We start from the raw sequence: 57,671 nt of genomic DNA on the forward strand, positions 1-57,671 counted from the left end.
ATAGCAAAAGAAGTAGTCGCGAGCAACGAGCCAGTTCTGAAATCAAAAGTGGCGTTACTAAAGAATCATTTATATAGAATAGGTAAGGATCGTTCTGGATTATTTCCCACCCAAAAAGCGATAGCACACCCAGAGCCAAGACAACAACTACAAACTGCATTAAGCCAATGCACCTTATTAGGCGAAACGCCAGATAATAAACAGATATATTTATATCAACATCAGGGTAGTAACCCGATAATGCGAGAAATTGGTCGTCTACGGGAAGTGGCTTTTCGTGCAGTAGGTGAAGGGACTGGTAAGCGTCGTGATATCGATAAATATGACAACAGCTATTGCCACCTTGTATTGTGGGATCCGCAAGCCCTGGAGATTGCAGGTGCTTATCGTTTTGCCTGCGTACAACAAATCTTCAACCAAGACCCTCAAGGTCTATATAGCCAAACCTTATTTCACTACAGTCCGCAATTTCAGCCTTATTTCGAGCAAGGGTTAGAATTAGGCAGAAGCTTTGTACAGCCTAAATATTGGGGGCGAAGAAGCCTTGAGTATCTTTGGCTTGGTATTGGTGCTTATTTAAGGCTGCACCCGCAATACCGATATTTGTTTGGCGCGGTTTCATTAACACCAACAATTCCTAAAACTGCAAAAGACTTAATTGTTTATTTTTATCTTCACCACTTTGCAGACAGGCAGCAACTTGCGACCTCTACAAACCCATATGTACTTTGTTCAAACATAAAACAAACATATGACCAGCTATTTAGTAGCGCTAATTATGCAGATAACTTCAAAACGTTAAAACGAACTTTATCTAATATGGAGGTTTCCGTGCCGACACTTTTTAAGCAATATTCTGAGCTTTGTGACCAAGATTCTGGCGGCGTAAAATTTATTGATTTCGGAACAGATCCAGAATTTGGTGATTGTATTGACGGCCTTGTATTAGTAGATATCCATCAACTTAAAGCGACCAAGCAACAAAAGTATATAACCTCTCAAGTTAATTGATTAAGCTTATTGATTAATTTACATTTTTTGCAGTTGTGCTAACGTTAAATAACAAATATATCCCTAGGGATATAGTCGTTATTAGATGGAGCCGCTATGCAACAAGCTAACTTAACACCAGTATCAACAATCATGACAACTCGAATTGTCACCATTGATTTGGATGACAGAATGTCTGTTGCGAAAGAGATCTATGATAATGTGAGCTTCCATCATTTATTGGTATTGGATCAGGGTAAATTGACTGGCATTTTATCCCACCGAGACTACCTTGCGGCAGTTAGTCCACGTATAGGTACGTTAGCGGAGTTTACACGTGATACGGAAACCCTAAACACACGGATCCATCAAGTCATGACCCACCGCCCTATCACAGTCAGTGGATCAACTAGCATTTATGATGCCGCTCGCGTGATCCTTGAAAACGATATTGGTTGCCTACCAATACTGAAAGAAGGTGAATTAGTTGGCATTATAACCTGGAAAGATCTGCTCAGTTTTTATCAGCAGCAATTAATCACAGAAAATGTTTAACAGTCGTTAATTTCGATTGCTATCAACGGGCCTGTTTGTTCTAAAAGCTTTTGCATGTTTGGCTATTGTGTGAATTAGAATTAGGTGAATAGCTATTGTTTGAAAACGACTGTTTTTCACTTTCTGTAACCATCCTTTTACCCAACTTTTATCTATAAAACAGCTAAACTGTACCTACTTTTTTACAAGCATCAATCGTCAGTTTTGCAAGGGTTTTAGTGATAAAAATATTTTCCTATATTGAGCAATAACATACCGGCTAATTCATTTTTCTGTCTTGAAACTCGGTTAATCTGTACCAAACTTAAGATTATCGATTAGATTGAACGCGACCTAGGATGGGATGATGATTACATTTAAGTATCAATTAAATCAAACAGATATCAAGTTAATGATCAGTGATTGGTTCGGATTGGAACGCGTTTTTATAAACAATAAACTGGTTTCAAAGAAATTCAGCTGGAGCCAAACAAGTATTCATAAAATCAAATTGCAAAACGGCAAAACATGCCGCTTGCAATTGTTACTCGATAACCAAACCAATTTAATGAGTTGTCGTATTTATCAACAAAACACCTTAATCACGACATTGAAGCAAGGTAAACAACATCTAAAAGATAATATGCGTTTTTTAGAATTTGGTACTTTAGCTCTCACCTTTAGCTTAGTTGCGTTAATCTTTACGCTTTAACATTCATTACGATCTACTTAATGTGAAATCTAGTTGAACCGTTGTTTGTGCAGGCACAGGTTTACCATTTTCAAACTTAGGCGCATAGCGCCATTGTTTGATGGCTTTAATTGATTCTTTCACAAACTTTTGACCACCTTCTGAGTCACGCACTTCAAGGTTTTTAACGAAGCCATTTTCATCGACGACTAAATCGAAACTGACCCAGCCCTCTTTACCTCTTTTCGCGTAATTTAGCGGGTATTCAGGGTGAACGCGATACAAGGGGGTTTGTTCTTGATTTTCATTCCAAGGTGTCATTTTACCAATGGCTAAACAGTGCTCTGTTGCTTGCTCACTATCACCTTTGCTTTCAAAAATTTGCACCATTATCGAATGCGAATGAAGCTCATAGGGATGAGTAAAATCTAGTACTTGCATTTGCTTAATCACATTTGAGTAATGCTTAATAGCTTGATTATATTGCTTTCTTGAATAGTGAATAGAAGCAACCAAATATTCAGCTTCAACCCGCTCAAGTGAATCTTCTGGGTAAAGTTTTTGGTAAGTATCAAAGGCGCTAAACACCCATTGTTGAACTTTCTTGCTATAAAACCGTGTTTTTGCCACAGCACTAAATGCATCAATTTTGGTTGAGGCGTGTAAAAGCTCGTTACCACTTTGTTCTGCAATATCAATTGCTTCATACATGGCTTCTTTAATTATTTTCCCTTCAGTCGCCACATTTCCAATCGGGATCAAAACATCAATTAACTCGATAGCATCTTCTGCATAGTGTTGACGATAAATACTGAGGGCCGCTTGATATAAGGCGAGTGCCTTTGTCTTCTGTGCTTTTGATTGCTCAGCAAGTAAGTTAGCCCAGTTAATTTTAAGGTTTGCTAAAGAAATATCATCTGCAGGGAGTTGGGCGACACCTATCTCATGGGATTGCTCGGCAAATTTTAATGCATTAGCGGTGTCATTTTGTGCAATGGCTTTCTGATAGCTAGCGTGAGCTTCAGTCAAACTTTCAGCCTGTACAGGTGTAACTGCAAGCGCAAGCATCAATGAGGCAGACAATGCTGCCAATGAGAGTTGTTTCATTTGAAGTCCTTTTCTCTTATAACTTACTATATCATATAGTGTTCTTTCTTTATTAGTGTATTAAGTTGTATCGCTTATGACATTTATCGCATACAAATTTTAATGACAGCACCATCAACGCAGACACTTTGTGTTTCTGTATAACTGCCGCTTCCTGCTGTGACTGTGGTGATGTCTATTTGATAATCATAAAACTCACTTTCAACCAACTCAACCTGAGTGATGGTACCATCACGTGCTAAATGAAACGCGGATAGAAAGTCACCCACTTCCAAGTCACGATATAATTTAACTGCCATAGAGCCAATTGAACGAGGCTCTAAGCGCCCTTCCTCAATCGTAATACTGTAACCATTGCTCAACTCAAAAGCCTCTGCGAACACACCTGATTCTTTCTCACAAGTAATTTCTGGGCAAGATGGGCAAGGTTTGTCGCTTTGATTCGATTGTGAGTTAGCCGAACGTGAGTCAAGCTGTTCATTGGTTGTTTGTTCTGTTTGGCCAAAGGTATCGTTTAACCATTGATTAGAGGCACAGCCTGTCATTACAAAAGCAGCACAGAGAACCAAAACAAATCGTATCATTACATGTTCCTACAAAATCAAAATAACTGGATAGCATTATATGGGGCTAGTATAAGCTAGCCTCGTTGTTGGCTCTATAGTTGTTGTCAAAATTGTGCAATTTACATCGGTTTAGCAGCTATCCCTAGCAAGTTACTCTCATCTAAGCAATAAAAGGACTATGGTTATTGCTCACGCTTCGGTAGTAGGATTTGATTTACATCAAACTTTGTTAAGTTAACGTTATCAATATGTTGATGTTTACAGTCGTGCTGTCAAACTGAATCAATCTCATAACAATTAATTCAATTATGGAGATTGCATGTCAGCAGTATTAAAACTATTCAGTGCGCTGCTCAATAGCTTTAAAGATCTTGTTCCTATCATTGTTGTTGTCGCTTTTTTCGAAATATTCGTTCTGCAACAAGCACCCGATCATCTAGGCAGTATTCTGATTGGCCTTGTTTTCATTGTATTAGGTCTCACCTTTTTTGTTTTCGGCCTTGAAATGGGGCTATTTCCTATTGGCGAGAGTTTAGCTCAGGCATTAGCACAAAAAGGCAGTATCTTCTGGCTAGTGATATTTTCATTTTCATTAGGTTTTGGTACCACCCTCGCAGAACCGGCACTGACAGCTGTTGCTAATGAGGCTGCGCAAGTCGCCGCCGAGTCTGGTGCCATTGCTAATACTGAAGATGCGATGGACGGTTATGCGAACGGATTAAGACTCACAGTGGCCATTTCTGTTGGTTTGGCGATTTTATTAGGTGTGATGAGAATCATTAAAGGTTGGCCAATTCATTATTTAATTATCGGCGGCTATATCACAGTCATGGTGTTAACCAGTTTTGCCCCTCAAGACATCATTGGTATTGCTTATGACTCAGGTGGTGTCACCACCTCAACGATTACAGTGCCCTTAGTAACCGCTCTTGGTGTCGGCTTAGCCACCGTCATTAAAGGCCGTAATCCCATGCTAGATGGTTTTGGATTAATTGCCTTTGCCAGTCTTACCCCAATGATATTCGTGCTGTTATACGGCATGATAATCTTGCACTAAGGAGTAGCTATGTTTGCAGACTTATTAGAAACCTTGCTACTTACTGCTCGCGATGTTGTACCTATCGCAGTGATACTATTTGGTTTTCAATTAGGGGTGCTAAAACGCAAAATTCCACATATCAAAACAGTTGTTTTAGGGTTCGTTTATGTCATATTTGGGTTAACTTTCTTCTTAGTTGGCCTTGAACTCGCCTTATTTCCTATCGGTGAAAGCATGGCTAACCAGCTCACTACACCTGAGTTTTTACACCCTGATGGCTCCCCGACACCATTTATTTGGCAAGATTATTTCTGGGTTTATATTTTTGCTGCGGCCATTGGCTTTAGTACCACAATTGCAGAACCATCTTTAATTGCAGTAGCGATTAAAGCCAACGAAGTCTCTGGTGGCACGATTGGCATACAAGGTTTACGAATTTCGGTGGCTATTGGTGTGGCTATGGGAATTTCACTTGGGTGTTTTCGTATTGTGGTAGGCGACCCAATTCATTATTACATTATGGCTGGATATGTGATTGTTGTTATCCAAACATTCTACGCCCCTAAAATGATTATCCCATTAGCTTATGACTCGGGAGGGGTTACTACTTCGACGGTAACCGTGCCACTCGTTGCAGCCCTTGGTCTTGGACTAGCTACAAATGTTGAGGGACGCAACCCTTTGATTGACGGCTTTGGTTTGATTGCCTTTGCCAGTTTATTCCCAATGATTACAGTCATGGGCTATGCCCAAATTGTTGAAGTATTAAATAAGCGAAAAAATGCTAAGGAGCAACAAGATGCGCTTTAAATTAATTATTGCTTTTGTTGATGACGACTGCACAGATAAGGTATTAGATGCTGCTAGAGATGCAGGTGCAACGGGTGCAACCGTCATTAACCATGCCCGTGGTGAAGGAATTAAAAAACGTAAAACCTTCATGGGGCTTGGTTTAGATATACAACGTGATGTGATTTTGTTTTTAGTAGAAGAGCACATGAGCCGTCATATTCTAGAAACCATTTCAGCGGTGGGTGAATTTGATAAAAACTCTGGCAAAGGTATCGCAATTCAAATTGATGTTGAAGATGCTGTGGGTGTTGCTCACCAAATAGAAGAGTTAAGTAAAGAGATTGAGGACCAAATATGAACAATCCAACCCCTATTTTTAATAAAGATGTGCTCAGTGATCAATATGCAATTATCGATGGTATGCACACTGTTGCCGATGCGATCAAAGTTGCTGTGGACAAGAATGTCAACATTTTGATTGTGGATAAGCGTCATGACCATGACGAATATGGCATGGTGTTACTAAGTGATATTGCTCGTCAGGTATTAGCAAAAGACAAATCTGCAGAGCGTATTAATGTCTATGAAATCATGAATAAGCCAGTATTCTCAGTACCGGCTGAAATGGATGTACGTTATACCGCCAGGTTGTTCGAACGCTTCCATATAAATAAAGCCCCAGTCATTGAATCTGGTAACATTCTCGGTTTCGTTACTTACGATGATATTGTGCTTAAAGGCATGATAAGTCAGCTTAAATAATTCAATTAAAGTGCGCTATCTTAGCGCACTCCCTCTTCCTCGCCAGAAACTCCTTGTTTACATAAGTTACTATCTATCTCAAAGCGAGTTGACTATCATATGTAGAAAATAATGATTAACCTTTCCCTGATGCAGTTGAACCGACTAATAAACTATGGAACAGAGCAGCATTCATTTGCTGCGGCTAACCGAATAAAGACGACAAATATCATTGGTTTAATAACCACCTGTATTTCTTTGAGTTACAGTTTATTTTTCCTTCTTGTGTTAGAACATTTCCAAGTAGGATTAATTAACCTCGCTTTTACCATCTCTTACCTCGGCACTAATATCCTCACTCGGCTAAACCGGCCTAAACTTGCAAAAATATGGTTCTTTTGTATTTTAATGCTGCACCTAGTTGCATGTACCCAGTATTACCTGACTAAATTCAGCGGCTTCCATCTGTATTTTTTTCTAGTGCCAACTGGCGTATTTTTATTATTTGAATTACGAGAAAGAATTGAGCAAATATGTTTAAGCTTATTAGCTGTCGTGCTGTTTCTCTATTGTGAAAACACACTCAACGCTAACCCGATGATCATTGTAAGCGCTGCAACTAACCATTTACTTTATCAATCAGTCATATTAATAAATATGATAGAAGTGATTGTTGTTCTGACCTATTTTGCAAAACAAGTTGATCATCATGAACAAAAGCTCATAACTCAAGCTGCTACAGATTCATTGACTAAACTTGCAAATCGTCATCAGTTTTTCAATCAAGGCAAAATTAAATTATCCCAAGCAAATCAACATAGTAGTGACTTATCTCTGGTGCTATTTGACTTAGATTTTTTTAAAAGAATCAATGATCAACATGGGCACTTTGTCGGTGATAAATGCTTAATCGCTGTTGCTGATGCAGTAAGATCAATTTGCAGAGAGTCAGATTTAGTTGCACGAATTGGAGGAGAAGAGTTTGTTGTGTTACTTGAGCTGAATCAACATCAAGCAAAATTAAAAGCAGAACAAATGCGCCACGCAATTGAAGAGCAAGTCATTGAAATAGGGTTAAACACTCGCATAAATTGTACTGCAAGTTTTGGCATTGTGAGCACGAATGGGAATGCACAACTTGAACTCAAAGATTTCTTGATCTTGGCTGATAAAGCATTATATAAAGCTAAAGAAAATGGCCGAAACCGAATTGAGTTGCATTTTGATAATGTCGCTTAAAGACCAATTGATTTATATTAACCGCAAAAGCTAATCATCAAACCGATTAACCTTATTGAGTAATGCCATCAAAGTTTGTTGCTCACTCAAGGTCAGTGCAGAAAGAAACTGTTCATTGACCCATTCTGCTTCTCGGATCAAATCTTGTTCTAATGCTTTGCCTTCATCAGTTAAGTAAATCTGAAAAACACGTCTGTTGTCTGCTTCTTGATGACGTGTAATTAACCCTTGAACTTGTAATTGGTCTAATAACCTTGTCATGGTGTAATTGGCAACATCACAATACTTAGATAATTCTGTTTGACTCAAGCCTTGTTTTTGCCAAAGGGAAAACAACACAGGCCAAAGCTTAATATCAAGTTGATAGCGTTTTAGGCGTGTGTCGAGCTCTTGCTGCAATGCAATATTCAAATGAGAAACTAGATAACCAAGATTTTCATAACGTTTCATCGCAACCTCCAAGACCAATACCTGCAGTCTACTACCCAGAGTTCAGTCAAAAATAACTGACTTAATATTTACCCTATCACTTTATACGAGCAAAGTAATAACTTTAGTCATCAGTTAAATATTGATTAATGAAACGGTAATAACAAGCGCGACCTAAAATACCAATAATACCGCGTTCAAATTTGACGGTGATAGCTTGTTCTTCGATATTGAACTGGCTGAGTTTAATCTCTTTATGTTCAGTGCCAATTAAGCTGGTTGCATCAATGAGTGTCTGCTCTTGAGCTAAAGCTGAAGATGCACTTAAATGATCATCAACGCCCTCAAAATCGGTAAGCACCAAAGGAAAGCGAGCGACACTCACTTTCACCTTTTCAACGGGAGTAATCAAATAATGCTGGCCATCAATGCAATGCAAAATGCCAAAAAACATTTTGGCAAATTTGCTAGGTAACGGGCTATTTTGATACAGCCAGTTTCCCTGTTCATCGATATGAAACATGGCACTATCTTGACATAGTTCAGGGTGGTCATCAGCTGCAACATCAGCTGAGTCAGTTACCTTTTGAGTTAACTTTGCTAACTCAGCACAAGCTTGTTGGTTGAACTCTTTAGGCATTAGCCACTACCTTAATCAATCAACTCAAGTAAGGCTTCGATTGGGTGCTGAGGTTTGAAACCTTCGAAGCGCTTAACTTGCGAGCGACAAGAATAACCAGATACTAATACTTTACTTGTCTTGCGAATTTCAGCCATCTTATCTTTCCAAGACATATCGTATAACGCTTTTGAACGCTCAAGGTTATGTAATTCATGGCCATAGGTACCAGCCATACCGCAACAGCCAAGGTTAACAGAGCTTAATTGGGCACCAAAGTGAGCAAATATAGCTTGCCACTCTTTTGCGGTATTCGGCTTAGCAGTGGATTCTGTACAGTGACTAAACCAGGTGTAGTGTTGTTCAGAACGGTTTGTAACAAGCTCACGTTTAACGATCACAGTTGCCAACCACTCATTCGACAGTAGTACTTCAAAATCACCTCGATTATCACCTAAGACTTGTTGATATTCGTCTCGATAACAAAGGGTTAATGCGGGATCTAATCCAACCATCGGCATACCAAGTTGTGCGACTTGGTTTAAAAAGTCTGCACTGTTTTGTGCCATCTTAGCAAACTTATCTAAAAAGCCTTTGATATGGGCAGGTTTACCATTTGGCTTATAGGGTAACAAAACCGGTTTGTAACCTAGCTTCTCTACCAATTGAATAAAGCGAAATACCAAATCAGCATCATAAAAACTGTTAAAGGGATCTTGGACGACTAATACATATTGCTGTTTATCTGATTCATCAATAGCTTGCAATGTTTCCAAGTCATAGCCTCGACTAGGATGGCCATCAAGGCGTTGTTTCAATGTTGGCACCGACAACATTGGTGCATCAACATAACCAATGGATTTTTTAATCACCCATTTACTCAATGGATTTTGAGACACTAAATTAGTCACTTTTGGCATAGTAGCCATTAACGGCAACGTGTCTTCAATACCTGCAACTAAATAATCTTTAGCAGGACGTAGATAACGTTTGTAATAAATATTAAAGAATTCAGCTCTGAATTTTGGTACATCAACTTTTACAGGGCATTGAGCACTACAAGCTTTGCATGCTAAACACCCTTGCAAAGATGCCATAACTTCATGTGAGTAATCGTATTCTTTATTTTTATTCAAAGTGTTTTGCGCACGTTGCAGCAGGTTCATCGACTTTGATTGCGCAAGCGCTAACACATCCACACCTTCTGACTCGAGTAATCGCAGCCACTCACGCATTAAGCCGGCGCGACCTTTAGGCGAATGAATTCTATCCCCGGTCACCTTAAATGAAGGACACATAGGCGAGAAACGACTGTAATTGAAGCATAAGCCATTGCCATTACAATCCATCACATCAGGAAATGCTTGGCGCACATTAACTGGTATTTGCCGATCAAATGTTCCTCGTTTGGTACTATCAACGTTAAACAACATGGGGCCGCTATTCGGCGGCGCGACTAACTTTCCTGGGTTTAAGCGATTTTCAGGGTCAAATAGGCCTTTAACCTGCTCTAAAACAGCATACAACTCGTCGCCGAATACTGCAGGTCCATACTCTCCGCGAACACCTTTTCCGTGCTCACCCCACATTAAACCACCATATTTCAAGGTTAGATCAGCCACTTGATCTGAAATCACCCTGAGCAGTTTTTCATCTTCTGCCGAGCACATATCCAATGATGGTCGAACATGAAGTACGCCTGCATCAACATGACCAAACATGCCATATTGCAAATTATGCGAATCCAATAAGGCACGAAACTCCATAATAAAGTCTGCTAAATTTTCAGGCGGCACCGCCGTATCTTCAGCAAATGCAAGCGGTTTCCGCTTACCTTTAGCTGCACCTAATAAACCAACAGCTTTTTTACGCATTGCATAGATTTGATTAATACTGGCGACATCATGAGTTATTTGAAAGCCCACTAATCCAGCTTGTTGTTGCGTTAACTGCGCTGTTAGCATGGTTTCTAACGATGTTACTTTTGTTTCGACATCATCGGGCTCGCCAGCGAACTCGACCATGTTTAAACCTTCAATGGTTTTATTTGGTACCGCTTGAATCAGATCAGATACCGAATGCCAAATGATATCTTCGCGCGCGAGATTTAATACCTTTGAATCTATCGTTTCTACTACAGTGGCATTGGCTGATACTAAGGAAGGTGCATGACGTAAGGCCGACTCAAATGAGTCATATTTGATATTCACCATGACACGTGCTTTTGGCAGCGGCGTAATGTTTAGTTTGGCTTCGGTGATCAACGCAAGCGTGCCCTCTGAACCGGCTAAGATTCTGGATATATCAAACTGATCAACGGCATCATTCCAAACATGCTTTAAATCATAACCGGTTAAGAAGCGGTTAAGTTCGGGAAACCTTTCGAGCACCTGCTGGCGCTTTTCAAGACAAATGTTTGCAATGCTTTTGGATATCTTATTAGCAAGAATATCTGAATCATTAAGTTGATCCAGCACAGATAATGGTTGTGGGCTTGATTGCATCACGCTGCCATCAATTAACACACTGGTTAACCCTAAAACATGGTCAGAAGTTTTGCCATAAACCAAAGAACCAGCACCAGATGCATCTGTATTTATCATGCCACCAATTGTGGCACGGTTAGAAGTTGATAAGTCTGGACTAAAAAAGTAACCATGTGGCCGTAGCGCATCATTAAGCGCATCTTTAACTGCCCCAGCTTGCACACGCACCCAGCCTTGCTCGGCATTAACTTCTAACACCTTGTTCATATATCGAGAGACATCAACAATCAGGCCATGGGTTAGTGATTGGCCATTTGTCCCAGTACCACCACCTCTACCGCTGAATGTCACTTGTTTGTATTGCACATCATTGGCTAGTGACAACATCAATTCAACATCCGCTTGATGAGCTGGATATACCACAGCTTGCGGTAAGAATTGATAAACCGAGTTATCTGTCGCCTGTACCATTCTCGCGCTGTAGCGCTTGTCGATATCACCTTCAAAGGCACTGTTTTCTAGTGCGTCTAGAAAAGATAAATAGATAGGCTCTAATGTTTGTTGGTGAGAAAGTAATGGCAGCATGGTGTTCTTGTTGTTATCAAATTGATGCCAACATTATAAACAAAAAAAAGCCGCTAAAAAGCGGCTTTTTCTCAACTTGACTAATTTGCGTAGTAAATGTGACTACTGCAAATAATTAAGCGTGTTCTTGAGCTAGGTATAACCAAGTATCAATCACAGTATCTGGGTTAAGCGACACGGTATCGATACCTTGTTCAACTAGCCAAGCAGCAAAATCTGCGTGGTCAGATGGGCCTTGGCCACAAATACCAACATAGGCGCCTTTTGCTTTGGCCGCTTTAATTGCCATAGACAATAATGCTTTAACCGCTTCATTACGCTCGTCGAATAAATGACTGATAATGCCTGAGTCACGGTCTAGACCAAGTGTAAGCTGTGTTAAGTCATTTGAACCAATTGAGAAGCCATCAAAGTACTCTAGGAACTGGTCTGCAAGTAGTGCATTAGAAGGCAATTCACACATCATGATGACGCGTAAACCATCAACACCACGCTCTAAACCTTCTTCCTTAAGTAATTCATTAACTTGTCTTGCTTCTTCAAGCGTACGTACGAATGGGATCATGATTTCAACATTCTTCAGACCCATTTCATTACGAACACGCTTAATCGCTTCACACTCTAATGCGAAACAATCGCGGAAAGATTCAGAAATGTAACGACTTGCACCACGGAAGCCCAGCATTGGGTTTTCTTCTTCTGGCTCATAGTGTTCGCCACCGACTAAGTTAGCGTACTCGTTAGACTTAAAGTCTGACATACGTACAATCACTTTTTTCGGGTAGAACGCACTACCAATTGTTGCAATGCCTTCAACTAGACGTGCTACATAGTATTCAACTGGCGAATCGTAACCCGCAATCATTTCGTTGATTTCTTCTTGCAAGTCAGCTGGTTGGTCATTGAATTCAAGCAATGCTTTCGGGTGAATACCAATCATGCGGTTAATGATGAATTCAAGACGTGCTAAACCTACGCCTTCGTTTGGTAAGCGAGCAAAATCGAATGCACGATCTGGGTTACCCACGTTCATCATAATTTTCATTGGTAAATCAGGTAAGGTGTCAACACGGTTAGTTACCACGTCAAATTCTTGCTTACCTGCATAGATAAGGCCAGTATCACCTTCGGCACATGACACTGTCACTTCATCGCCATTTTGAATACGATCAGTCACATCACCACAGCCTACCACTGCAGGGACACCTAACTCACGCGCAATAATTGCAGCGTGACAAGTACGGCCACCACGGTTAGTGACAATCGCGCTTGCACGTTTCATGATAGGTTCCCAATCTGGGTCAGTCATGTCAGTAACAAGTACATCACCTGGTTGGATTTGGTCCATATCATCGATAGACGCTAAAACTTTAGCTACGCCAGTACCAATCTTGTGGCCGATAGCACGACCTTCTGCCACTACGTCACCTTTTGTTTTTAGGTGATAACGTTCAATTAATTGAACATCTTCGCGGCTTCGTACTGTTTCTGGACGCGCTTGAACGATATAAAGCTTGCCATCATTACCATCTTTAGCCCACTCGATGTCCATTGGACGACCGTAGTGCTTTTCGATGATACATGCTTGTTTAGCCAGTTCCATCACTTCTTCATCAGTTACTGAGAATAAGCGACGTTGTTCTGGTGCAACATCTTCAATCTTAACTTGTTTGCCGTGAGAGCTATCATCTGAGTAAACCATTTGAATCAGTTTACTACCGATATTACGGCGCACAACGGCTTGATGCCCTTGCGCTAGAATTGGTTTATGTACATAGAATTCATCTGGGTTTACAGCACCCTGTACAACCATTTCGCCTAAGCCAAATGATGATGTGATGAATACGACATCATTGTTGCCTGATTCAGTGTCCATAGTGAACATAACACCAGAGGCAGCTTTGTCTGAACGAACCATGCGCTGAACGCCAGCAGATAATGCAACACCTTGGTGCTCATAACCTTGGTGAACGCGGTAAGAAATGGCGCGATCGTTAAACAATGAAGCATATACGTGCTTAATCGCAAGTAATACAGCTTCATAACCTTTAACGTTTAAGAAGGTTTCTTGCTGACCTGCAAAAGATGCATCTGGCATATCTTCAGCAGTTGCTGATGAACGCACAGCAAATGATGCGTCCTGTGTTTCACTTGATAGCTGTTCGTAAGCTTGACGAATTGCTTCTTCTAATTCAGGTTGGAAAGGTGTTTCAATCACCCATTGTCTGATCTGTGCACCAACTTTCGCTAATTCATTTACGTCATCGACATCTAATGTTGCAAGAATATCGAAAATTTTCTGGTTAACACCACTTTGCTCTAGAAACTCATTAAATGCATGAGATGTAGTAGCAAATCCGCCAGGTACTTGAACACCAGCGTTGGCTAGGTTACTGATCATCTCACCAAGCGAGGCATTCTTGCCGCCGACCTTGTTGACATCACCCATGCCTAATTCTTGATACCAGAGTATGTATTGCTGCACAGTTCTCTCTCCACAAGTTTATTTCAATGGCCACTTCACACGAGGGCAGCGGCATTCTACACTCTCCCACAACAACCGTAAATCTATAATTTTATTTGTAATTTTATTACCACAAGAGGTCGAAATGGCACCAAAAGTATTTTACATTTCAGATGGCACAGCAATCACTGCTGAAGTATTTGGTCACGCAGTGTTGTCACAGTTTCCTGTTGAGTTTGAAGCACTTACAATCCCGTTTATTGACAGCATTGCAAAAGCAGAAAAAGTTAAACAGCAACTTGATGATTGTTTTATTACAACAGAGGTTCGCCCAATCGTATTTCACTCTATCGTAAATGCGGAAATTAGAGACATTATTTTCGCCAGTCAAGCAATTGATTACGATTTTTTGAATACCTTTGTTTCGCCTTTGGAACAACAATTAGGAATAAAAGCTCAACCTGTGATCAACCGCACACATGGTAAAGCCAATGAAGGTTACGAAAATAGAATCGATGCGATTAATTACACATTAGATAATGATGATGGCCAAACCATGAAGCACATGGATAAAGCTGACATTATTTTGTTGGGTGTCTCACGTTGTGGTAAAACACCATCAAGCTTATACCTTTCAATGCAATTTGGCATCAAAGCGGCTAACTACCCTTTTACCGAAGATGACATGGATAACCTAAAGCTGCCACCGGAGCTTAAACACAATAAAAAGAAGCTATTTGGATTAACCATTGACCCAAACCGTTTGCATGAAATCAGACAAAGCCGAATGGAAAACAGTCGCTATTCTTCTTTACGTCAATGCCGCATGGAAGTGAAAGAGGTAGAAATGTTATACAAAAAAGAACGTATCCCATATGTAAATACTACCAACCACTCAGTCGAAGAAATAGCCGCTAAGATTCTAGACATGACTGGTTTAGAACGGCATATGTTTTAACCTGATCACTTAATATTAATATTTAGGCAAGAACAGCGTTTGTTTTTGCCTAAGTTTTCAACAACACACCTTGTTTTTGATACCTAATTTCACTATCTCAGATCATATTTATTAGTATCTTGCTGACATAATGTCTATTTTACCGTGATTAGCCTTGCTAGATTCGTTATAATCGCGAGCAATATGATGCTAAAGCATCGCAATTTTTATCGGTAAACTGAATGACGATTAAAACAGACGAACTGCGTACTTCGCTTTTATGCAAAGTGATTTCACCTGCCCAACTGGCTTCTGAATACCCTTTGACCCAAGAGGCTGCTGACTACCTAGTAGAGCAACGCCGTGAAGTTGAAGCCATTATTTCTGGCGAAGATCAGCGCTTATTAGTAATCATTGGCCCCTGCTCAATCCATGATACAGAGGCCGCTCTTGATTACGCGGAGCGTTTAGCTAAGTTACATCACGAATTAAAAGATGACCTTTGCATCTTAATGCGTGTCTACTTTGAAAAGCCGCGTACCATTGTGGGCTGGAAAGGCTTGATCTCAGATCCGGATCTCGATGGCAGCTTTAGCCCAAATAAGGGCTTACGTATGGCACGTCATCTTTTACAACAAATTACTGAATTAAAACTGCCCATTGCCACTGAGTTTTTAGACATGGTAAATGGTCAGTATATTGCCGACTTAATTACTTGGGGTGCTATTGGTGCGCGTACAACTGAAAGCCAAATTCACCGAGAAATGGCTTCGGCGCTATCATGCCCAGTCGGCTTTAAAAATGGTACAGACGGTAACATCAATATCGCTGTTGATGCAGTTCGTGCTGCAAAAGTCCCTCACATTTTTTACTCACCTGATAAAGATGGTGCAATGGCGGTTTATCGTACCCATGGTAACCCTTTTGGCCATATTATCCTTCGTGGAGGCAAGCAACCAAACTATCAAGCCGAAGACATCGAGAACGTGCGTAAGCAACTAGAAGATGTGGGTGTCAGCCAGCGAATGGTGGTCGACTTTAGTCATGGTAATAGCCAAAAAGTACACCAAAACCAACTTAAAGTGGCTGATGATGTCATGCAACAAATGACTCAAGGCTCAACGGCTATTGCAGGTATTATGGCTGAGAGTTTTATTAAAGAAGGCAACCAAAAAGTTGTTGATGGGCAACCTCTGACCTATGGTCAAAGTATTACCGATGCATGCCTCCATTGGCAAGACTCGGAAGCCCTTTTGAGGAAGTTAGCCAAGGCCTCTCGTCTTCGCAAACAGAAGCTAGCCAAATAAATAGGCTCACTGTTTCCCATATAAAACAATAATTTTATATTAAATGAGTGAACATGTTCTTAACAATGAACAACCCTTAACAGAAGCTTAAGTACACTGAAGTGAGGACGACCTCACCACTCAATATCATCATTGGGACGACCCAATACTTATCAGAGGTAGATATGTATTGGGTCATGTTATTTATAGCTGGCGTGTTTGAAGTAGTTTGGGCTATAGGTCTGAAGCAGACTGACGGGTTTACAAAACCATTCGCAAGTGTCATCACCTTAGTAGCACTCATTCTTAGCTTTATTTTCCTAGGATTCTCTATGAAAGGTATCCCCATTGCAGTCGCATATGCAGTATGGGTGGCTATTGGGATCGTTGGCACCTGCATCTACAGCTTTATGTTCACTGATGATATTTTTACAAGCTTCAAACTTATTAGTATCTTATTGATTTTAGCTGGTATAACTGGTCTAAAATTAGCTTCAAATCAATGAAGTCTCAACATGGCTTTGACTGATAAGATTAAATTGCGAAGCAACCTCAACAAAGCAATCCACCAGCAAAGGATCAAACAGCTGACCACATTCAGCTTTAATGTGTTCTACAGCTTCAGTGTGACTGATTGCTTCTCTGTGACATCGTTTAGACGTCATTGCGTCATACACATCACAAATCCTGACTAACCTTGCGGCTAATGGAATCGCGGTTGCGACCAACCCTTGTGGGTAACCACTGCCATCCCAATTTTCATGATGATGAGTGCATACCTGTTTAACAAGACGAATGATATCACTATTAGGAGCGATTGAATGAAGCACTCGGCTAATCTCAGCACCGGCCAAAGTATGGTGTTTTAGGCTTTCGTGTTCATCAGCACTGATCACCGAGTTTTTCAATAAAATACTTTGGCTTACCTCGATATTACCTATGTCATGTAACGTTGCTGCAGTGCTCAAATCCATAACAAAAATCTCATCTAGCTCATCAGGCTTATCTTCTTTATTGAGTAAATGATTGCCAAGCACTTGCACATAACGCTGCAATCGAGTGCACTGCTGCTCAGATTGGCTATGCTGGTATTCAGATAGCCAAGACATACCAGAAGAAAGTGCTGCAACGGTCGCATTATCCTGCTCGATCTTATTAATCATTTTTTCCATAACAAAGGTGATTGCAAACGTCAATAACGCGTTGGTAACAAAGAAGTTTAATGCTACAACACCATAAATGAAGGAGTTATAGCCTGATGTTTGTGGCCAAGAAAGAAGGTTGAAATGATAAGCCACACCTACGATAACAATGCTTATAAAATTTAGTAGCTGGGCCCATTGCCCTGCGCGCGAACCAAGCATAAGAATGGCTAGCGGTGGAAAAATAAACAGCCAAAACCAACCAGCACCAGAAGGGCCAATCGTCACTAAAAATGCTATACCGATGATATATGCTAACGCGCTGCCAAGTAGGTAATTACAGTGCTGTGGTAAACGTTTATTAAACACTGCGACTAATAAAATCATATAAGCAAATGTGTCAACTGCAGCCATCATCCACAGATCTGAAACAATACAAAGGTAAACACTGGTGAGATAAATAGGAATACAAATGATAGCTAAGCCACCAAAGACACGCTCAAAAATAAATTTTCGCCAAACACTAACAGGGTCAAGCTTGCATGAAACTGGTTTGATGACTGCGTCCATGTAATCACACTATCCTTAATCGGGTATCAGTGTTAACTTTTTGTCTTTTTTACCATTTAATGGTAACTGAAAGCGATTAACGATCCTTGTAAATATTAATCTGAACAAAAAGGTAACTATATAAAGTTGTTAAACAACTGAACTTAATTATTAGTGAATCGTGAGTTATTGCAAGTTATAAAACTCAAAGTTCGATTAAATTCAATATCAAACTGCGTCACTTATCTAAAGTTGCAATGAAGGTGATGATACTGACAATGGGTGTCAAGCTAACAGTTATAAATGATTAAAACACTGTTAAACTTTTAATAATAAATGCCATCACAAAGGAATGACTACGACATGAGAAATTCAATAAAGATTGTAAAAATGCCTCTGATTTTTACCTGCCTTTTGTTATTCCTGTTGTATTTTAGTCCATATGCTGTCGCCAACAGTAAGGACGATGACGCGAACTCAGTTAGTCAGGACATATCCATATTTTACCTAGTCAGGCATGCAGAAAAGCAAGCAGGCAGTAATCCCCATTTATCTATTGCAGGTAAGGCCAGAGCAAAGAGATTAGCCGATTTGCTTAGTGACACAAAAATTGAACAGATTTATTCGACATCATATAATCGAACCCTACAAACATCAGCGCCACTAGCAGCGAAGTTGGGGCTCAATACTCAAGATTATTCTCCAACCCACCTCAGTGATTTTGCATCTGCACTACTCGAGATGCCACAAACAAGCTTAATCGTAGGTCACAGTAACACCACCCCTGAATTAGTAAAAAAGTTGGGCGGTAACCCAATATCAAAAATTTCAGAGAAAGAATTTAATCGTCTCTACATTTTAACGGTTCATAAAGGCAAAGTAATCCACACTCAATTACTACGTTATTAGTGATTTAACAGCAAACCCAAAAGACATTAGGCTCGATAGGAGTATACAAATTAAGATTAGTGATGAGCAGTTCACATTTCTACTACACCTGTCAGTGCTGAATGCGTATAATCCGTGGCTTTTGTTAATATGCATATATTAGGTTGTAATATGTCTACTGCTCTATCAAATGATGCCGCCAGTGCTGCAAACTCCATTTTCTCTGAAGATGTTCAACGGCTAATTGAACAGTCTGAATCAAGAGTCATTAAAGCTATTTTCCCGTCAAACACGAATCATCATAATACGCTATTTGGTGGTGATGCACTTGCATGGATGGATGAAACCGCATTTATTGCAGCAACACGCTTTTGCAGAAAGTCATTAGTAACAGTTAGCTCAGATCGTATTGATTTTAAAAAAGCGATACCAGCAGGTTCACTAGCAGAGTTAGTTGCCAGAGTTATTCATGTGGGTAATACATCGCTTAAAGTAGAGGTTAATATTTACGTAGAAGACATGTATACAGATCATAGAGAACATGCAATACGTGGAGTATTTACCTTTGTTGCCGTTGATGAAAACAGACAGCCTACAAAAGTGCGTTAACTGAAATACAGTGTATCAAGTTAAGTACTTGATCAACTTATACCTTTACTCAAGCTCTCAAGCATTGTTTTCAAACACAAACATTAGACCAAAGTCTAATTTTTGTGTTTTTTTTGGGCTTTAAACTCTCAGCGCATTTAAAAGCCATGGTCATTGGAACCATTTATCTGTTACATTAAATTATCTTCACGCGCAATTAACAGAAAATGACAGCAATGAAGCTTGAAAACTTAAATATAATAATTGCAGACGATCATCCACTCTTTCGCAATGCCCTCAGACAAGCCTTAAGCAGTGCATTTACCAATACTAATTGGTTTGAAGCTGATAGTGCTGAAGCACTGCAACATTGCTTAGATGAGCACAATGCGAACTTTGATTTGATCTTGTTAGATTTACAAATGCCTGGTTCTCACGGATATTCAACTCTTATACACATGCGTAGCCACTACCCAGATATTCCTGTCGTAGTTATTTCTGCACATGAAGATATCAATACCATCAGCAGAGCAATTCATTACGGTAGTAGCGGATTCATTCCCAAATCATCGTCAATGGAGACTTTATCTCTGGCGCTTGAATCTGTTTTATACGGTGATATATGGCTTCCTTCTGGCACAGAACTACTCTCAGTAGATGAGGATGAAACAGATAAAATGGCCAGTCGTTTGTCTGATTTAACGCCACAACAGTATCGTGTATTGCAAATGTTTGCTGAAGGCTTGCTCAACAAGCAGATTGCTTACGATTTTGGTGTGTCTGAGGCAACAATTAAAGCCCATGCCACCGCTATTTTTAGAAAGCTCGGTGTACGTAATCGCACACAAGCAGTGATAGCCCTACAACAATTGGAAATGGATAGAGTAGATATTTAATTCTATGCAATTAGATGACTTACCGTTTTCAAGGGCCTGTGAAAACAATAAGCAATATATTCTATCGGCTATCACACCTTGGATAGCCTCCCATAATAGTGTGATCGAAATAGGGAGTGGTACTGGGCAACACGCCACCTATTTCAGCCATCACTTACCGCATATACAGTGGCAGCCTACTGATGTTTATAGCAACCTTGATGGTTTGAGGTTGAGAGTCAATGCATTTCAACAGCAGTGTCCAAATCTTTCAATACCTGTTGAACTAGATGTTGCAACACAATGGCCTGCCATTTGTTTACAGTCTGAATGTATATTCACGGCCAACACATTGCATATAATAAGTAAAAGTTTAGTATCACAATTTTTTCAGGGTATCGGCACATGGCTACAACATCGTAACGTCAACCCTACCCATGATATAACGGCACTTATTATTTATGGCCCTTTTAACTACCAAGGGCAATATACCAGTGAATCCAATCGACAATTCGATCAATGGCTTCGCACTAGAGATTCACAAAGCGGGATAAGATCAATAGAATGGATTTGTGAATTAGCTCAGTCGCAGGGCTTAAAGTTAAATCAAGATATTGCAATGCCAGCCAATAATCGCTTATTACAATTCACACAGCTTTAACGCTTAGTCGATAAAGTATCAGCTATTATCCCAGTTAACTAAAGGATTAATGTATGGGTTCTGTATCAACCAAACTTCACCCTAATGGTCTTCAATATGTAGAGATAGATACCGATTTTTGCTTTGCCACTATTTTCATGCAAGGCGCTCAAATAGACCAATTTAAACCAAAGGGGAAACAAGCTTTATTGTGGGTATCTTCAGCAGAAGATTATAATGCGGGTAATGGGATCCGCGGAGGCGTACCAATTTGCTGGCCTTGGTTCGGGGCTAGTGATATTGAAGGCTTCCCACAGCACGGCTTTGCTCGCACTCGCACATGGAAGTTAGATTCAGTCAATATGGTAAACCAAGTCGCCAAACTGAGTTTCAGTTTGCCGATTAGTGATCAAGACAGACAATATTGGCCACATGACACTTCAGTAAAAGTAGAGTTTGAATTGAGTGAGAGCTTAAAAATCAATTTAATTAATTATAATGCGGCAGATTACCCAGTCACACTTACCCAAGCATTGCACAGTTATTTTCCGACTTCTAATATTCATCAAACACGAGTATCAGGGCTAAGTGACGCTAAATATATTGAATTTGGCAAAGGGCCATATCCGCAAGCTGACGACTCGACACCATTTATTAAAGAAACGGATCGAGTCTACACCGATCTGACCTCTGAGCAAGTTATCCATACCCCTCAAGGCAATATAACGGTCAGCCGCCAAAATAGTCATTCTGCGGTATTATGGAATCCTTGGATAGATAAATCAGAGCGATTGTCTCGATTTAACTCAGATGACTATTTAACGATGTTGTGCCTGGAAGCGGCAAATGTTTTAGAAGATGCAGTGGTATTGCAGCCGGGGCAAACTCATACCCTCACCACTGAAATAAGTTGGGCTGAATAAGTGGCATTCTATTCGCTTACTGTATTTATCTAAGAGTACATCATTCATTAAAGTGTAGGTTTATCTAATGATAAGAGTGTTGTTGCTTTTATTGAGTATCATCATACTGAGTGCTGCACTAACTTTTAGTTGGTTGCAGCCCAACAAGGTAGAGCAACTATCACCACAACAAACAACCACCGTTCGTATTATTAACCGATTAGTGTCACCTTACGGCATCAAGGTTCTCAATCTAGATTCAGAAAATATTTCCCTAAAGCAATTGCAGATCCCTCGGTTAGTGCTCCAGGTAGATGACAGCCATATTGCAGTGCAAAACTTATCAGTGAGCCTAAAAAATAGCGTCGAAATGCTTTTGAGCCAATCAATGGGGCCTGACAATATTACCAGCATCTCTGCGGATCACATTTATATTGATTTAGGCGTGCAATGGCTTAACGCCCCTGACAGTAGCTCAAGTGGCGATAAAGCATCACTTCTCAATCAACTTGATGCGATTCCACAAATCAATATTGGTGAGCTGCTGATAAACCTACCGCAATTTAGCGGCCCACAACAGCAATCCAATAATCAAAAACCCAATTTAGTCGCTACTGTCAATTCAGTGTCATTTAAACCATTGGTATTTGTGCCACAACAGTCATTTGATACACAGTTATTTTTCGACCATCAGCCATACACAACAATAACGGGAAAAATAGCAAAAGGCACTATCACACTATCTAGTCAGATAGATCTTCAATCCACTCAACGCAGGTTGGTGAGTTTTACAGCCCTATGGCAGCGTGCAGTAAATGATTTGGGGGGCAACGCAGTACACAGTCCACTGTTTCAGCTAACTCAAGCTACCGAGGTGAGTAAACTACTTGAGCAACATGATATTGCTTTTACGGGTAAAGTTGACGCTCAAGTGCATTACCCTTTACTGAGTCGACATAAAAAAGACAGTTATAATAATGAGAGTAAGGCTGCTAATACTCAAGGAAACCAGCCAAGTGGTGAAAGTGAAAGCGTTCGTATCGATGTTTCATTTTCTGATTTAATGCTCGCTAAACACAATGTAGCCTCAATAAACTTTTCATTTCCCTTCGATATCTCAGTCAACATTAAGCAGCTTAATAATGTAGATAGACAGAGTGTAAACCTAATTAGCTCCCCTTTTAGCGCGCGAATATCGAAAAATCAGCGTGACAAAGCGTTCCAAGCCGATGAGGACATAAAAAACAAATTAACTGAGTTTGACACAATCACTTTATCGGTTGAGTCACTGCTTCAAGCAGATTGGCAATTTTCATCAAAAAATAATCAACTCCCCTTTTTAGCAGCATTAGATATCTCACCATTTAATGGTTTAGTCTCAATAGACTCCAATACAATATCCAGCCAATTAATTTTGCAAGAACTCCAGCTGTCAAACAGCCTAGTTGAAGCAAATTTCGAGCTGACTGCAAATGCTAAACCAGCACTTTCTGAAATTGCAGTAGAACTATTCAACATTCAATCATTTGATTTCAAGCAACTCAATTTATCTCTAACAGGAAATTTGGGGTTATCACTTACCCAATCAATGACTAAAGATACGTGGTTAGACTCATATAAAGTCAATCTAGACAAATTTATGATTGATGCTGATGAACTGTTTGTAGCTGATAAAACCACTCAAACAAAAGCAAAGCACTTGCAACTTAACAGCCATAACGTACTTAGTATTGACTCATCAGCCATAGCGTCAACTCCGGCAGTGACAATCCCATCAATGTCGCTGCATGCCGAGCATCTATCGACAAACAGAAGCACATCACTTGGAGAGGTCACCGAGTATAAGACCAATGCAGCCAGTATAGCCTTAGCAGAGACTTCATCTTTAAGTTTGAAGCCGTTATCACTGTCCAACAGTCTCTTAAACTGGCACTTTTCACCATTTGTCATAACTCGAATTGATAGTAAACGACGCCGAAGCCTACTTTTGAAAATTGACAATATGGATGTTAAGCAACAACTTAGTTTTGATAAGCATTTAGTCACAACACATGAGAACTGGTTTATTGATGATATCAATTTACAGTCATCTCATTGGTTAAGCCTTATTGGTAATAACCCTACATTTGCTGGTAGTTGGCAGTTTAATGAATCAATCAGTCAATTATATCAATTTGCTAAAACCTCAGTGCAAGCTAGCGAGCTAGATAGTCAACTAGGTGGCATATATAAATTCAAAGCTGATTTTGCGCTAAATCAATATAACCAAGATAAGTTTTTTCAGATAAAAATTGATCAACAAGCATCTAACTTTAGTGGTTCTTATTATGGGTACCATGTTGAAGATGCTAGCTTAACTGCGTTGTGCCAGTTTGACTGGCAATCGACCAACCAAGCGAAAAGGATGCATACTCAAAGTCAGCTATCATGTCCTCAGATGCAGTTAGCTGTGCCTAACGCCTATTTAGGTATAGATCTTCAAAACCTTAACCTGGATACAGATATTCAACTGACACGTAACAGCCAAAAGCCAAGTGCTAATTGGCTACAAAAAGTCACTGGGCTGTCAGAAACAGATATTAATATCAGTGCGAAAGCTAGCCTGCTTAATGGTTTTGTAGCCATTCCCAAAATGAATTTAAAACTGCACGACATCTCACAAGGCTACGTTTTATTACAAGGTTTACAGTTAGAACAACTGCTAGATCAACAGCCTATATCTGGTATTAACGCCACAGGTATATTTGATGGGGTATTTCCAGCTAAACTCGAGAACGGTTTGCTAACCATTGCTGGTGGTAAAATTGCTGCCAGAAAACCCGGCGGTCTAATACAAGTTCAAACCAATCAAGCCATGGATGAAATGACCAAGTCACAACCACAACTTGAAACCGTTTTTACCACTTTATCAAATCTGCATTACCAGCAACTTTCAGGTAACTTCGAACTGACTCCTCAAGGATTAGCTGACTTTTATATACAAGTAAAAGGCAAGCACCCAGAATTTACTCGACCGATCCATTTTAATTACTCTCAGCAGCAATACTTAATGCCTCTGTATCAAAGCTTGATTATCCCAGATAACATTGAACAAGGTATTGAGCAAAGATTAACCAAATAAGGAATGATGAAATGAAATCCATCAGTATTTTGAGCACGGTCCTTTCCAGCATTTTTATGCTTGGCTGTACGCCGACCGTTAATGTCGCACCACCAGAAGAACCGATTGAAATTAATTTGAATGTTAAAATTGAACATGAAGTAACAATATCAGTAGAAGAGCAAGCCAAACCATTGATAAACGATGAATAATTAAGCTTTTTTAGACTAGAAATAGTCCAACGACTAGCACTAACCTTATGCAAATGCTACATTTAGGTTACAAAAATGATAACAACAAAGACTGATTATGCTTAAAAAGTTATTAATAGCGGCATTATTTATTTGCTTCAGTCAAACTTTGGCTGCAAAGACTATCGTGAAAGTGGGTGGATACCCCTTCTCTCCTTATGTAGATATCAGTCCACAAGGTCACTATTCAGGCCTAACCTTAGATTTAATTTCAGCTTTAAACAGAATTCAAACCGAAGTTGTTTTCCAATTTGTTGCCACGAGTACTGAACAGCGAAGAAGAGCTTACGAATTAAACCGCTATGATGTGATTTTTTTTGAAGATGTAAAATGGGGATGGCAAGACGCCTCTTTAGAGTACCTGCCACTGAATATTAAAGATGGTGAAGTATTTATTAGCTTGAATGAACCTGTAAAACAGCAACAATATTTCGATTCACTCGATGCCAAAACTCTTAGTTTAATTCAGGGATATCATTATAAATTCGCCGAGTTCGAAACAAGCAAAGACAAACTGGCAGAAAAATTCAAAGTACAGTTTGTTGCTTCTAATGAGGCTTCCATCAAGAGCATACTCAAGCAACGAGCTGAAATAGCCCCTGTCACTTGGTCATACTTGAAATACTATCAAAAGCGAGAACCTGAGCAGTACCAAAAGCTGATTATTTCAAATAAGTGGGATCAACAATATGACTTTGGTGTGCTAATCAAACCCGAATCGCAAATCAGTATCGATAAAATCGAAAAATGGATGGCTGAACTCACTCATACAGGCGTTTATCAGCGCTTATTAACCACATACAATTTGTCGAGTCATTAGTTATTAGTCATTAGTCATTAGTCATTAGTCATTAGTCATTAGTCATTAGTCATTAGTCATTAGTCATTTGGGCACTCTTCCAAAAACAAAAATGATAAGTAAATAATACTTATCATTTTATCTTGAAGATCGGTATTAATTCATCGTTTTGTGCACATACCAAATATCATCCAGTGATGATAAATACCATTAAGTATTAAAGGAATTCACTGGAAAGCAAAACTACATTGTTGCCATGGCCCAATACTCTAATCTGTCTTTTGGTGAATATACCACCTGCTTACATAAATCTTTGTATTGGCGCATCAACACACCTAAGTTATTTCCGCCGCTTAACTTTGCCATTTGCAGTTCTTTAGCCGCGTCTAAATCTTGTTTAACTTGGCTAGGTTCCCGATATTGTTCTGCTAACGATTTTGCATCAACTGCTGACACTTTTAGTCTGTCACCTACTGCCTGCATTTGTGGTGCGTTCATCGCGCCAATCATTTGCGAGCTGATCTCATAGTAGGCAGCACATTGAACAACCTCATCAGTGAATGCTTTTTCGGCAGCATCTTCTGCTTGAGCAACAAATGCCAACATAGCACTACAAAATACGATTCCTTTTATTTTCATTATCGATCCTTTTTGTTTTATTAATTCGCACAGTGATGTTGATGAAATGCAAGACGCCCCTTCAAGTGTGATGACACTTGTGGCCACTCTTTATCTATTATAGAAAAAACTACCGTATCTCTTAATGTTCCATCAGCTTGAATTCTATGATTACGTAATACGCCATCTTGTTTAGCCCCTAAACGGGTAATGGCTTGTCTAGAGGCTTGGTTATGCCAATGGGTTCGAAACTCAACAGCAATACATTGCAGCTCATTAAAAGCGAAATTAAGTAACAACCATTTAGTTTCAGTATTCACCGCTGTGCGCTGAAAGCTTTTTCCATACCAAGTATAACCAATCTCTAACCGACGATGAATTTGGTCATAATGACAGATACGGGTACAACCTATGATTTTTCCGCTTAAGCGATGCCTCACAACAAAAGGGATGCAATCACCTGAGTCAGCATCAGTTAACGCTTGCTCAACATATGCTTTCATGCCTTTTCCATCAGGTATATGTGTAAACCACAATTGCCATAAATCACCATCACCCGCAGCGATAATTAACGCTGGCACATGGTCCAACTTAAGTGGCTCAAGGATAACATTCTCACCACTCAAACATGCATGCTTAACCTGCTGATTCATGGTCATTACCTTTGAAAAATAAACCAAAATTCACTTATTAGCATACCTTAATTTAGTTAACTTTAAACCCCTATTTATCGCTGACTAAACCGAGTATTAACGCAATTTATTTGAAAGTAAGAAAAAGCCAGCTTTTTAAAAGCTGGCTGTTTCTGCACAATCCTAACATTCACTAGAAATTACATTGCTAAGAAAGGACTTACAAGGTCAATTGGTATACCGAAGTGCTTCCACTGACTTCATTACCTATGATGAGCAGCGGTAAACCGGTTGGACTATCACTAGAGTGAACAAACTTCATTCCTTCAGGCCCTAAATCACCAGCCATTTCTACTAGCCCAGTGATATTTTCGCCATCGATTTCAAACTCAACGCTATAATCGCGATTATTAACATAATCTACAAAAGACACGTTCATCGGGTTGGTAATATCGTAAACCATGAAGCCACCAGTGCGCTCTAGGCCAATAAATGCATAAGTTGTATCACCTATTTGACCAATCGCAACAGCTTCTGGTTCAGGGCCTTTGTCATCGCTTCGGCTATCCCCTTTACTTTCTTCGTTATGATTATTGAAATTGTTACCTAACATCGCGGCGGTAATTTTTTCAAAGTCACTGCCACTGTCATACACTTGTACCCCTTCTTTAGTCCAGATTGAAAATGACCTAGCGCCATATGACACTATCTTGTCGTAAACACCTGGCGTTTCGGTTTCACCCATTGATGTTGTCACTTTCAAACGGCCTAATTGCGTGTCATCTTGAGCAGCTGCTACCTGAGAGTGATTCGCTGTGAGCGTTAAATCTTCTGCGCGTACTTCCTCAGAAAATCCATCATAATCTCGTGAATCACCTTCGTTAGCCGTCACAATAAAATCAAGCCCATTCCATTGGTAACTGGCAAGTGCATCCGGTTGATACATACCATAAACACCTTGATAAGTGGTGATATTGATACTGTCATCCTTGTCACTTGCATCAATTTCATTACCTAACAACCCATAATCTTTTAAACCTAGGGCGTTGATGCTTTCAATTGATTTATTTGCAAGGTCAATCACGGCAATGGCATTGTTTTCTTGCAAGCTAACAAAAGCATATTGACTGTCTTCAGAGATTGCGACGTATTCTGGCTCTAAATCTTGCGCCACATTGGCCATTGGCCCATTAATTTTTATCAGTGAGGAGAGTTCATCATGACGCGCCTCGCCTTGATTAAATGCTTTAAAGTCAACAGTATCAGCAATTGTGGCAGGTGAATTATCAGTGATTGCAATGAGGGAAATACTACCTTCAGGGTCAACAATATAACTGTCATTTGGTTCACCTTCATTTGCCACGACAAGTAAACTGCCATCTGGGGTAAATGTAAGATTATCTGGCAAAGCACCGACATCAACGGTAGATATGAAACTTGGCGCAGAGTTTTGGTTTAACCGATAAAAAGCCACCACGCCGTTACCTTGCTTACTGTTACCCAGCAGATCTGCTCGTTCAATCGCCATAGCCAATAAATCATTGGTGATGCTCACACTATTGACACTACCTAAGCCAGATAAACCGCTATCAGCAACTGGGTCTAACGTACTTATTAACGCTAAGTTATTCAGGCTATATGGTTGAGTGATGTCTGTAGGTTCAGATAAAGATGATAGATCGATAATGTCGACCTGGCCGCTTTGTGCATTCACCACAAATGCTTGTTGTGCACTCGGATAGTAATCCACCATCTCTGCCGCACTGTGGCCGAAAATACCAGATGCATAGCGACCAACTAGCTCGATATCGATATTGCCCTGTGCTGCTGCGCATTGATACACGTCTAAACTAGCGTCTATTTCAGTTGAGTCCAGCACACCATTTCGATTGGTGTCTAACCCTCTGCTAATCAGTGTGCCACCGTACACACAATGCTCATTCCCTTTTGCGATATCTGATACCGCGACAACTGTGTTAAAGCCATCATTACCATCGTTGCCATTAGTGCCGTTTGTTCCATCGTCACCACTACACGCCGTTAGGCTCATTGCGGCAAAAATCATTGATAAAGAAAACAGTTGCTTAGTCATTTTTATGTCCTTATGAAATAATTGCTTGATACATTAAGAGACGTATATGACAAAATCGAGAACGAAAAATGACCTCCATGTGACAGTGAATTTGGTGTGATATATCAATTTACATTTAAAACAAGCAAGCTAGATAAGTTGGGTATACAATATCGCGATAAAAATTAACGCATTTTGTTTAATTTGAGGTTGTATTGAACTCGTCCCACCCCAACAACTCTGATCTGGATTTTCAGCAATTTCCCCCACTAGCTTTGCTTATCCCTATGCTAGCTGCCATTGTCGCAATAACCCCTCTTGCTATCGACATGTATTTGCCTGCCATGACCATATTGGCGCAAAGTTTCGATAGTAGCGTGACAGTAGTGCAACAATCTTTAAGTATCTATTTAGCGGGTTATGCACTGGGCATGCTGACATTTGGCCCTATGGCAGACAGATTCGGCCGTAAGCGATTAGTGATTGTCGGCTTAACGGGATTTAGCATAATTAGCACCTGTATTGCTTTTACCCAGTCAATTGAGTTGTTCTTAATCTTTAGGCTAATGCAAGCATTTATTGGCGCTGCTGCGACGGTTGTTGTGCCGGGTTACATTAAGGAAGTGTATGGAGATAATACGGCTAAAGGGATGTCTTATGTCAGTCTCATTATGATGCTGGCACCGCTAGTTGCACCAACATTAGGCAGTTTAATTCTGGGTGTAGCCGATTGGCACTTTATCTTTTTAAGCCAAGCCATTTACGCGCTTGTACTGTTATTGCTAGTACTCACAAAATTAAAAATGCCAAGCGATAATGATCCTAACGCCCGTAGTCAGAAGTCTTTTTTCAAAGCCTATTACACAGTATTTTCTCGTAAAGGTGTCAAGCTGCATATCACCAGTGGCGTACTCACCTCTTTTGCTTTTTTCTGTTATCTAACAGCTTCGCCTTTTATCTATATGGAGGTTTTTGCGTTAGATAAATCAATGTTTGCCATATTATTTAGTACTAATGTGGGGGCTTTAATGCTCGCTAACATCCTTAACTCGCGGATTGTTGGGCGCTTTGGCTCAAAACGTATGCTCACAGTATCAACCTTCTTTGGCTTCATCTCAGCCTTAGGCCTACTCAGCGTTAATTTATTAGGGCTGAGTTATCATTACACTGTCGCCATGTTGATCCCGTTAATGGGCTGCTTGGGGATTATGTCAGTCAATGCTGATGCCATTGTATTAATGAAATTTAAACGTGAAACGGGCACCGCTACTGCGGTTATTGGCACGTTGAGGTTTGGTTTTGGCGCTATTGCAGGACCGCTGCTTGCGTGGTTTTATACAGGTACGGCAGTGCCCTTTTCGGCATTAATGATGATTTCTGTTTTCTTAGTTGCTGTGTGCCAATTTAGTCAAACAGTGATTAGCCGTACCGATGTGGAAAATCTCAACAGTAAAGTTGAAAGCTAAAGTGTAGCTAATTCAATATGAGTAGCTGACATTTAGACCCCCTTTAATAGCGGTGATTGCGCCTCTTCATCGACCTAACATAATGAACACCGCATTTGCCAATCTCAAAATCGATTGCAATCTATCAGCCTAATTTCAAACAATTACCGCTTGTTATCTAGTCAAAGTCTTCTAATAGTTATTTTCTTAAGCAATATCTTACCCTTAAAAAGTGTGTTTAATTTGCCCTGCTTAGTCTCTCAAAACTGAACAACTGGTTTTGATTGACAAGCCTTAGACAAAAATTTTAGCACCCACAAACATGAGTAAAATTCAAGTTTTGATTAAATCTTTAAATAACTGTTGAAGTAAAAATAAATTTACATATAGTGAAGGTGTTGCAAAGTTATATGAACAACATTAACTGTGGCAATAAGTGTCAGGATTACCATCTTGACTATTTAATAAAACGATTACCGTCGTTGTATTCAAAGATACTGTTTACCATACGGTAACTTGTGAGGGCTGTTTTATGGAAAAGTTATCTGGAGCGAGCATGGTTGTTCGCTCGTTAATCGATGAAGGTGTAAACCACATTTTTGGCTACCCTGGTGGTTCAGTACTCGACATCTATGATGCTTTGCACAAAGTTGATGGCGTTGAACATATCTTAGTTCGCCATGAACAGGCTGCTGTTCACATGGCTGATGGTTATGCTAGAGCAACGGGTAAAGTGGGCGTTGTACTCGTTACATCTGGCCCTGGTGCAACGAATGCCATCACCGGAATTGCGACAGCCTATATGGATTCAATTCCAATGGTGGTGCTATCTGGCCAAGTACCAAGTAATTTAATTGGTAATGATGCTTTCCAAGAGTGCGATATGATTGGTATTTCTCGTCCAGTCGTTAAGCATAGCTTTCTTGTCACCGACCCTAAAGATATCCCTGAGATCGTTAAAAAAGCCTTTTATATAGCCTCCACGGGCCGTCCGGGACCTGTCGTGATTGATTTGCCAAAAGACAGTTTGAACCCAGAGCTATTACACGATTATATCTACCCAGAAAACATTTCAATGCGTTCTTATAACCCCACGACATCCGGTCATAAAGGCCAGATAAAGCGTGGTCTAGATGCACTATTACAAGCACAAAAACCAGTGTTATACATTGGTGGCGGTGCAATTATTTCTGCATGTGATCAACAAATCCTACAGCTTGCAGAAAAACTGAATATTCCGGTGATCAGTACACTCATGGGGTTGGGGGCTTTTCCAGGTACCCATCAACAAAGCCTTGGCATGCTTGGAATGCATGGACGCTATGAAGCTAACATGGCCATGCACAATTGTGATTTGATTTTTGGTATTGGTGTACGTTTTGATGACCGGACCACCAATAATGTAGAAAAGTACTGCCCTAACGCTAAAATTCTTCATATCGATATTGATCCCTCCTCGATTTCTAAAACGGTGCGAGTAGATATCCCTATTGTAGGTTCTGCTGACAATATCTTATCAAGTATGTTGTCTTTATTAGATGACTCAGGCAAAGACAATAACAAAACCGCGATGGATAATTGGTGGACTCAAATCAATACATGGCGCGAGCGTAAATGTTTAGAGTTTGATCGCACCAGTGATAGGATCAAACCACAGCAAGTAATTGAAACACTACATAAACTCACTAATGGCGACGCATATGTGTCTTCTGACGTGGGACAGCACCAAATGTTTGCAGCCTTATATTATCCTTTTGATAAGCCAAGACGTTGGATCAACTCGGGTGGCCTTGGCACCATGGGGTTTGGTTTGCCTGCCGCTATGGGTGTGAAAATGGCGATGCCTGATGAAACGGTCATTTGTGTTACTGGTGACGGCTCAATTCAAATGAATATTCAGGAACTATCAACAGCGCTGCAATACGATACACCAGTTAAAATTATCAACCTAAATAACCGATTCCTTGGCATGGTAAAACAATGGCAAGACATGATTTATAGCGGCCGCCACTCGCACTCCTATATGGACTCGGTGCCTGATTTTGCAAAAATTGCTGAAGCTTATGGCCATGTAGGTATCACTATTAGTGATCCTAAAGAGCTTGAAAGCCAATTAGAATATGCATTAAGCCTTAAAGACAGGTTAGTGTTTGTAGACATCAGTGTCGATGAAACTGAACACGTATACCCAATGTTGATCCGTGGTGGTGCAATGAACGAAATGTGGTTAAGCAAAACGGAGAAAAGCTAATGCGTAGGATTATCTCAGTATTATTAGAAAACCAACCAGGCGCCCTTTCCCGTGTTGTCGGTCTATTTTCACAACGAGGCTATAACATCGAAAGCTTAACTGTAGCACCTACGGAGGATCATACTCTTTCTAGGTTAAACATTACTGTGCTTGCTGATGAAACAAAGTTAGAGCAAATTGAAAAACAACTGCACAAACTCATTGATATCCTCAAAGTGGCAAATATCACTGAAACAAGCCATATTGAGCGTGAAATTGCGTTAGTTAAAGTGAAAGCACAAGGCCAAATGCGTGCTGAGGTTAAACGCACTGCAGATATTTTCCGTGGACAAATTGTTGATGTCACAGCAAGCCTATATACCATTCAAATGGCAGGCCCAAGTGACAAAATTGATGCGTTTATTGAAACCCTCACAGAAGTCACTAAGGTGATTGAAGTGTCTCGCTCTGGGGTTGTTGGTCTTGCTCGCGGCGAAAAAGTGATGAAAGTATAGGTAAAGCACTCATATTAAGCCCTATAAAGCACAAATAAAAAAGCCGCATCAATGCGGCTTTTTTGATTCAATGATAAGGCGACTATTTTGATTTTATATCTACATCAACAATGTAGTGTCCTTGCAACCAATTACGTCCAATCAACAATTTGTAGCTCATCTTAGAACGGTCTCGTAAATTAGTATCAACCATAAACTCTTCACCAGGCTCACCGATTTTAAGCTTTACCATATAGCGAATTTCACTGCCTTGAGCATTTCGAATAAGGGAAGTATTGGTGATACGAGTTCGCACTTGAGCTGATTCACCTTTCTCGTTCTCAGTTGTAAAGGTGATGAATTTACCAATATTGTTGTCCATATTGGTTTTGTCTTCATCTTCAATGTGCATATCAATAGCATGTAATGAGTTTTCTACAGCACCTGTATCAATACGGGTTTTAAAATTCAGGCCAGACTCAACAATGGAAAGTTTTGCAACGGGTCCAATGAACTTTTTATCTGACACATCGACAACATAGCTACCTTTTAAAAAATTACGTCCTATGAGTAACTTGTAATCCATGTGTTCACGATCACGCAGGTTCACTTTGACAGTTTTGAGCGCAGACTTAAAACCAATATCCAGCTCGACCATATAACGGGTCTCAACACCCTGCGAGTTTTTTACTGTTGAGGTGTCAACAATCTTAGCTTCTAGGCGTTTTTTCTCACCCTTTTCATTCATGGTGGTAAAAGAAACGTGCTTACCAATATTCTTTTTCATATCGCTATCACCGCCACCCACAATGGTAAGGTCAACGGCATGCAAAGAGGAGTTACTCGCGCCGGTATCCATTCTGGCGGCAAACATTAAATCACTGCCAGCAACCGTCATTATTTCGGCTTGTTTCAGTGTTTTTTTAGGTTCTGCGACAGCGTGTAAAGAAAGAAAAAGTAAACTGAATATTGCGATACGCAAATACATGAAAATTCCTTAAATGTTGCTAGGTAGCACTTTTAGTTCAAAAGCTTATCAACTTCTTGATCAAACAAGTTTTTAATGAGCCCAGAAAATTCTGTAATAAATACATATTGTTGTGAAGTAGCTTGATGGTTACCAATACTGCCTAAGATCTCTTCAAGATCATACACAATCGCATCAATTTCTCTTATGACCATGTTACGCTGTGCAAAAGATAATTGCGGATTTTGGCTACAGACCGACATAATCTGTTCAGAGAGTTGTGTTTCAAACAGTGCCATTACAGAACCGGCACTTTGATCACTTGCTTCGGGGGTTTCAAATAAACCGAGATGTTCAGTTAAATACTGAATGAGATGAATATAACCGTCTTTATCAGTAACCATTGTTTCTCCAGTGAGTGCTTTGCCATGTTTAGTCCGTACTTAACCATTATTAAGCACGGACTAAAAATAAGGTTATTGCGTTAAGGTTAACACAAAAGTGACTGGCACAGCCAAGCTGATACTGGTTAATCCGGCAACTTCACGCAGTTTTTCAACCCCTTCGGTTAATCCGAAATCAGCTGCGGATACCACAACAGGCTGCAGACTTGTCACCACCATTTTGTCTTTGGCTAACTTAGCGACCATCACATCAAAGTTTTTATTCACTTTCATACCGTGAAGGTCAATTTCGCCAGTCACTTGTGTCACAAGCGTATCACCGACATTTAATCCACTCACTAATTTGGGGTCAACTTTTGCTGTCAGTTGTAGTTTTGGAAATTTTGCTACCTCAAACAATATTTTTTGCATACGTTCATCACGGATCTCAATGCCGGTATTCACGCTGTTGAGTGGAATTTTTAAACTGAATTCACCAGAATCAGAATACTGACCCGCTATTGCATCAAATGTATGTACTTCCGCAATATCTTGTTTCTTAATGGAAATGAAATTAACTCTAGAGTGAGCCTGACTCACTTGCCAATCTGCTGCATAGATTGATGATGAACATAGACTCAACATGACTATTGGTAACCACGTTTTCATAACGAAATCCTTTCTCTTTATGTACATTGAGGCAATAGCGCCGTGTTCACAATAGTATAGACAAAAAAGCCATATATTAGCGATGAGTTATTTTAACTTTGCTAGCCATTTATCCAGTGCTTGTGCAAATGCATGTTTATCGCTTTGGGAAAAACTACTCGGCCCTTGAGTTTGTATGCCACTACTGCGCATTGTTTCCATAAAGTCCCGTATATTAAGGCTTTGACGAACATTATCGTGCGTGTATACCGTGCCTCTAGGGTTTATGGCAATACCACCTTTTTCAATCGCATCAGCCGCCAAAGGAATATCCGCTGTAATCAATAAATCCCCTGCCGACATCTCTTGCACAATATAGTTATCAGCTTCATCAAACCCTGAACTGACACGTATTGACTTAATATATGCCGAGTTAGGAATGCCGATAAGTTGATTGGCAACCAGAATAACTTGCACCTGTTTGCGCTCAGCTGCGCGAAAAAGCATATCTTTTACTGGCCTTGGACACGCATCTGCATCAACCCAAATAGTACTCATAATATTATTCCTAAGGTGCTAAACGCGATACTTGCCAATCACTGGCTTGTTTTTCATAGATAAATCTATCATGTAGACGATTCTCACCGCCTTGCCAAAACTCAATACTGTCAGGTTTCACCAGATAACCGCCCCAAAACTTGGGTAGAGGCACTTCCCCTTCAGCAAACTTGGTTTTCATCTCATTGAATTTACCAATAAGCGCCTGACGTGCACTGAGTTTGCTTGATTGTTTAGACACCCATGCAGCAATTTGACTGTCTTTAGGGCGACTCATGAAATACTTGCTCACTTCAATCATAGATAAAGCTTCGGCCTTACCTGTTACAGCTACTTGTCGTTCTAATGAGTTCCAAGGAAATAATAAACTGACTTGATTATTGTGATTAATATGCTGGGATTTACGGCTTTCAAGGTTAGTGAAAAACACAAATCCGTTATCATCAAAACGTTTTAACAGCACAATACGTTGAAATGGTTGACCTTGGCTATCGACAGTGGCAACAGACATTGCTGTCGGGTCAATTAAGTCAGCCTCTTTAGCTTGGCTTAGCCAAAGCTCAAATAACTGCATTGGATTTGTGGGTAAATCTGCACTGCGTAACCCCCCTTGAGTATACTCTCGGCGGATATCACTTAAATCACTCATAACATTCCTTCTATGACGGTACTGAGTATCGATAAGCTGTAAATAATAAGCCAACATGACGCTGGCTTTTGACAAATAACTCTAAAAGCGAAAAGCTATTTAGGAGCCTTGTTATGACTCACCGCCCACGCATGCAACATCTCAAGCCCGAGTGTGGCCGCTGCAAGAGCCGTTACTTCTGAGTTATCATAAGCTGGTGCGACTTCAACTACATCCATTCCTACAATATTCAGCCCTTTTAATCCTCGGATGATTTTCATGGCTTTATCACTGGTAATACCGCCACAAACTGGCGTCCCCGTACCAGGAGCAAAAGCAGGGTCAAGACAATCAATGTCAAATGTTACATACAGTGGCATGTCGCCAACTCGTTGCTTGATTTGCTCAACAATTTCTTGCGCTGATATATCATTGGCAGTGGCTGCATCAATTACCTTGAAACCATGACCTTGTTGTTCATACTCAGTTCTAATCCCAATTTGAATCGAATGCTCTACATCAATTAAACCTTCTTTTGGCGCATGATAAAACATAGTGCCGTGATCATACTTACTTCCTTGGCTATAAGTATCCGTATGAGCATCAAAATGTAATAAGGCCATCTTTCCGTATTGCTTATGATGCGCACGTAACAACGGTAAGGTTACAAAGTGATCGCCACCAAAGCTCAATAGCGTTTTGCCTGACTCAAGCATGGAAGTTGCAAAGTTTTCAACTCGGCTTGTGAAGTCGGCTTGATCACCACAATCAAATACTAAATCACCGGCATCGACCATAGATAAACACTCACTGAGTTTAAAGTTCCACGGCCAGCGTGTTTCTTCCCATGCCAAATTAACCGACGCTTGTCTGATTGCCCCAGGGCCCATACGTCCACCAGAGCGCCCTGTTGTCGCCATATCAAAAGGCAGTCCAATAACCACTACATCGGCGTCTGAAGTTTGCGGTTCAAAATTTAAAGGCTGACGTAAATATCCAAATGCATTTGAATACAAGGAGTAATCAGGCTTTTGTGCAAACGTTGTCATAATACTCTCCACGAGAAAACTACTGTTAACATGGCAATATTGTGGGTGCCATTTTCTCAGAATGTTGTTGCTGAAAATGATTAATATTAATTTTATACCCCTGTGCTATGGCAAATGCACATTCCCCTAAATGATGATGCTGAGGGAAATGGTCACGAGGGATTTGACAGTTAAAACCAATAATATCCCAACTAGTGGGCTGTAATAAGTCTAATAGAATACCCACAAAATCAACTCCGTGATGTTGCGGGTTAACATTGGTTTCTAAACTCACATAAGAGCTTTGCTCTTGAGGCGTAATATGAATTGTAAAATATTCATTACCTCTAATGCCATTAACTGAATAGCCAAGTGGGCTAAATAAATGTTCGTCTATCGAAAAACCTGTAAACAAGTCATCTAATTGCAGTTGCTTCCTGATTGTTGAAGCAAGTTGCCCTTCTGCTCTTAAATAATCGGCGACGTTACCTGTAATGTGATACATCATCAATTCACATGATACGTCTGCCTTTTCTGCTCTAAAGTGGCTATCAGAAGTAAACAAAAAATGGTGATGTGAATCAAGATGGCCGATGCGACGTGCTTGACCCGGTATTAATGCATTGAGGCGCGTTGCATCTTGTACAAAAGAACTTGCCTGCTCATTTGCAAAGTATTCATTCTTGCGCTGATAACACACAAAGTCGATTGCTTGTTTGCCAAAATGTTCAATCACAAAACAGGCTGCATCGATTAATGTAGATAAACCACAGGTCAGTATCACCAATTTGTGATCCCATACAAACAAGCTAGATTCGCTGAGAATATAAGCATCTTGATGCTCATTCGATGTCACTGACAGAATTTCAGCCTCTGCTTTTGCCACCACTTGCTGCCAAAACGCCAACGGTTTTTCGCGCAAAGTGCAAGCCTGTGCGTTAAACACAATTTCTAGCTTTTTTTCTGAACCTTCAAAGACCATGTATTCCAACTTAATAAGCCAAAGCTCTGCTTTGGCTTATTACTATCTAAATCAAACGATGTTGTACCACTATAACATCACGCGCTAGGCTGAAGGGTGATTAAAATCTTCAAGATAAGTGTACCCTTCTAATCCTAGTTGTAACTCTTCTAAAATTGATGCCCTTTCATCTTCATCAATATGTTTGTTAACTAACTCTTCATAGGTGCGCATGAATGCAACTGCATCTAAATTGACGTAACGCAGTACATCAGCAACAGTATCGCCTTGTAGTACTGATTCAATGTTCACTAACCCTAACTCATCAAGACGCACAACAGCTGAATTGGTGTCACCAAATAAATTGTGCATATCACCTAAAATTTCTTGGTATGCCCCCACCATGAAAAAGCCAATTAAATATGGGCTTTCAGCACTCCATGCTGGCACTGGCAGTGTAGCTTCAATACCTTGACCATCAACGTATTGATCCACAATACCGTCTGAATCACAGGTAATATCCAACATAACCGCGCGGCGCTCAGGCGCTTTATCAAGCCCTGTGAGTGGTAATACAGGAAATACCTGATCAATACCCCATGCATCTGGCAGAGACTGGAATAAAGAGAAATTCACAAAGAACTTATCGGCTAATTTTGAATTCAATTCATCAATAACGGGTCGATGAAAGCGATTGTTATTGCTCAACAACCCTTTTAATTCATAACACACACGTATGTTCGCTTGTTCAGCCCATGCACGTTGCGCTAAGGTCAGCTGACCCACAGAGAACAGCGAGTGGGCCTCGGCGATATCACTTTGGGTATCGTGATATACCTCAATCAGTGCGCGTTGATCTAATCGACCACTCACTTCAGTCCAAGACTGCCACATATTGTGTAACAGTTGCGGAGCATCATCTTCTGGTGGCTGAATATCTTCAGGGTGGTATGCTTCTGTCCCAATAACATCGGTAATTAGTACTGCATGGTGCGCAGTTAAATGGCGCCCTGATTCAGAAATAATCAGCGGCATAGGTTGCTGATACTCATTACATAAATCAGTCAGTACATTAACAATATTATTGGCATATTCATGTAAGCCATAATTCATTGAGTTACTGCTTTGACTTCGCGTGCCGTCATAATCAACTGCAAGACCACCACCCACATCGAAACAATCAATCTGTGCACCTAATTGGCGTAATTCACAATAGAATCGACCCGCTTCGCCCACGCCCTGCCTGATATCGCGAATGTTGGCAATTTGCGAGCCAAGGTGGAAGTGCAATAGCTGCAAGCTATCTAGCATATCAACTTGTTGTAGTTGATTGACTACTTTCAATACTTGCGCGGCAGATAAACCAAACTTAGATTTCTCGCCACCACTGGCTTGCCAGTTGCCTTTGCCTTGGAAAGCAAGGCGAGCACGAATGCCTAATCGAGGTGTGACACCCAGTGCCTTGGCTTCAGCTAATACCTGCTTAAGCTCAGACATTTTCTCAAGCACGATATACACTTTATGCCCAAGCTTTTCACCAATCAGTGCTAAACGAATATATTCTTTATCTTTATAACCATTACACACAATCACTGAGCTGGCTTTTTGTGCCATGGCTAATACCGCCATGAGCTCTGGCTTACTACCCGCCTCTAGTCCTAATTGCGGTACTTCTTTCGATGTTTGACTCGCCAGAATTTCTTCAACAACGGTCTGCTGCTGATTCACTTTAATCGGATAAACAAGTAGATACTCGTTGTCATAATCATATTTTTTAATTGCATCATTAAAAGCTTCACACAGACTTTCTACACGGTAATGTAAGATTTGTGGAAAACGTACTAATACAGGTAGAGATACGCCGGCTTTAACCATATCGTTAGCCAGCTTGTTCAAGCTGATATTATGATGCGGTAACAAAGGATCCGGTGACACTGTCACTTCACCACTATCACTGATTGCAAAAAACTTTTGGCTCCAATGCGCTACGTTGTAACTAGCACGAGCATCTTCTATAGACCAGTTAGTCATATGTATGTTTCCGAATAAAGTTGCGACAATTGAATTGTCAATGTCGCGATACGTATCACTGTCAGTGAGCCAATACATTCGCTCACCACAATTAAATAATGTTCAATACATCTAAGTATAAACACCAATACGTCTGCAGCTGAAAAATCGTTTAGTAACCAATTTAATCATATGGCAACGACAAGCTGTTATACCGAGTGTTTCACTTATGTGCGTTAACGCTTGATACAATAATACTACGCTCAATATTAGCAAAACCATGTTGCTTTATAACAAGTTACCAACATAGATAGTCATATCAATAGGGCTTTAAATCTGCACTGATAAAAGCGGCGCAATTAAACCTCGCAAGTCACTTGAATGCAAGAAAAATCTTGAATGATCAACAGGCCCTAATAGATTATCCTAAAACATAGCATCAAATAACCAAAGATAGCGAAATAGGCCCGCTATCCATAGTGAATTATGTGTATAATTGGGCCGTTATGCAGTAATAAATTTGAATCGAGTGGAATATGATAGATATTGGTAAGCGTTATACATTAGAAGTCGTCAAACAAGTCAGTTTTGGTGTCTACCTTAATGCCCTAGAGCTGGGGCAAGTACTCTTGCCAAAGAAATATGTCCCTCAAGATTGTGAAGTTGGCGACATGCTTGATGTATTTCTGTATCTCGATTCAGAAGACATGGTTGTGGCGACCACTCAACAAGCAAAAGCAGAAGTCGGAAAGTTTGCTTATCTTAAAGCTGTGGCCACTAATAAAGTGGGTGCATTTTTAGATTGGGGCTTAGATAAAGACTTGTTACTGCCCTTTGGTGAACAAAAGCGTCCTGTTGAAGAAGGCCGCAGTTACTTAGTTTATGTGCATATCAATCATGTTGATGATCGTATCGTAGCATCTAACAAAGTTGATAAATTTTTAGATAAGACACCACCTGCCTATAAAGAAGGTGAAGAGGTAGATCTTATTATTGGCGGAAAAACAGATTTAGGCTTTAAAGCCATTATCAATAATCAACATTGGGGTGTGCTGTACCAGAATCAGGTGTTTAAGAAAATCTACTTTGGTCAGTCAATGAAAGGCTACATTAAGCAAGTTCGTAATGATGGCAAAATTGACCTTGTGCTGCAACAAGGTGGTAAAACTGAACTAGATAAACACGCTACGTTGATTATTGCAAAGTTAACAGCAGCAAATGGATTCTTACCACTCAATGACAAAACTGATGCTGACATTATTTATAGCCAATTAAGCATGAGTAAAAAAGCCTTTAAGAAATCTATAGGCGGTTTATATAAGGCTGGAAAAATTCGCATTGAAACCGATGGTATCTATTTAGCTGAATAATTGCTGTATTAACATTAGTTAACAGACTATGCCTTTGATATATAGCTTGCCTTTGGTATAACAGAGGCAAGCTATTTTATTTTGGGAACGTTATGGAACTCAACGCAAATCAAACACGTGTCATTGGTTGTTTACTCGAAAAAGAAGTAACAACACCAGATCAGTACCCTCTCTCGTTAAACTCTCTCACTTTAGCTTGTAATCAAAAAAGTAGTCGCGAACCTGTCATGGCATTAAGTGAGCAAGACGTGCAACAAACTCTGGATGAGTTAGCCAAAAAAAGGTTAATCAGCGAGCAATCAGGTTTTGGTTCAAGAGTCGTCAAATATCAACACCGCTTTTGTAATACAGAATTTAGCGAAAACCAGTTCTCACCTGAGCAAGTGGCTGTTATCTGCGTGCTGATGCTAAGAGGTGCGCAAACACCTGGGGAATTAAAGTCTCGTTGTAATCGTTTACATGCATTTGAAGATGCCCAACAAGTTGAAGCCGTACTTGTTGCGCTGTCACAACGTGAAAAACCTCTGGTAGCACAACTTCCTAAACAAGCTAATCGTCGTGACCATCAATATATTCAGCTATTTAGTGAACTTGATGAACAACAAACATTTGCCAGTGGCGATGCCGTCTCAATTTCAGCGGATGTGACACATAAAGTGGAACAACAAACCAAAATATCTGCACTTGAAGAAAAAGTGGCGGCATTAGAGTTACGAATTACTGAACTAGAAGCGTTAATTAAATAATCCTAACAAAGGAATGACTATGAGCCGGAGTGCTTCCCCCAATGACACTATTGCCATAAATAGCAATAGTCGACCTTCTATGGTTAATCATATTTGGCAATTGGCTAAATTTGAACTCACTAAACGATTTACCAACAAAAGCGGCATGATAGCGCTGATTGCTTTTCTGTTGGTGTGGACTGTCATCATTCTTTACCCTGTTCGCAGTGCGTCTGACATCCTATTGCAACCAGCCTTTAAGGATTTTATCACCAGCTTTTTGGGACCTAATAGCCTTAATCATTTATTTGAATGGCAGGTTGCTGAGTATGCTGTGTTTTGGGCGATTGCTTTATATGCTTTCCCACTATTTAGTATTTTTATCAGTGCTGATCAATTTTGCTCGGACAAACAAAGAGGCAGCTTTCGCTTTCTAACATTACGCGTCAGTCGTAGTGAGCTATTTTTTGGCCGGTTTATTGGTCAAATGCTTATTCAAGCAGTATTAATCAGCTTGACTCTACTTGTTACGCTGGCATTAGTATTAGTTCGCGATGCCAGTTTATTAGCACCGTCATTAATGAGTTGTGTAGTGATATTTGCCAACGTACTTATTGTGCTACTGCCCTATGTAGCAGTAATGGCAGTATTTTCATTGATAGCTAAAACGGCACGACAAGCTAGTATCTTTGCTATTGTCCTTTGGGCGATAGTGTCCATGATTATCACTATAGTGAATGTACAGTTTCCGACCTTAGCCTTTTTAGATTGGTTACTCCCTGGTGCGCAGATTTCACATATGGTGAATACACAAGGCTTCAATACTTTCTCATTTGCCCCCATCCCAATTTTACAAGCAATAGCATTGCTCATTCTCGGTAAAGTGGTTATGCAACGGAGCGCATTATGAAGCTAATTGAATGTAAAAATCTATCTAAAAAGTACGGTGATAAGCTCGCATTGAATGCTGTTAGTCTTGAGCTTGATTCAGGTGCGCCAATCGCGTTAGTTGGCCCTAATGGTGCAGGTAAAACCACCTTATTCAGTTTATTGTGTGGCTACATTTTACCGACAAAAGGTGAGCTAACTATTTTAGGTGAAAAACCTGGTAGTCCCAACCTTCAGGGCCGTGTGTCTGCGCTACCTCAAGATGCAGCTCTGGACCCAAACTTTAGCGTAAAGAGCCATTTAATTTTTCTAGCGCAGTTACAAGGCTTTAATAGTAAGCAAGCAAAGCAAGAAGCGATAAGAGTACTTGAGTTGGTTGATCTTGCCGATGCGGCTAAACTCATGCCGAGCAGCTTAAGTCACGGTATGAGTAAACGTGTTGCGATTGCTCAGGCCTTGATTGGCCAACCTGAATTGGTGTTATTAGATGAGCCGACAGCCGGTTTAGACCCTGCCAATGCCAGAAAGGTTAGGCAGATTGTGCAAGATTTATCTGATAAAACGACTTTTATTATTAGTTCGCATAATCTTGAAGAACTTGAAAAGCTATGTGATCAAGTACTTTACCTCGAGCAAGGGCAATTACAACAATCAGTGTCAATGCATGCGCAACAAGACACTGACTACCTAACCGTGACGATGCAATCGGCAAATGCTGAACAGTTAGTCAGTCCGTTACTTGCACTGGATAATATCATTAGTGTGAAACCGGTAAACAATGACCAATTGTTGATTGAATACCATAACCTGCAAAATTTCCAAATAGAAATTGCGCTACTAGGCTGGTTTAACAGCAACAATCATATGTATAAATCAATGTTACGTGGTAGAACATTGGAAGACACCTTATTTTCAGGGCAAACAGATTAGCGACATAAGGTCGCCAATATACAAAAACAATTAAACCGGTGAATATCACCGGTTTTTTATGTGTCATGTTGAGCCGACAAAATAATGTTTCGATAAATAATGTAATTTGTACAAGCATCTCTATCAGTTTCACATTTTACAGAAAAATACTTTGACTAGGTAATGAGAGCAGAGTGACACGTCTGACAGCGAAAGAGGAGTGAAGTGCAATTGACACTGAGATGAAGCGAAAGAGACTATTTATCTGAATTGCAAACCTAGATGAGCTTTAAACTGTTGGTAATTTTTAAACAAAAAAAAGCTGCGGTATAAACCGCAGCTTTTAAGTCCTTAATCACTAGCTTAATCGCTAGTCATTAATTAACCGACAACAGAAACGTTTTCAGCTTGAGGACCTTTTTGACCTTGAGTCACAGTGAAAGAAACTTTCTGACCTTCGTCAAGAGTTTTGAAACCATCTGAGTTGATAGCACGGAAGTGAACGAATACGTCTGGACCAGACTCTTGCTCGATAAATCCGAAACCTTTGTCAGAGTTGAACCACTTAACAACACCAGTTACTTGAGACATGATATAAATCCTGTAAATATAAATTAAAGCCTTTGCGGCGGTAAAGCTGGAAAATGCCGGTTTTACTATTACTCATGTTACAGGACGAAACTGATCGTATTGAAACACATAAATATAAGCCCAACCTTCAAGCTGAGATGACTATAAACCATTCTCAGCATAAGTCAACAAACATCATCCTTTATCATCTTTTTTTTTGAAGTAGCGTTTTTAAAGATTTTTTAAGCAGGTCAAATAGTTATTTGAGCAATCACTCAGTTGTCATAAACTCTTTTTACGATAAATTTCAATTTTAAAATCTAATTCGCATTTAAAATCCTGCTCAGACAGCTTTTGTTTTTGGTAATCTGAAAGTTTCCACGCATAAGGCGTCATATTTAGGAAGTTATCAATATCTTTTTTATCTTTTAATTCAATATCATAACTCAAGCATTCTTGATGAATATGCTCAAAACCATCAATTTGTAGCGCCTCATTACTGTGCAATTTAGGATAGTCATAAATCACCTGCTTTAATGCATAGTGATGCTTAGGACCAGGCGAAACTGTCACTAAATAGCCCTCATCTTTCATCACTCGATGTAATTCTTGCGGTTTTGAAGGCGCATAGATGCGAATGGCCAAATCAAAACTTTTATCTGCATAGGGCATTTCAAACACACTCGCCACACTAAAATTTAGATGAGCATATCTTTTAGCTGCGTAGCGAATAGCCGATTTAGATATATCTAAACCAAATAAATCAATTTGCTCATGGGCAGAGCCTAAGTGTTGATACAGGCGTTGACTGTAATAGCCCTCTCCGCAACCAATATCTAACACAGCTAAATCGGATAATCCTTTTACCTTATCAAGAGCAAAATCGTTCACCCTGTCGCTCAACTTCTGATAAAAACCTTGGTTCAAAAACTCACGTCGAGCCATCATCATCGCTTTATTATCACCAGGGTCTTTTGATTTCTTTTTTTGAACAGGTAATAAGTTCACGTAGCCTTCTTTGGCACGATCAAATTGATGCCCCTTTGGACATTGCCAACTGGTTTGAGCTAAGGACAAGTTTCCAGCACAGATAGGACAGATATAGGTCATATAATTTCAATAATAGAGTCAGTAAATGGGTTAGTGATCATCTGCAAGTTTATCCACAACATCCACTAAGCTTTTAGGTGCGAGTAGTTCAAAGCAATCGAGTCGGCGTTGTAGGGCTGCTATTTCATAAATATCCTGGGTATTTGCCGCCTCATTCAAACTCGGCCTCGATTGAGATTCTTGGTAACTGCGCCACAACCATTGACGTTTGCTTTCAAGCAAAGCATCAAGTCGACTTAATTCAGTAATTAGCTTTTGATCAACTACCCCTAGCTCGCCGCGCAAGTATAAAGTGATCTCTTTTCTAACTAAATCAATTTCAGAAATTTCGAGTGTTAATTCATTACTTGGTGCGTTAAATTGAGTTTGCCTAGCAAGTATGGCTGCCGCATTAGTATGGCATTGGATCTGTATGGGAGATCGAAGATCAAACTCTAGGCCGATTAGGTCTATTGACATAATCGTGTCAATTTCAACCTGTAACTGGTTATCTATTAATGATAAACAAAGGTCAACACCTTGCCTAAGGCTGTTCGACACTCTTTTAGGCTCAATCCCTAAAGTGCCATAACACCTAAACCCCTGTCCAAGACCTCTAGACAATTGCTTAGTCGACTGCGTTAAACCTGATAAATCAGTATTTTCCTTGTCTTTTATGGTGGCTGCTTTTACATCAAGATGGTTTATAGATATGTGTACAAAAGGCAAGTGCTTCACTACGAGCTGGACATTATTAGAGTCCATATGTTGCACGATTATTTCTATCATGGGATTTGCTGCATTAGCCAGCAAAGCTAATTCACTAACATCATCAGGTAAAACTATGTGCAAGCTGGCAGGCAATGATATAGAGACTAATTGCGGTGGTTCAGTAAAATTCAAATTCATTTATTTTCTATCCATGAAGGTACTGCTAATGCAATTTATCAAATCGATATTATTATCTATTAGGCAATTGGCAACCGTGAGATAAGATTGGCCAATAGTTATGCAGTTAATAGTACGGCACCGATAATCGCTCTACTTCTATATAACCCTTATGGTTTAATACATTTGGCTATAAATGAAAATATCTGTTAAATCTACATAAGTAAATAGTCATATCAAGATATACTGGCATTTATCAAGCGGCATTATCACTTTAATAAGTCACTCTAATTATTAATTCAATATTTTGACCATTGGGTACCGATTAAATCTATGAACCAACAAAATCAGCCAACACTTTTCTGGCACGACTACGAAACTTTTGGCGCAGTCCCTGCAAAGGACCGTGCATCGCAGTTTGCCGGTATCAGAACAGATTTAGATTTAAATATTATCGGTGAAAGTGAATCTTTTTATTGTAAAGTTGCGCCAGATTATTTGCCGGCTCCAGAAGCCATTTTAGTCACGGGTATTACCCCGCAATTAGCTAATATGAAAGGCATACCAGAAGCCCAGTTTATGCAACGTGTAAATCAGCTTTTTAGCCAACCTAATACTACGGTAGTTGGCTATAACTCGTTGCGTTTTGATGATGAAGTCACTCGATATGGTTTTTACCGTAATTTCATTGACCCTTATGCCCGCGAATGGCAAAACGGTAACGCGAGATGGGATATCATCGATTTAGTGAGAGCTTGCTATGCCTTTAGACCAGATGGTATCAATTGGCCTCGAAATGAAGATGGCAGTCCAAGTTTTCGTCTTGAACTGCTGACGCAAGCTAATGGTTTGAGTCATGAAAAAGCCCATGACGCAATGTCAGATGTATATGCCACCATTGGGATGGCAAAGCTTATCAAGCAAACCCACCCCAAACTGTATGATTATTATTTCAATTTAAGGCGAAAGCAGGCAGTAAACACCCAGATTGATGTGTTAAAGATGCAGCCCCTTGTGCATGTTAGTTCGAAAATTAGTGCAGCAAATGGCTGTACCACTCTGATTGCGCCAGTAGCTTATCACCCGACCAATAAAAATGCCGTTATATGCGTCAATCTCGCCATGGACTTAGCACCTTTGCAACAACTATCAGCTGAAGAGTTATTAGCCAGAATGTATACGGCTAGAGCCGATCTTACTGATGATGAATTGCCCGTTCCAATTAAGCTAATTCATATCAATAAGTGTCCATTTATTGGTTCTGCAAAATTGTTAGATGATGAAGTATGCCAGCGTATCGGTTTTGATAAATCTTTTGCTAGAGAGCAATACAAAAATCTAAAACAAATGCCGGATATTCGTGAAAAACTCAATCAAGTTTTTGAAATTGAAAACGATAGGTCCCCTACTACCGATCCTGATCTTATGCTATATAGCGGTGGCTTCTTTAGCCATGCAGACAAAAGTAAAATGGAGATTATCAGCCAGACCGCTCCCCAACACCTTGCGGCCCTTGATTTACAATTTGAAGATCCCCGCATTGATGAAATGTTATTCCGCTATCGTGCTAGAAATTACCCAGAAACATTGGATCATCAAGAGTCCTTAAAGTGGCGTGAATTCTGTCAACAGAGATTATCAGATCCTAATTATGTGATTCATCTCGAAAACTTGGTTGAAGAAACCAGCCAAAATGAGCACAAACAAAAGCTACTAAAAGCCCTATACCAATACTTACAATCGTTGTAGTTTGCCACAACATACTCCTAAGCATTCACAACGACACAATATTTTTAAAAATTCGAGGAAAAGGGATATGCAAGATCGCTTTGTTAAAAATATCGCACAACTACCAACACCGCTGGCGGATGCATTAATCCCCCATTTAGGTGATGGATTTAATGGTTACTTCAGTGCAGCTCAGGTAAATGAGTTAGCGACAGCTGCCAAACTGGATGAGCAAGCGTTACTTTTAGCGTTACTTCCCATCGCTGCTGCGATGGCTACCCCAGGAATTAGCCACTTTTATGTCGGTGCAATTGCTAAAGGCATTAGCGGCGATATTTATATGGGGGCAAACCTTGAGCTACCAGGTGAGTCTTTGTTTCACTCGGTACATGCTGAGCAAAGTGCCATCAGCCATGCCTGGTTAAAGGGGGAGAAACAAATTGTGGATGTGGTGGTTAACTTCAGTCCATGTGGCCACTGTCGACAATTTATGAATGAACTTGTTGAGGGGAGCAAGGTCATGGTGCACTTGCCTGAACAAGATGCACAACCACTAATCCATTATTTACCTTACCCATTTGGGCCTAAAGATCTGAATGTGCACCATCCATTACTTTCAGAGTCAAAGCAATCATTTGAATTGAATACCAATGACCCAGTGACAATGGAAGCCCTTGCACAGTTAGAAAAAAGTTACGCACCTTACACCAGTAACTTTGCCGCGGTGGTGTTAGAAACGAAAGATGGCAAAATGTTTGCTGGCCGTTATGCTGAGAACGCTGCGTTTAACCCTTCAATGCAACCAATGCAAATGGCCCTTTCAAACTTGTCTCGCAATAACTATCGCCATGAAGATATTTCTCGTGCAATTTTAGTGGAGTCTTCACAAGGGCAAATCAGTCTTGTTGGTGCAGCAATGGATGCGTTGCACGCAATTGCGGCCATTGAGCTGGAACATGTTGTGATAGAGCCTTCTGTATAGATTATTGACGGCTTTGAATTAAGCTTCGCAAACAAAAAAGGACGGTATTGACCGTCCTTTATATTTGGCGCACATTCGAGTTATCTGTTTTTTTCAAGACGCGCTAATAAACTAGACGTATCCCAACGATTTCCCTTCATTGCCTGTACTTCAGAATAAAATTGATCTACGAGTGCAGCAACAGGCAAGTGACTACCATTTCGCCTTGCTTCTTCAAGTGCGATGCCTAAATCTTTGCGCATCCAATCGATAGCAAAACCAAAGTCATACTCTCCGTCCCACATAGTTTGGTAACGATTTTCCATTTGCCAACTTTGAGCTGCACCTTTGCTGATCACATCAATCACTTTCGGGCCATCAAGCCCCACACTTCTGGCAAAATGTAAGCCTTCGGCAAGACCTTGTACAACGCCCGCAATGCAGATTTGATTGACCATTTTAGTCAATTGACCCGCACCGACCTCACCCAATAACTCAGCGCAGCGGCTATAAGCATCAATAACAGGTTTCACCTGCTCAAAAGTAGACTGACTACCACCCATCATAACTGTCAGCACCCCATTTTCCGCACCAGCTTGGCCACCAGAAATGGGCGCATCCATAAACTCGATATTTTCAGCTTTCAATAAAACGGCCAATTCACGGGCAACGTCTGCTGAAGCCGTAGTGTGATCAACCAATATAGCTCCCGCTTTCATGCCTTGAAGCGCACCATGCTCACCACTAACGACTTGACGCAAGTCATCATCGTTACCTACACAAGTGAACACAATTTCTTTTGCATCGGCAGCAAGTTTAGGTGTGGTAGCGTAATCGCCGCCATATTGCTTTACCCACTGTTCAGCTTTGGCAGTAGTTCGGTTATATACCGTTACCTCATGACCTTCCTTTGCAAGGAAACCTGCCATGGGATATCCCATAACACCTAAGCCTATAAATGCAACTTTAGCCATATATCCCTCTTCTTATTGTTTTTAATCTATTGTTGGCTTTACATGGGCTTCCATTTCAGCACCAATCCGTTTACGCATATCCATCAGGCGTAAAGCTGAATCACGAAGTCTAACATCGTCTTCCGTTTGTGGGACCCACTCGGGCACTGCTGTGGGCTTTCCTGCATCATCCACAGCCACCATGATGACAATACAATGTGTTGTGAGTTGACGCTCCGGTAGTTTGGGGTCGCCCGCTTTCACATCAATACCAACGTGCATAGATGACGATCCGGTGTAAATGATTTTGCCTGTTACCTCAACGATATTGCCCACATGAATGGGTTTAACAAATCGAATTCCACCTGCATAAGCCGTAATACAATATTTGCCACTCCAACCTGCTGCGGTGGCATAGGCAGCAAGGTCAATCCATTTCATAACGGCACCGCCGTGTACTTTCCCGCCAAAATTCACATCTGCAGGTTCTGCTAAAAACCTAAGGGTTAACTGCCTTTCAAGTCCTGCCATAAGAGTTACCTGTCACGAGATAGAGCTATCAGTTTACGTTAAAAAGTGGCATGTTTAAAACTGAAAAATAGTCATTAAAAACAAGAGCCAAACTAGTTGGCTGAATTATAAGCTTCCAATTTAGGTTATTAACAAGCCTTTGAATATTTAGGAATTCAGCGTAATGTCTTGTATATGAATTGTCTGTAATTGCAGTTGTATTGCCTCGTACGACTCATTGCCACTGAAAATAGTAGCGAAGCCTCAAACCAGGCAGCAATCACCTTCGTATGAGTATAATTGATCAAGGTCTCCGTCAATCTAGGTAATTTAACATGCACTTTTCAAGCGGCGTAATACTAAATGGCCATACACATAAATTGCAGATTATTAGTACGTTTAAACGACTGTTTTCAAAGCAATAAACTCTTCATTCTTGTCATTTAGTACTTTAATAATCAGTAATTAAACACTCCACCATTAATCCGGTTTTCTAACAACAAAATAAACGAGAACTGAACAGCGAAAAAAACTACGTGATAACTTTGCAGCGCTGTATGATTTAGATGCGATATAAAAATGACACAAAAAAGCCTCGCATGTTAACGAGGCTTTAATTTCAAGAAAATAATACTTACCAACTACATTTTTTTGAACAGTAATGAGCCGTTAGTACCACCAAAGCCAAATGAGTTACATAAAGCATAATCAAAAGTATGCTTACGAGCTGTGTGAGCAACAAAGTCTAAATCACAGCCTTCATCAGGGTTATCAAGATTAAGTGTTGGTGGCACTTGTTGGTCACGCAACGCAAGGACTGTGAAAATGGCTTCAACTGCACCTGCTGCACCTAATAAATGACCCGTCATTGATTTTGTTGAGCTGACCAACAAATTGTATGCGTGGTCATCAAAAACGGATTTCACTGCAGCGGCTTCAGCTTTATCACCTGCAGGCGTTGATGTGCCGTGTGCATTAATGTAACCAACAGCCGTTTTAGCAATAGCAGCATCTTTAATGGCATTTTCCATTGCAGCTGCGGCACCAGAACCATCCGCTGGAGGCGATGTCATATGGAACGCATCACCACTCATGCCAAAACCAACTAACTCTGCATAGATTTTGGCACCACGTGCTTTAGCATGCTCATACTCTTCAACAACCATCATGCCAGCACCGTCACCAATTACAAAACCGTCACGGTCTTTATCCCAAGGGCGACTTGCCGCTTTTGGATCATCATTACGTGTTGATAACGCTTTCGCTGAAGCAAAGCCACCAACACCCAATGGACTGGTGACATCTTCAGCACCGCCAGCAACCATCACATCGGCATCGCCATAAGCAATAGTACGCGCAGCAAAACCGATGTTATGAACACCCGTTGTACAAGCTGTTGTGACAGCAAAGTTAGGGCCAGTCATACCGTATTTAATCGAAACATGACCAGCAATCATATTGATAATCGTACTTGGAACAAAAAATGGTGATACTTTACGAGGACCACTTTTCATCAAAGCTGCATGGTTTTGCTCAATTAAATGCATACCGCCCATGCCCGCACCAATGGCAGTACCAACTCGGCTTGGATCAATGTCGGCCATATCCAAACCAGAGTCATTCATTGCTTGAATACTGGCAGCCATGCCGTATTGGATAAACAAATCCATCTTACGGGCATCTTTCTTAGATAAGTATTGCTCAACATCAAAGTCTTTCACTGAACCACTGAAGCGCGTTGTGAATTCAGTTGCATCAAACTTAGTAATGGGCTCAATGCCACTTTGACCAGCTAGCAGTGATTGCCATGAGGTATCAACATCATTACCTACTGGAGTAACGAGACCTAGGCCTGTAATAACGACTCTGCGTTTAGACATGGGAATTACCTATTTAAGTTATCGACGAAAAAACTAGAAAATAACGAAAAAAGTAAATGGAATGATTTTACTAGTAAATTTCGACTTGCTGTTATCAAAACAAAAACAGGCGGCAAAAATGCCGCCTGTTTCTGTGAATTCTGGATTACTGATTCTTAGAAACGTAATCGATCGCTGCTTGTACAGTAGTGATCTTTTCAGCTTCTTCATCAGGGATCTCGGTATCAAACTCTTCTTCTAGAGCCATTACTAATTCAACGGTGTCTAGAGAATCCGCACCTAAATCGTCCACGAAAGAAGCAGCTGATTTAACGTCTTCTTCTTTAACGCCTAGTTGCTCGATGATGATTTTCTTTACACGTTCTTCGATGTTGCTCATTAGTTCTCTTTCCTATTCAAATTACGCACTTGCGTAAGATTGCGAGTAGTTTATTCGATTTAGATGACATTGCAAGTATAGATTTTGTGGTCTAACCACAAATTTACACTTTTAATGGTACTCAATCGCGACTCAAAAAGGTAGTTGCCTACCAATCGCCCTTAAACCATATACATACCACCGTTTACATGCAAGGTTTCCCCTGTAATGTAAGCGGCTGAATCTGATGCCAAAAATAATACTGCATTGGCAATTTCTTGTGCTTGCCCTAAACGCTCCATTGGCACTTGAGACATGATAGCTTGTTGCTGCTCAGGGGTCAGCTCATCTGTCATGTCAGTTTGAATGAAACCAGGTGCTATAGCATTAACTGTAATTTGACGAGATGCAACCTCCTTTGCAAGAGATTTTGTAAATCCAATCAAACCAGCCTTAGCTGCACAATAGTTGACTTGTCCAGGGTTACCCATTGAACCCACAACAGAGCCAATACTAATAATGCGACCTTGACGTTTTTTCATCATAGATCTCATTACAGGCTTAGACAATTTAAATAGCGATGTAAGATTAGTGTCAATGATATCTTGCCACTCATCATCTTTCATACGCATCATTAAATTATCACGGGTGATGCCTGCATTGTTAATTAGAATATCAACATCACCAGCTTTTTCTTTGATCTGTGCATATAAATCAGCAACAGATCCACTATCAGTGACATTAAGCACCATACCATGGCCTTTATCACCTAAATAATCTTGAATGGCTTGTGCGCCTCGCTCACTGGTCGCTGTACCAATAACTGTCGCACCTGCATTAAGCAAGGTTTCAGCAATGGCACGACCAATTCCGCGACTTGCACCAGTCACTAAGGCAACTTTGCCTTCTAAATTAAATGTCATTGTTATTCCTTATTCAGTTAAGGCGGCAAATGACGCATCGTCATTTACAGGCTTAGCTTTTATCGTTTTATTAATTCTTTTAGCCAGACCAGCTAATACTTTACCTGGGCCACACTCAACCATTTGGTCAATGCCTTTTTCAGCCATTAACTCAACTGTTTCGCTCCATCTTACTGGGCAATATAATTGACGAACCAAAGCATCTTTTATGACATCAGGATCAGTTACCATTGCCACATCAACATTATTGATAACTGGGATACTTGGTGCGTTAAATTGAATCCCAGTCAATGCTTTGGCTAATTTATCTGCTGCAGGTTTCATCAGTGCGCAGTGTGATGGCACGCTAACAGGCAAAGCAACGGCCATTTTAGCGCCAGCGTCTTTACACGCAGCAGCAGCACGTTCAGTCGCATCTTTATTACCAGCAATAACGACTTGGCCAGGACTATTGAAGTTAACAGGGCTAACAACTTCCTCTTGCGCAGCATCTTCGCATGCTTTAGCAATCGCATCATTGTCTAAGCCTATAATAGCAAACATTGCACCAGTACCCGCTGGAACAGCCTGTTGCATCAGTTGACCGCGTAGTTCAACCAAAGATATAGCATCTTTAAAATCGATGACACCTGCACACACTAATGCAGAGTACTCACCTAAACTATGACCGGCCAATAATGCCGGCATTGGCTTACCCGTTGCTACGTATGCACGCCAAATGGCAACACTTGCTGCTAATAAAGCTGGTTGGGTTTTGTCTGTTTGGTTTAATGACTCTGCAGGACCATCTTGAACCAATGCCCAAAGATCATAACCAAGTGCATCACTTGCTTCAGAGAAAGTTTGTTCAACAACCGCTTGCGACTGAGCTAACTCAGCAAGCATACCCACTGCTTGAGAGCCCTGTCCTGGGAATACAAAAGCTAAATTGTCCATGTAATTTGTTACCTATTTCTTTTTATAAAGCCAAATCAATTAAAAGCGAACCAGAGCACTGCCCCAAGCAAAGCCTGCGCCGAATGCTTCTAATAACAATAACTGTCCGCGTTGAATTCTGCCATCTCTTACCGCTTCATCCAATGCAATGGGCACTGATGCAGCCGATGTATTACCATGCTTTGATAACGTTAATACGACTTTATCTAGGCTCATATTCAGCTTTTTCGCTGTTGCTTTGATAATACGGAAATTAGCTTGGTGTGGCACCAACCAATCAATATCTTCTTTCTCAACGTTATTGATGGTCAACGTTTCAGTGACGACATTGGATAACTGGGTGACGGCCACTTTAAATACATCATTGCCCTTCATTGTCATGTAACCCACAGCCTCAGAGCTTTCATTAGCCCTTGGTGGGAATGAGCACTTAAGTAAATCACCTTGGCTGCCATCTGCATAAATGTGGGTATTAATGATACCTGGAGTGTCACTTGTACCAATAACTGCAGCACCAGCGCCGTCACCAAATAATATGACTGTCGTTCTGTCATCAGGTTCACACAAACGCGATAAAACATCAGCGCCAATGACAAGCACTTTTTTTGCAGCCCCAGTCTTAACAAATTGATCAGCAACAGATAAGGCATAAACAAAGCCTGAGCATGCAGCTGCAATATCAAATGCGGGGATGTTATTGATGCCTAACATGGCTTGGATTTCACATGCCGCTGCAGGAAATGCATTTGGGGCACTAGTGGTACCGCAAACAATCATGTCTAATTCGCTAGCTTCAATACCTGCCATTTCGATGGCTTTTAGGGCCGCCTGATACCCCATGGTTGATACAGATTCATCTTCTGCGGCGATTCTTCGCTCAGAGATGCCAGTTCGATCAACAATCCATTGATCACTGGTTTCAACCATTTTTTCTAAATCTTGGTTACTTCTTACTTGTACAGGCAGATAACTGCCAGTTCCGAGAATTTTTGTGTGCATATTTGAGATCAGCTTTTGATGTCTAAAAGAATCGACTCTAAACGGTCATTGACCATTTCCGGGAGTCGACGTTCTGCTTCTATCGCTGCTAAGTTGATTGCTTGCACAAGTGCAGCTTCATCAGCATTTCCATGACTCTTTACTACTATTCCGCGCAATCCTAACAGACTTGCACCATTATAGTGGTCGGGGTTCATCTTGCTGAGAAGACTTTGAATATGTGGGGTGATGAGTTTGGACAAAAATCGTACAAAGAAACCTTGTTTTAGGCCTGTTTTTAATTGATGTACCAATAATTTAGCAATGCCTTCAGATGTTTTTAAAGTGATGTTGCCGACAAATCCATCGCAGACAATAACATCTACATTTCCGGTATAAATTTCATCACCTTCAACAAAGCCAGTGTAATTTAGCTGTGAGGTATTTTGTAAGATTTGGCTTGCTTGCTGTACTTGATCATTGCCTTTCATTTCTTCAATGCCAACATTCAGCAATGACACTTTAGGTTTCGGCAGTTTCTCTATTGTCTCGCATAATACTGAGCCCATGACAGCAAACTGGAACAATGTATCTGAATCACATACAACATTGGCGCCCAAATCCAAAAGATAAACAGGTTTGCCCTTTACTGTGGGTAAACAAGATACTAATGCGGGTCTATCTATACCTGGTAAGGTTTTTAATAGCACTTTTGACATTGCCATTAACGCACCTGTATTACCTGCACTAATGCAAGCAGATGCCTTACCGTCACGAACTAACTCTAATGCAACACGCATAGAACTGTTCTTTTTAAATCTGAGGGCATGTACAGGTCGTTCATTCATTTCAACTACTTCAGTAGTGTGAATGATGTCTATACGTTCAAGTATGTGAGGAGTGCTATTAGCTAAGTGGCGCTGTATTTCGGCTTTGTCACCAACCAAAATAATATTGAGTGAGGGTTGAACTGTCAGTGCCTGCACGGCGGCAGGCACTGAGATGTGAGGACCATGATCGCCTCCCATCGCATCTAACGCAAGCGTCAGATCTTTCATAAGATTAGCAACAAATTACTTGTTGATAACCTTTT

58 protein-coding genes (2 of these 58 cut by a window edge) are annotated in these 57,671 nt (G+C 40.4%); 28 read left to right on the forward strand and 30 right to left on the reverse strand.

The window, feature by feature from the left end:
- From olsF to ACHUGF_RS13825, 3 genes are all read left to right on the forward strand, one after another.
- A protein-coding gene (gene olsF, locus ACHUGF_RS13815) for a bifunctional ornithine lipid synthase OlsF (RefSeq protein WP_394132056.1) crosses the window boundary here: on the forward strand, positions 1-1,011 show its 3' portion. 732 nt of this gene lie to the left of the window's left edge; 1,011 of the gene's 1,743 nt are visible here — the last part of the coding sequence; its start codon lies beyond the left edge, outside the window; the stop codon is at positions 1,009-1,011.
- A gap of 96 nt (positions 1,012-1,107) precedes the next feature.
- Positions 1,108-1,545, forward strand: a complete 438-nt coding sequence (locus ACHUGF_RS13820; RefSeq protein WP_394132057.1) for a CBS domain-containing protein — start codon at positions 1,108-1,110, stop codon at positions 1,543-1,545.
- Between the two features lie 343 nt (positions 1,546-1,888).
- The gene (locus tag ACHUGF_RS13825; RefSeq protein WP_394132058.1) at positions 1,889-2,236 is read left to right on the forward strand and encodes a hypothetical protein; all 348 of its coding nucleotides are present in this window, start codon (positions 1,889-1,891) and stop codon (positions 2,234-2,236) included.
- 6 nt (positions 2,237-2,242) lie between these two features.
- Here ACHUGF_RS13825 and ACHUGF_RS13830 read toward each other — a convergent pair whose 3' ends face one another.
- Both ACHUGF_RS13830 and ACHUGF_RS13835 read right to left on the reverse strand, forming a co-directional pair.
- The gene (locus tag ACHUGF_RS13830) at positions 2,243-3,322 is read right to left on the reverse strand and encodes a TonB family protein (RefSeq protein WP_394132059.1); all 1,080 of its coding nucleotides are present in this window, start codon (positions 3,320-3,322) and stop codon (positions 2,243-2,245) included.
- Between the two features lie 83 nt (positions 3,323-3,405).
- The gene (locus ACHUGF_RS13835) at positions 3,406-3,906 is read right to left on the reverse strand and encodes a PliI family lysozyme inhibitor of I-type lysozyme (protein ID WP_394132060.1); all 501 of its coding nucleotides are present in this window, start codon (positions 3,904-3,906) and stop codon (positions 3,406-3,408) included.
- Positions 3,907-4,207: 301 nt separating this feature from the next.
- On the opposite strand from ACHUGF_RS13835, the gene ACHUGF_RS13840 reads away from it, so the two are divergent.
- The 5 genes from ACHUGF_RS13840 (at position 4,208) to ACHUGF_RS13860 (ending at position 7,699) form a co-directional block, all read left to right on the forward strand.
- Positions 4,208-4,945 carry a DUF1538 family protein gene (locus ACHUGF_RS13840; protein ID WP_394132062.1) on the forward strand — a complete coding sequence of 246 codons (738 nt, stop codon included), beginning with the start codon at positions 4,208-4,210 and terminating at the stop codon, positions 4,943-4,945.
- A gap of 9 nt (positions 4,946-4,954) precedes the next feature.
- Positions 4,955-5,737 carry a DUF1538 domain-containing protein gene (locus ACHUGF_RS13845; RefSeq protein WP_394132064.1) on the forward strand — a complete coding sequence of 261 codons (783 nt, stop codon included), beginning with the start codon at positions 4,955-4,957 and terminating at the stop codon, positions 5,735-5,737.
- Positions 5,727-6,077 (forward strand): P-II family nitrogen regulator, encoded by a 351-nt coding sequence (locus tag ACHUGF_RS13850; RefSeq protein WP_394132065.1) that lies wholly within the window; start codon positions 5,727-5,729, stop codon positions 6,075-6,077. The genes ACHUGF_RS13845 and ACHUGF_RS13850 overlap by 11 nt, the downstream gene beginning before the upstream one ends.
- Positions 6,074-6,481 carry a CBS domain-containing protein gene (locus ACHUGF_RS13855; protein WP_394132066.1) on the forward strand — a complete coding sequence of 136 codons (408 nt, stop codon included), beginning with the start codon at positions 6,074-6,076 and terminating at the stop codon, positions 6,479-6,481. The genes ACHUGF_RS13850 and ACHUGF_RS13855 overlap by 4 nt, the downstream gene beginning before the upstream one ends.
- A 111-nt stretch (positions 6,482-6,592) precedes the next feature.
- The gene (locus ACHUGF_RS13860) at positions 6,593-7,699 is read left to right on the forward strand and encodes a GGDEF domain-containing protein (RefSeq protein ID WP_394132068.1); all 1,107 of its coding nucleotides are present in this window, start codon (positions 6,593-6,595) and stop codon (positions 7,697-7,699) included.
- Positions 7,700-7,729: 30 nt separating this feature from the next.
- Here ACHUGF_RS13860 and ACHUGF_RS13865 read toward each other — a convergent pair whose 3' ends face one another.
- The 4 genes from ACHUGF_RS13865 to ppsA all read right to left on the reverse strand — a co-directional run bounded on the left by ACHUGF_RS13865 (position 7,730) and on the right by ppsA (position 14,303).
- Positions 7,730-8,149: a MarR family winged helix-turn-helix transcriptional regulator gene (locus tag ACHUGF_RS13865; protein WP_394132070.1), complete on the reverse strand. Its 420-nt coding sequence runs from the start codon at positions 8,147-8,149 to the stop codon at positions 7,730-7,732.
- A gap of 103 nt (positions 8,150-8,252) precedes the next feature.
- Positions 8,253-8,768, reverse strand: a complete 516-nt coding sequence (locus tag ACHUGF_RS13870; protein ID WP_394132071.1) for a DUF1285 domain-containing protein — start codon at positions 8,766-8,768, stop codon at positions 8,253-8,255.
- 11 nt (positions 8,769-8,779) lie between these two features.
- Positions 8,780-11,818, reverse strand: coding sequence for a D-2-hydroxyglutarate dehydrogenase YdiJ (gene ydiJ, locus ACHUGF_RS13875; RefSeq protein WP_394132073.1), 3,039 nt, complete (start codon positions 11,816-11,818; stop codon positions 8,780-8,782).
- 115 nt (positions 11,819-11,933) lie between these two features.
- Positions 11,934-14,303: a phosphoenolpyruvate synthase gene (gene ppsA, locus ACHUGF_RS13880; protein ID WP_394132074.1), complete on the reverse strand. Its 2,370-nt coding sequence runs from the start codon at positions 14,301-14,303 to the stop codon at positions 11,934-11,936.
- 124 nt (positions 14,304-14,427) lie between these two features.
- Between ppsA and ppsR the strand changes: the two genes are divergently transcribed.
- The 3 genes from ppsR (at position 14,428) to ACHUGF_RS13895 (ending at position 17,011) form a co-directional block, all read left to right on the forward strand.
- Complete coding sequence (ppsR, locus tag ACHUGF_RS13885; protein WP_394132076.1) at positions 14,428-15,240, forward strand: posphoenolpyruvate synthetase regulatory kinase/phosphorylase PpsR; 813 nt, start codon at positions 14,428-14,430, stop codon at positions 15,238-15,240.
- A 221-nt stretch (positions 15,241-15,461) separates the two neighbouring features.
- Positions 15,462-16,526 carry a 3-deoxy-7-phosphoheptulonate synthase gene (locus tag ACHUGF_RS13890; RefSeq protein ID WP_394132077.1) on the forward strand — a complete coding sequence of 355 codons (1,065 nt, stop codon included), beginning with the start codon at positions 15,462-15,464 and terminating at the stop codon, positions 16,524-16,526.
- Positions 16,527-16,690: 164 nt separating this feature from the next.
- The gene (locus ACHUGF_RS13895) at positions 16,691-17,011 is read left to right on the forward strand and encodes a DMT family transporter (protein WP_394132079.1); all 321 of its coding nucleotides are present in this window, start codon (positions 16,691-16,693) and stop codon (positions 17,009-17,011) included.
- Here ACHUGF_RS13895 and ACHUGF_RS13900 read toward each other — a convergent pair.
- Positions 17,000-18,217 (reverse strand): HD-GYP domain-containing protein, encoded by a 1,218-nt coding sequence (locus ACHUGF_RS13900; protein ID WP_394132081.1) that lies wholly within the window; start codon positions 18,215-18,217, stop codon positions 17,000-17,002. The two genes, ACHUGF_RS13895 and ACHUGF_RS13900, sit on opposite strands and share 12 nt — an antisense overlap.
- A 342-nt stretch (positions 18,218-18,559) precedes the next feature.
- Between ACHUGF_RS13900 and ACHUGF_RS13905 the strand changes: the two genes are divergently transcribed.
- The 8 genes from ACHUGF_RS13905 to ACHUGF_RS13940 all read left to right on the forward strand — a co-directional run bounded on the left by ACHUGF_RS13905 (position 18,560) and on the right by ACHUGF_RS13940 (position 26,260).
- Positions 18,560-19,105, forward strand: a complete 546-nt coding sequence (locus tag ACHUGF_RS13905) for a SixA phosphatase family protein (RefSeq protein ID WP_394132082.1) — start codon at positions 18,560-18,562, stop codon at positions 19,103-19,105.
- A 150-nt stretch (positions 19,106-19,255) separates the two neighbouring features.
- Positions 19,256-19,693: an acyl-CoA thioesterase gene (locus ACHUGF_RS13910; RefSeq protein ID WP_394132084.1), complete on the forward strand. Its 438-nt coding sequence runs from the start codon at positions 19,256-19,258 to the stop codon at positions 19,691-19,693.
- A gap of 215 nt (positions 19,694-19,908) precedes the next feature.
- Positions 19,909-20,568 carry a response regulator transcription factor gene (locus tag ACHUGF_RS13915; protein WP_394132086.1) on the forward strand — a complete coding sequence of 220 codons (660 nt, stop codon included), beginning with the start codon at positions 19,909-19,911 and terminating at the stop codon, positions 20,566-20,568.
- A 4-nt stretch (positions 20,569-20,572) separates the two neighbouring features.
- A complete protein-coding gene (locus tag ACHUGF_RS13920; RefSeq protein WP_394132087.1) occupies positions 20,573-21,208 on the forward strand; it encodes a DUF938 domain-containing protein in 636 nt (211 codons plus the stop codon).
- Positions 21,209-21,261: 53 nt separating this feature from the next.
- The gene (locus ACHUGF_RS13925; protein WP_394132089.1) at positions 21,262-22,110 is read left to right on the forward strand and encodes a D-hexose-6-phosphate mutarotase; all 849 of its coding nucleotides are present in this window, start codon (positions 21,262-21,264) and stop codon (positions 22,108-22,110) included.
- 67 nt (positions 22,111-22,177) lie between these two features.
- Positions 22,178-25,210, forward strand: coding sequence for an intermembrane phospholipid transport protein YdbH family protein (locus ACHUGF_RS13930; RefSeq protein ID WP_394132091.1), 3,033 nt, complete (start codon positions 22,178-22,180; stop codon positions 25,208-25,210).
- Between the two features lie 11 nt (positions 25,211-25,221).
- Positions 25,222-25,401, forward strand: coding sequence for a YnbE family lipoprotein (locus ACHUGF_RS13935; RefSeq protein ID WP_394132092.1), 180 nt, complete (start codon positions 25,222-25,224; stop codon positions 25,399-25,401).
- A 97-nt stretch (positions 25,402-25,498) separates the two neighbouring features.
- Positions 25,499-26,260: an ABC transporter substrate-binding protein gene (locus tag ACHUGF_RS13940; protein ID WP_394132094.1), complete on the forward strand. Its 762-nt coding sequence runs from the start codon at positions 25,499-25,501 to the stop codon at positions 26,258-26,260.
- A 222-nt stretch (positions 26,261-26,482) separates the two neighbouring features.
- Here ACHUGF_RS13940 and ACHUGF_RS13945 read toward each other — a convergent pair whose 3' ends face one another.
- The 3 genes from ACHUGF_RS13945 to ACHUGF_RS13955 form a co-directional block, all read right to left on the reverse strand.
- Positions 26,483-26,878 carry a hypothetical protein gene (locus ACHUGF_RS13945; RefSeq protein ID WP_394132095.1) on the reverse strand — a complete coding sequence of 132 codons (396 nt, stop codon included), beginning with the start codon at positions 26,876-26,878 and terminating at the stop codon, positions 26,483-26,485.
- Positions 26,879-26,898: 20 nt separating this feature from the next.
- Positions 26,899-27,510, reverse strand: a complete 612-nt coding sequence (locus ACHUGF_RS13950) for a GNAT family N-acetyltransferase (protein WP_394132096.1) — start codon at positions 27,508-27,510, stop codon at positions 26,899-26,901.
- A 199-nt stretch (positions 27,511-27,709) separates the two neighbouring features.
- Positions 27,710-29,581, reverse strand: a complete 1,872-nt coding sequence (locus tag ACHUGF_RS13955) for a choice-of-anchor I family protein (RefSeq protein WP_394132098.1) — start codon at positions 29,579-29,581, stop codon at positions 27,710-27,712.
- Between the two features lie 194 nt (positions 29,582-29,775).
- Between ACHUGF_RS13955 and ACHUGF_RS13960 the strand changes: the two genes are divergently transcribed.
- The 3 genes from ACHUGF_RS13960 to ilvN all read left to right on the forward strand — a co-directional run bounded on the left by ACHUGF_RS13960 (position 29,776) and on the right by ilvN (position 33,750).
- Entirely contained in the window at positions 29,776-31,026 is a 1,251-nt protein-coding gene (locus ACHUGF_RS13960; protein WP_463602296.1) for a multidrug effflux MFS transporter, read from the forward strand.
- Between the two features lie 511 nt (positions 31,027-31,537).
- Positions 31,538-33,256, forward strand: coding sequence for an acetolactate synthase 3 large subunit (locus ACHUGF_RS13965; protein WP_394132100.1), 1,719 nt, complete (start codon positions 31,538-31,540; stop codon positions 33,254-33,256).
- Positions 33,256-33,750 (forward strand): acetolactate synthase small subunit, encoded by a 495-nt coding sequence (ilvN, locus tag ACHUGF_RS13970; RefSeq protein WP_394132101.1) that lies wholly within the window; start codon positions 33,256-33,258, stop codon positions 33,748-33,750. The genes ACHUGF_RS13965 and ilvN overlap by 1 nt, the downstream gene beginning before the upstream one ends.
- 82 nt (positions 33,751-33,832) lie before the next feature.
- On the opposite strand, the gene ACHUGF_RS13975 is transcribed toward ilvN, so the two are convergent.
- From ACHUGF_RS13975 to speA, 8 genes are all read right to left on the reverse strand, one after another.
- Positions 33,833-34,717, reverse strand: coding sequence for a putative ATP-dependent zinc protease (locus tag ACHUGF_RS13975; protein WP_394132103.1), 885 nt, complete (start codon positions 34,715-34,717; stop codon positions 33,833-33,835).
- Between the two features lie 32 nt (positions 34,718-34,749).
- The gene (locus ACHUGF_RS13980; RefSeq protein ID WP_394132104.1) at positions 34,750-35,100 is read right to left on the reverse strand and encodes a DUF3802 family protein; all 351 of its coding nucleotides are present in this window, start codon (positions 35,098-35,100) and stop codon (positions 34,750-34,752) included.
- A gap of 72 nt (positions 35,101-35,172) precedes the next feature.
- Positions 35,173-35,748, reverse strand: a complete 576-nt coding sequence (locus ACHUGF_RS13985) for a YceI family protein (RefSeq protein ID WP_394132105.1) — start codon at positions 35,746-35,748, stop codon at positions 35,173-35,175.
- Positions 35,749-35,835: 87 nt separating this feature from the next.
- Positions 35,836-36,285, reverse strand: a complete 450-nt coding sequence (locus ACHUGF_RS13990) for a YaiI/YqxD family protein (protein WP_394132107.1) — start codon at positions 36,283-36,285, stop codon at positions 35,836-35,838.
- 10 nt (positions 36,286-36,295) lie between these two features.
- Positions 36,296-36,934: a pyridoxamine 5'-phosphate oxidase gene (gene pdxH, locus ACHUGF_RS13995; RefSeq protein ID WP_394132108.1), complete on the reverse strand. Its 639-nt coding sequence runs from the start codon at positions 36,932-36,934 to the stop codon at positions 36,296-36,298.
- 95 nt (positions 36,935-37,029) lie between these two features.
- A complete protein-coding gene (gene speB, locus ACHUGF_RS14000; protein ID WP_394132109.1) occupies positions 37,030-37,962 on the reverse strand; it encodes an agmatinase in 933 nt (310 codons plus the stop codon).
- Positions 37,963-37,987: 25 nt separating this feature from the next.
- A complete protein-coding gene (locus ACHUGF_RS14005) occupies positions 37,988-38,923 on the reverse strand; it encodes an adenosylmethionine decarboxylase (RefSeq protein ID WP_394132111.1) in 936 nt (311 codons plus the stop codon).
- An 84-nt stretch (positions 38,924-39,007) separates the two neighbouring features.
- On the reverse strand, positions 39,008-40,933 hold the full coding sequence (gene speA, locus ACHUGF_RS14010; protein WP_394132112.1) for a biosynthetic arginine decarboxylase: 1,926 nt from the start codon (positions 40,931-40,933) through the stop codon (positions 39,008-39,010).
- 515 nt (positions 40,934-41,448) lie between these two features.
- On the opposite strand from speA, the gene ACHUGF_RS14015 reads away from it, so the two are divergent.
- The 4 genes from ACHUGF_RS14015 to ACHUGF_RS14030 all read left to right on the forward strand — a co-directional run bounded on the left by ACHUGF_RS14015 (position 41,449) and on the right by ACHUGF_RS14030 (position 44,825).
- Positions 41,449-42,282: a CvfB family protein gene (locus ACHUGF_RS14015; RefSeq protein WP_394132114.1), complete on the forward strand. Its 834-nt coding sequence runs from the start codon at positions 41,449-41,451 to the stop codon at positions 42,280-42,282.
- A gap of 92 nt (positions 42,283-42,374) precedes the next feature.
- A complete protein-coding gene (locus ACHUGF_RS14020; RefSeq protein ID WP_394132115.1) occupies positions 42,375-43,028 on the forward strand; it encodes a YceH family protein in 654 nt (217 codons plus the stop codon).
- A gap of 19 nt (positions 43,029-43,047) precedes the next feature.
- The gene (locus tag ACHUGF_RS14025; RefSeq protein WP_394132116.1) at positions 43,048-43,917 is read left to right on the forward strand and encodes an ABC transporter permease; all 870 of its coding nucleotides are present in this window, start codon (positions 43,048-43,050) and stop codon (positions 43,915-43,917) included.
- The gene (locus ACHUGF_RS14030) at positions 43,914-44,825 is read left to right on the forward strand and encodes an ABC transporter ATP-binding protein (RefSeq protein WP_394132117.1); all 912 of its coding nucleotides are present in this window, start codon (positions 43,914-43,916) and stop codon (positions 44,823-44,825) included. Before ACHUGF_RS14025 ends, ACHUGF_RS14030 begins: the two co-directional genes overlap by 4 nt.
- 360 nt (positions 44,826-45,185) lie before the next feature.
- Here the strand turns inward: ACHUGF_RS14030 and ACHUGF_RS14035 are convergent, their stop codons facing one another.
- From ACHUGF_RS14035 to ACHUGF_RS14045, 3 genes are all read right to left on the reverse strand, one after another.
- Positions 45,186-45,395: a cold-shock protein gene (locus tag ACHUGF_RS14035; RefSeq protein ID WP_011496716.1), complete on the reverse strand. Its 210-nt coding sequence runs from the start codon at positions 45,393-45,395 to the stop codon at positions 45,186-45,188.
- Between the two features lie 261 nt (positions 45,396-45,656).
- Entirely contained in the window at positions 45,657-46,484 is an 828-nt protein-coding gene (gene rlmA / locus ACHUGF_RS14040; RefSeq protein WP_394132120.1) for a 23S rRNA (guanine(745)-N(1))-methyltransferase, read from the reverse strand.
- A gap of 30 nt (positions 46,485-46,514) precedes the next feature.
- Positions 46,515-47,372, reverse strand: a complete 858-nt coding sequence (locus tag ACHUGF_RS14045) for a hypothetical protein (RefSeq protein WP_394132122.1) — start codon at positions 47,370-47,372, stop codon at positions 46,515-46,517.
- Between the two features lie 312 nt (positions 47,373-47,684).
- Between ACHUGF_RS14045 and sbcB the strand changes: the two genes are divergently transcribed.
- Together sbcB and cdd are read left to right on the forward strand one after the other, a co-directional pair.
- Entirely contained in the window at positions 47,685-49,100 is a 1,416-nt protein-coding gene (gene sbcB / locus ACHUGF_RS14050; protein ID WP_394132124.1) for an exodeoxyribonuclease I, read from the forward strand.
- Between the two features lie 67 nt (positions 49,101-49,167).
- On the forward strand, positions 49,168-50,061 hold the full coding sequence (cdd, locus tag ACHUGF_RS14055; protein ID WP_394132126.1) for a cytidine deaminase: 894 nt from the start codon (positions 49,168-49,170) through the stop codon (positions 50,059-50,061).
- 80 nt (positions 50,062-50,141) lie between these two features.
- Here the strand turns inward: cdd and ACHUGF_RS14060 are convergent, their stop codons facing one another.
- The 9 genes from ACHUGF_RS14060 to rpmF form a co-directional block, all read right to left on the reverse strand.
- Positions 50,142-51,014, reverse strand: a complete 873-nt coding sequence (locus ACHUGF_RS14060; protein ID WP_394132127.1) for an NAD(P)-dependent oxidoreductase — start codon at positions 51,012-51,014, stop codon at positions 50,142-50,144.
- 21 nt (positions 51,015-51,035) lie between these two features.
- Positions 51,036-51,524: an acyl-CoA thioesterase gene (locus ACHUGF_RS14065; protein ID WP_394132128.1), complete on the reverse strand. Its 489-nt coding sequence runs from the start codon at positions 51,522-51,524 to the stop codon at positions 51,036-51,038.
- 620 nt (positions 51,525-52,144) lie between these two features.
- Entirely contained in the window at positions 52,145-53,383 is a 1,239-nt protein-coding gene (gene fabF, locus ACHUGF_RS14070; protein ID WP_394132130.1) for a beta-ketoacyl-ACP synthase II, read from the reverse strand.
- 145 nt (positions 53,384-53,528) lie between these two features.
- A complete protein-coding gene (gene acpP / locus ACHUGF_RS14075) occupies positions 53,529-53,762 on the reverse strand; it encodes an acyl carrier protein (RefSeq protein WP_011496723.1) in 234 nt (77 codons plus the stop codon).
- A 161-nt stretch (positions 53,763-53,923) separates the two neighbouring features.
- Positions 53,924-54,664, reverse strand: a complete 741-nt coding sequence (fabG, locus tag ACHUGF_RS14080; RefSeq protein ID WP_394132132.1) for a 3-oxoacyl-ACP reductase FabG — start codon at positions 54,662-54,664, stop codon at positions 53,924-53,926.
- A 9-nt stretch (positions 54,665-54,673) separates the two neighbouring features.
- Positions 54,674-55,600, reverse strand: a complete 927-nt coding sequence (gene fabD, locus ACHUGF_RS14085) for an ACP S-malonyltransferase (protein WP_394132134.1) — start codon at positions 55,598-55,600, stop codon at positions 54,674-54,676.
- Positions 55,601-55,639: 39 nt separating this feature from the next.
- Entirely contained in the window at positions 55,640-56,599 is a 960-nt protein-coding gene (locus ACHUGF_RS14090; RefSeq protein WP_394132136.1) for a beta-ketoacyl-ACP synthase III, read from the reverse strand.
- Positions 56,600-56,607: 8 nt separating this feature from the next.
- Positions 56,608-57,636, reverse strand: coding sequence for a phosphate acyltransferase PlsX (gene plsX, locus ACHUGF_RS14095; protein ID WP_394132138.1), 1,029 nt, complete (start codon positions 57,634-57,636; stop codon positions 56,608-56,610).
- Between the two features lie 15 nt (positions 57,637-57,651).
- A protein-coding gene (gene rpmF / locus ACHUGF_RS14100) for a 50S ribosomal protein L32 (protein ID WP_153663821.1) crosses the window boundary here: on the reverse strand, positions 57,652-57,671 show its 3' end. The gene runs 151 nt beyond the window's last position; the window shows 20 of its 171 coding nt (coding positions 152-171); the start codon falls outside the window, past its right edge; the stop codon is at positions 57,652-57,654.

It is taken from the genome of Shewanella maritima (assembly GCF_043643735.1).
Taxonomy (GTDB): domain Bacteria; phylum Pseudomonadota; class Gammaproteobacteria; order Enterobacterales; family Shewanellaceae; genus Shewanella; species Shewanella maritima_A.

Coding starts and splice junctions, on each gene's coding strand:
- ACHUGF_RS13820 (WP_394132057.1), top strand. CDS start 1,108: ATGCAACAAGCTAACTTAACACCAGTATCAACAATCATGACAACTCGA.
- ACHUGF_RS13825 (WP_394132058.1), top strand. CDS start 1,889: ATGATGATTACATTTAAGTATCAATTAAATCAAACAGATATCAAGTTA.
- ACHUGF_RS13830 (WP_394132059.1), bottom strand. CDS start 3,322: ATGAAACAACTCTCATTGGCAGCATTGTCTGCCTCATTGATGCTTGCG.
- ACHUGF_RS13835 (WP_394132060.1), bottom strand. CDS start 3,906: ATGATACGATTTGTTTTGGTTCTCTGTGCTGCTTTTGTAATGACAGGC.
- ACHUGF_RS13840 (WP_394132062.1), top strand. CDS start 4,208: ATGTCAGCAGTATTAAAACTATTCAGTGCGCTGCTCAATAGCTTTAAA.
- ACHUGF_RS13845 (WP_394132064.1), top strand. CDS start 4,955: ATGTTTGCAGACTTATTAGAAACCTTGCTACTTACTGCTCGCGATGTT.
- ACHUGF_RS13850 (WP_394132065.1), top strand. CDS start 5,727: ATGCGCTTTAAATTAATTATTGCTTTTGTTGATGACGACTGCACAGAT.
- ACHUGF_RS13855 (WP_394132066.1), top strand. CDS start 6,074: ATGAACAATCCAACCCCTATTTTTAATAAAGATGTGCTCAGTGATCAA.
- ACHUGF_RS13860 (WP_394132068.1), top strand. CDS start 6,593: ATGATTAACCTTTCCCTGATGCAGTTGAACCGACTAATAAACTATGGA.
- ACHUGF_RS13865 (WP_394132070.1), bottom strand. CDS start 8,149: ATGAAACGTTATGAAAATCTTGGTTATCTAGTTTCTCATTTGAATATT.
- ACHUGF_RS13870 (WP_394132071.1), bottom strand. CDS start 8,768: ATGCCTAAAGAGTTCAACCAACAAGCTTGTGCTGAGTTAGCAAAGTTA.
- ydiJ (WP_394132073.1), bottom strand. CDS start 11,818: ATGCTGCCATTACTTTCTCACCAACAAACATTAGAGCCTATCTATTTA.
- ppsR (WP_394132076.1), top strand. CDS start 14,428: ATGGCACCAAAAGTATTTTACATTTCAGATGGCACAGCAATCACTGCT.
- ACHUGF_RS13890 (WP_394132077.1), top strand. CDS start 15,462: ATGACGATTAAAACAGACGAACTGCGTACTTCGCTTTTATGCAAAGTG.
- ACHUGF_RS13895 (WP_394132079.1), top strand. CDS start 16,691: ATGTATTGGGTCATGTTATTTATAGCTGGCGTGTTTGAAGTAGTTTGG.
- ACHUGF_RS13900 (WP_394132081.1), bottom strand. CDS start 18,217: ATGGACGCAGTCATCAAACCAGTTTCATGCAAGCTTGACCCTGTTAGT.
- ACHUGF_RS13905 (WP_394132082.1), top strand. CDS start 18,560: ATGAGAAATTCAATAAAGATTGTAAAAATGCCTCTGATTTTTACCTGC.
- ACHUGF_RS13910 (WP_394132084.1), top strand. CDS start 19,256: ATGTCTACTGCTCTATCAAATGATGCCGCCAGTGCTGCAAACTCCATT.
- ACHUGF_RS13915 (WP_394132086.1), top strand. CDS start 19,909: ATGAAGCTTGAAAACTTAAATATAATAATTGCAGACGATCATCCACTC.
- ACHUGF_RS13920 (WP_394132087.1), top strand. CDS start 20,573: ATGCAATTAGATGACTTACCGTTTTCAAGGGCCTGTGAAAACAATAAG.
- ACHUGF_RS13925 (WP_394132089.1), top strand. CDS start 21,262: ATGGGTTCTGTATCAACCAAACTTCACCCTAATGGTCTTCAATATGTA.
- ACHUGF_RS13930 (WP_394132091.1), top strand. CDS start 22,178: ATGATAAGAGTGTTGTTGCTTTTATTGAGTATCATCATACTGAGTGCT.
- ACHUGF_RS13935 (WP_394132092.1), top strand. CDS start 25,222: ATGAAATCCATCAGTATTTTGAGCACGGTCCTTTCCAGCATTTTTATG.
- ACHUGF_RS13940 (WP_394132094.1), top strand. CDS start 25,499: ATGCTTAAAAAGTTATTAATAGCGGCATTATTTATTTGCTTCAGTCAA.
- ACHUGF_RS13945 (WP_394132095.1), bottom strand. CDS start 26,878: ATGAAAATAAAAGGAATCGTATTTTGTAGTGCTATGTTGGCATTTGTT.
- ACHUGF_RS13950 (WP_394132096.1), bottom strand. CDS start 27,510: ATGAATCAGCAGGTTAAGCATGCATGTTTGAGTGGTGAGAATGTTATC.
- ACHUGF_RS13955 (WP_394132098.1), bottom strand. CDS start 29,581: ATGACTAAGCAACTGTTTTCTTTATCAATGATTTTTGCCGCAATGAGC.
- ACHUGF_RS13965 (WP_394132100.1), top strand. CDS start 31,538: ATGGAAAAGTTATCTGGAGCGAGCATGGTTGTTCGCTCGTTAATCGAT.
- ilvN (WP_394132101.1), top strand. CDS start 33,256: ATGCGTAGGATTATCTCAGTATTATTAGAAAACCAACCAGGCGCCCTT.
- ACHUGF_RS13975 (WP_394132103.1), bottom strand. CDS start 34,717: ATGTATTTGCGTATCGCAATATTCAGTTTACTTTTTCTTTCTTTACAC.
- ACHUGF_RS13980 (WP_394132104.1), bottom strand. CDS start 35,100: ATGGTTACTGATAAAGACGGTTATATTCATCTCATTCAGTATTTAACT.
- ACHUGF_RS13985 (WP_394132105.1), bottom strand. CDS start 35,748: ATGAAAACGTGGTTACCAATAGTCATGTTGAGTCTATGTTCATCATCA.
- ACHUGF_RS13990 (WP_394132107.1), bottom strand. CDS start 36,285: ATGAGTACTATTTGGGTTGATGCAGATGCGTGTCCAAGGCCAGTAAAA.
- pdxH (WP_394132108.1), bottom strand. CDS start 36,934: ATGAGTGATTTAAGTGATATCCGCCGAGAGTATACTCAAGGGGGGTTA.
- speB (WP_394132109.1), bottom strand. CDS start 37,962: ATGACAACGTTTGCACAAAAGCCTGATTACTCCTTGTATTCAAATGCA.
- ACHUGF_RS14005 (WP_394132111.1), bottom strand. CDS start 38,923: ATGGTCTTTGAAGGTTCAGAAAAAAAGCTAGAAATTGTGTTTAACGCA.
- speA (WP_394132112.1), bottom strand. CDS start 40,933: ATGACTAACTGGTCTATAGAAGATGCTCGTGCTAGTTACAACGTAGCG.
- ACHUGF_RS14015 (WP_394132114.1), top strand. CDS start 41,449: ATGATAGATATTGGTAAGCGTTATACATTAGAAGTCGTCAAACAAGTC.
- ACHUGF_RS14020 (WP_394132115.1), top strand. CDS start 42,375: ATGGAACTCAACGCAAATCAAACACGTGTCATTGGTTGTTTACTCGAA.
- ACHUGF_RS14025 (WP_394132116.1), top strand. CDS start 43,048: ATGAGCCGGAGTGCTTCCCCCAATGACACTATTGCCATAAATAGCAAT.
- ACHUGF_RS14030 (WP_394132117.1), top strand. CDS start 43,914: ATGAAGCTAATTGAATGTAAAAATCTATCTAAAAAGTACGGTGATAAG.
- ACHUGF_RS14035 (WP_011496716.1), bottom strand. CDS start 45,395: ATGTCTCAAGTAACTGGTGTTGTTAAGTGGTTCAACTCTGACAAAGGT.
- rlmA (WP_394132120.1), bottom strand. CDS start 46,484: ATGACCTATATCTGTCCTATCTGTGCTGGAAACTTGTCCTTAGCTCAA.
- ACHUGF_RS14045 (WP_394132122.1), bottom strand. CDS start 47,372: ATGAATTTGAATTTTACTGAACCACCGCAATTAGTCTCTATATCATTG.
- sbcB (WP_394132124.1), top strand. CDS start 47,685: ATGAACCAACAAAATCAGCCAACACTTTTCTGGCACGACTACGAAACT.
- cdd (WP_394132126.1), top strand. CDS start 49,168: ATGCAAGATCGCTTTGTTAAAAATATCGCACAACTACCAACACCGCTG.
- ACHUGF_RS14060 (WP_394132127.1), bottom strand. CDS start 51,014: ATGGCTAAAGTTGCATTTATAGGCTTAGGTGTTATGGGATATCCCATG.
- ACHUGF_RS14065 (WP_394132128.1), bottom strand. CDS start 51,524: ATGGCAGGACTTGAAAGGCAGTTAACCCTTAGGTTTTTAGCAGAACCT.
- fabF (WP_394132130.1), bottom strand. CDS start 53,383: ATGTCTAAACGCAGAGTCGTTATTACAGGCCTAGGTCTCGTTACTCCA.
- acpP (WP_011496723.1), bottom strand. CDS start 53,762: ATGAGCAACATCGAAGAACGTGTAAAGAAAATCATCATCGAGCAACTA.
- fabG (WP_394132132.1), bottom strand. CDS start 54,664: ATGACATTTAATTTAGAAGGCAAAGTTGCCTTAGTGACTGGTGCAAGT.
- fabD (WP_394132134.1), bottom strand. CDS start 55,600: ATGGACAATTTAGCTTTTGTATTCCCAGGACAGGGCTCTCAAGCAGTG.
- ACHUGF_RS14090 (WP_394132136.1), bottom strand. CDS start 56,599: ATGCACACAAAAATTCTCGGAACTGGCAGTTATCTGCCTGTACAAGTA.
- plsX (WP_394132138.1), bottom strand. CDS start 57,636: ATGAAAGATCTGACGCTTGCGTTAGATGCGATGGGAGGCGATCATGGT.